The organism is Marinobacterium sp. xm-m-312 (genome assembly GCF_013283295.1).
Taxonomy (GTDB): Bacteria; Pseudomonadota; Gammaproteobacteria; order Pseudomonadales; family Balneatricaceae; genus Marinobacterium_E.
On record NZ_WBYS01000007.1, the window covers coordinates 1 to 56,724 of the forward strand.

General features: G+C 48.5%; 60 protein-coding genes (1 of these 60 only partly in view). 41 read left to right on the forward strand and 19 right to left on the reverse strand.

The window, feature by feature from the left end:
• Positions 1 to 358: 358 nt before the first annotated feature.
• Both XMM312_RS09460 and XMM312_RS09465 read left to right on the forward strand, forming a co-directional pair.
• Complete coding sequence (locus XMM312_RS09460) at positions 359 to 619, forward strand: succinate dehydrogenase assembly factor 2 (RefSeq protein WP_173482130.1); 261 nt, start codon at positions 359 to 361, stop codon at positions 617 to 619.
• The gene (locus XMM312_RS09465) at positions 597 to 1,016 is read left to right on the forward strand and encodes a hypothetical protein (RefSeq protein ID WP_173482129.1); all 420 of its coding nucleotides are present in this window, start codon (positions 597 to 599) and stop codon (positions 1,014 to 1,016) included. Before XMM312_RS09460 ends, XMM312_RS09465 begins: the two co-directional genes overlap by 23 nt.
• Here XMM312_RS09465 and nadB read toward each other — a convergent pair.
• On the reverse strand, positions 1,006 to 2,613 hold the full coding sequence (gene nadB / locus XMM312_RS09470; RefSeq protein ID WP_173482128.1) for an L-aspartate oxidase: 1,608 nt from the start codon (positions 2,611 to 2,613) through the stop codon (positions 1,006 to 1,008). The two genes, XMM312_RS09465 and nadB, sit on opposite strands and share 11 nt — an antisense overlap.
• Positions 2,614 to 2,828: 215 nt before the next feature.
• Between nadB and rpoE the strand changes: the two genes are divergently transcribed.
• The 16 genes from rpoE to adk all read left to right on the forward strand — a co-directional run bounded on the left by rpoE (position 2,829) and on the right by adk (position 17,666).
• Positions 2,829 to 3,407: an RNA polymerase sigma factor RpoE gene (gene rpoE, locus XMM312_RS09475; protein WP_371739869.1), complete on the forward strand. Its 579-nt coding sequence runs from the start codon at positions 2,829 to 2,831 to the stop codon at positions 3,405 to 3,407.
• A gap of 18 nt (positions 3,408 to 3,425) precedes the next feature.
• The gene (locus tag XMM312_RS09480) at positions 3,426 to 4,220 is read left to right on the forward strand and encodes a MucB/RseB C-terminal domain-containing protein (protein ID WP_173489136.1); all 795 of its coding nucleotides are present in this window, start codon (positions 3,426 to 3,428) and stop codon (positions 4,218 to 4,220) included.
• A gap of 3 nt (positions 4,221 to 4,223) precedes the next feature.
• Positions 4,224 to 4,652 carry a SoxR reducing system RseC family protein gene (locus tag XMM312_RS09485; protein WP_173482126.1) on the forward strand — a complete coding sequence of 143 codons (429 nt, stop codon included), beginning with the start codon at positions 4,224 to 4,226 and terminating at the stop codon, positions 4,650 to 4,652.
• Positions 4,653 to 4,674: 22 nt separating this feature from the next.
• The gene (locus XMM312_RS09490; RefSeq protein ID WP_173489137.1) at positions 4,675 to 6,072 is read left to right on the forward strand and encodes a DegQ family serine endoprotease; all 1,398 of its coding nucleotides are present in this window, start codon (positions 4,675 to 4,677) and stop codon (positions 6,070 to 6,072) included.
• A 133-nt stretch (positions 6,073 to 6,205) separates the two neighbouring features.
• On the forward strand, positions 6,206 to 8,005 hold the full coding sequence (gene lepA / locus XMM312_RS09495) for a translation elongation factor 4 (RefSeq protein ID WP_173482124.1): 1,800 nt from the start codon (positions 6,206 to 6,208) through the stop codon (positions 8,003 to 8,005).
• Positions 8,006 to 8,012: 7 nt separating this feature from the next.
• On the forward strand, positions 8,013 to 8,804 hold the full coding sequence (gene lepB, locus XMM312_RS09500) for a signal peptidase I (RefSeq protein WP_173489138.1): 792 nt from the start codon (positions 8,013 to 8,015) through the stop codon (positions 8,802 to 8,804).
• 18 nt (positions 8,805 to 8,822) lie between these two features.
• Positions 8,823 to 9,197 carry a DUF4845 domain-containing protein gene (locus XMM312_RS09505; protein ID WP_173482122.1) on the forward strand — a complete coding sequence of 125 codons (375 nt, stop codon included), beginning with the start codon at positions 8,823 to 8,825 and terminating at the stop codon, positions 9,195 to 9,197.
• Positions 9,194 to 9,871 (forward strand): ribonuclease III, encoded by a 678-nt coding sequence (gene rnc, locus XMM312_RS09510; RefSeq protein ID WP_173482121.1) that lies wholly within the window; start codon positions 9,194 to 9,196, stop codon positions 9,869 to 9,871. Before XMM312_RS09505 ends, rnc begins: the two co-directional genes overlap by 4 nt.
• 2 nt (positions 9,872 to 9,873) lie before the next feature.
• Positions 9,874 to 10,776 (forward strand): GTPase Era, encoded by a 903-nt coding sequence (gene era, locus XMM312_RS09515; protein ID WP_173482120.1) that lies wholly within the window; start codon positions 9,874 to 9,876, stop codon positions 10,774 to 10,776.
• Positions 10,777 to 11,481 (forward strand): DNA repair protein RecO, encoded by a 705-nt coding sequence (recO, locus tag XMM312_RS09520; RefSeq protein WP_173482119.1) that lies wholly within the window; start codon positions 10,777 to 10,779, stop codon positions 11,479 to 11,481.
• Complete coding sequence (gene pdxJ, locus XMM312_RS09525) at positions 11,481 to 12,224, forward strand: pyridoxine 5'-phosphate synthase (protein ID WP_371731474.1); 744 nt, start codon at positions 11,481 to 11,483, stop codon at positions 12,222 to 12,224. The genes recO and pdxJ overlap by 1 nt, the downstream gene beginning before the upstream one ends.
• Entirely contained in the window at positions 12,225 to 12,599 is a 375-nt protein-coding gene (acpS, locus tag XMM312_RS09530) for a holo-ACP synthase (RefSeq protein WP_173482117.1), read from the forward strand. It begins immediately after the preceding gene.
• 71 nt (positions 12,600 to 12,670) lie between these two features.
• Complete coding sequence (gene cysM / locus XMM312_RS09535) at positions 12,671 to 13,576, forward strand: cysteine synthase CysM (RefSeq protein ID WP_173482116.1); 906 nt, start codon at positions 12,671 to 12,673, stop codon at positions 13,574 to 13,576.
• Between the two features lie 90 nt (positions 13,577 to 13,666).
• Positions 13,667 to 15,931 (forward strand): GTP diphosphokinase, encoded by a 2,265-nt coding sequence (gene relA / locus XMM312_RS09540; RefSeq protein ID WP_173482115.1) that lies wholly within the window; start codon positions 13,667 to 13,669, stop codon positions 15,929 to 15,931.
• On the forward strand, positions 15,931 to 16,752 hold the full coding sequence (mazG, locus tag XMM312_RS09545) for a nucleoside triphosphate pyrophosphohydrolase (protein ID WP_173482114.1): 822 nt from the start codon (positions 15,931 to 15,933) through the stop codon (positions 16,750 to 16,752). The genes relA and mazG overlap by 1 nt, the downstream gene beginning before the upstream one ends.
• Positions 16,753 to 17,012: 260 nt before the next feature.
• Positions 17,013 to 17,666 (forward strand): adenylate kinase, encoded by a 654-nt coding sequence (adk, locus tag XMM312_RS09550; protein ID WP_173482113.1) that lies wholly within the window; start codon positions 17,013 to 17,015, stop codon positions 17,664 to 17,666.
• 209 nt (positions 17,667 to 17,875) lie between these two features.
• On the opposite strand, the gene ahpF is transcribed toward adk, so the two are convergent.
• The 9 genes from ahpF to gloB form a co-directional block, all read right to left on the reverse strand.
• Entirely contained in the window at positions 17,876 to 19,423 is a 1,548-nt protein-coding gene (gene ahpF / locus XMM312_RS09555) for an alkyl hydroperoxide reductase subunit F (RefSeq protein WP_173489139.1), read from the reverse strand.
• An 83-nt stretch (positions 19,424 to 19,506) separates the two neighbouring features.
• The gene (ahpC, locus tag XMM312_RS09560) at positions 19,507 to 20,073 is read right to left on the reverse strand and encodes an alkyl hydroperoxide reductase subunit C (protein ID WP_173482111.1); all 567 of its coding nucleotides are present in this window, start codon (positions 20,071 to 20,073) and stop codon (positions 19,507 to 19,509) included.
• 115 nt (positions 20,074 to 20,188) lie between these two features.
• On the reverse strand, positions 20,189 to 21,784 hold the full coding sequence (locus XMM312_RS09565) for an ABC transporter ATP-binding protein (protein ID WP_173489140.1): 1,596 nt from the start codon (positions 21,782 to 21,784) through the stop codon (positions 20,189 to 20,191).
• Positions 21,781 to 22,806: an ABC transporter permease gene (locus XMM312_RS09570; protein WP_173489141.1), complete on the reverse strand. Its 1,026-nt coding sequence runs from the start codon at positions 22,804 to 22,806 to the stop codon at positions 21,781 to 21,783. Before XMM312_RS09570 ends, XMM312_RS09565 begins: the two co-directional genes overlap by 4 nt.
• 3 nt (positions 22,807 to 22,809) lie before the next feature.
• On the reverse strand, positions 22,810 to 23,901 hold the full coding sequence (locus XMM312_RS09575) for a microcin C ABC transporter permease YejB (RefSeq protein WP_173484077.1): 1,092 nt from the start codon (positions 23,899 to 23,901) through the stop codon (positions 22,810 to 22,812).
• Complete coding sequence (locus XMM312_RS09580) at positions 23,901 to 25,703, reverse strand: extracellular solute-binding protein (protein ID WP_371731515.1); 1,803 nt, start codon at positions 25,701 to 25,703, stop codon at positions 23,901 to 23,903. The genes XMM312_RS09575 and XMM312_RS09580 overlap by 1 nt, the downstream gene beginning before the upstream one ends.
• A 69-nt stretch (positions 25,704 to 25,772) precedes the next feature.
• The gene (locus tag XMM312_RS09585) at positions 25,773 to 26,021 is read right to left on the reverse strand and encodes a hypothetical protein (RefSeq protein WP_173484076.1); all 249 of its coding nucleotides are present in this window, start codon (positions 26,019 to 26,021) and stop codon (positions 25,773 to 25,775) included.
• Positions 26,021 to 27,622: a LysM peptidoglycan-binding domain-containing protein gene (locus XMM312_RS09590; protein ID WP_173484075.1), complete on the reverse strand. Its 1,602-nt coding sequence runs from the start codon at positions 27,620 to 27,622 to the stop codon at positions 26,021 to 26,023. Before XMM312_RS09590 ends, XMM312_RS09585 begins: the two co-directional genes overlap by 1 nt.
• A gap of 121 nt (positions 27,623 to 27,743) precedes the next feature.
• Positions 27,744 to 28,517 carry a hydroxyacylglutathione hydrolase gene (gene gloB, locus XMM312_RS09595; protein WP_173482105.1) on the reverse strand — a complete coding sequence of 258 codons (774 nt, stop codon included), beginning with the start codon at positions 28,515 to 28,517 and terminating at the stop codon, positions 27,744 to 27,746.
• Between the two features lie 79 nt (positions 28,518 to 28,596).
• Here gloB and XMM312_RS09600 point away from each other — a divergent pair, with 79 nt between their 5' ends.
• From XMM312_RS09600 to dnaQ, 3 genes are read left to right on the forward strand one after another with little or no spacing between them, the layout of a single operon-like run.
• Entirely contained in the window at positions 28,597 to 29,364 is a 768-nt protein-coding gene (locus XMM312_RS09600) for a class I SAM-dependent methyltransferase (RefSeq protein WP_173482104.1), read from the forward strand.
• Positions 29,361 to 29,795, forward strand: coding sequence for a ribonuclease HI (gene rnhA, locus XMM312_RS09605; RefSeq protein WP_173482103.1), 435 nt, complete (start codon positions 29,361 to 29,363; stop codon positions 29,793 to 29,795). Before XMM312_RS09600 ends, rnhA begins: the two co-directional genes overlap by 4 nt.
• The gene (dnaQ, locus tag XMM312_RS09610; RefSeq protein WP_173482102.1) at positions 29,795 to 30,514 is read left to right on the forward strand and encodes a DNA polymerase III subunit epsilon; all 720 of its coding nucleotides are present in this window, start codon (positions 29,795 to 29,797) and stop codon (positions 30,512 to 30,514) included. The genes rnhA and dnaQ overlap by 1 nt, the downstream gene beginning before the upstream one ends.
• Here dnaQ and XMM312_RS09615 read toward each other — a convergent pair.
• The 7 genes from XMM312_RS09615 to XMM312_RS09645 all read right to left on the reverse strand — a co-directional run bounded on the left by XMM312_RS09615 (position 30,502) and on the right by XMM312_RS09645 (position 36,302).
• Entirely contained in the window at positions 30,502 to 32,121 is a 1,620-nt protein-coding gene (locus tag XMM312_RS09615; RefSeq protein ID WP_173483476.1) for a SufS family cysteine desulfurase, read from the reverse strand. The two genes, dnaQ and XMM312_RS09615, sit on opposite strands and share 13 nt — an antisense overlap.
• Entirely contained in the window at positions 32,121 to 32,495 is a 375-nt protein-coding gene (locus XMM312_RS09620; RefSeq protein WP_173482100.1) for a DUF2069 domain-containing protein, read from the reverse strand. Before XMM312_RS09620 ends, XMM312_RS09615 begins: the two co-directional genes overlap by 1 nt.
• A gap of 10 nt (positions 32,496 to 32,505) precedes the next feature.
• Positions 32,506 to 33,084 (reverse strand): NAD(P)H:quinone oxidoreductase, encoded by a 579-nt coding sequence (gene wrbA, locus XMM312_RS09625; RefSeq protein ID WP_173483477.1) that lies wholly within the window; start codon positions 33,082 to 33,084, stop codon positions 32,506 to 32,508.
• Between the two features lies 1 nt (position 33,085).
• Positions 33,086 to 33,430 carry an arsenate reductase (glutaredoxin) gene (arsC, locus tag XMM312_RS09630; protein ID WP_173483478.1) on the reverse strand — a complete coding sequence of 115 codons (345 nt, stop codon included), beginning with the start codon at positions 33,428 to 33,430 and terminating at the stop codon, positions 33,086 to 33,088.
• Positions 33,431 to 33,442: 12 nt separating this feature from the next.
• Entirely contained in the window at positions 33,443 to 35,161 is a 1,719-nt protein-coding gene (locus XMM312_RS09635) for a proline--tRNA ligase (protein ID WP_173483479.1), read from the reverse strand.
• 79 nt (positions 35,162 to 35,240) lie between these two features.
• Complete coding sequence (locus XMM312_RS09640; RefSeq protein ID WP_173489142.1) at positions 35,241 to 35,726, reverse strand: DUF523 domain-containing protein; 486 nt, start codon at positions 35,724 to 35,726, stop codon at positions 35,241 to 35,243.
• A 141-nt stretch (positions 35,727 to 35,867) separates the two neighbouring features.
• On the reverse strand, positions 35,868 to 36,302 hold the full coding sequence (locus XMM312_RS09645) for a MaoC family dehydratase (protein WP_173483480.1): 435 nt from the start codon (positions 36,300 to 36,302) through the stop codon (positions 35,868 to 35,870).
• A 146-nt stretch (positions 36,303 to 36,448) separates the two neighbouring features.
• Here XMM312_RS09645 and fabV point away from each other — a divergent pair, with 146 nt between their 5' ends.
• The 3 genes from fabV to XMM312_RS09660 all read left to right on the forward strand — a co-directional run bounded on the left by fabV (position 36,449) and on the right by XMM312_RS09660 (position 39,170).
• Positions 36,449 to 37,642 (forward strand): enoyl-ACP reductase FabV, encoded by a 1,194-nt coding sequence (gene fabV, locus XMM312_RS09650; protein ID WP_173482094.1) that lies wholly within the window; start codon positions 36,449 to 36,451, stop codon positions 37,640 to 37,642.
• A 171-nt stretch (positions 37,643 to 37,813) separates the two neighbouring features.
• Complete coding sequence (gene hemH, locus XMM312_RS09655; protein WP_173482093.1) at positions 37,814 to 38,899, forward strand: ferrochelatase; 1,086 nt, start codon at positions 37,814 to 37,816, stop codon at positions 38,897 to 38,899.
• Between the two features lie 85 nt (positions 38,900 to 38,984).
• A complete protein-coding gene (locus XMM312_RS09660; protein ID WP_173482092.1) occupies positions 38,985 to 39,170 on the forward strand; it encodes a hypothetical protein in 186 nt (61 codons plus the stop codon).
• A gap of 8 nt (positions 39,171 to 39,178) precedes the next feature.
• Here XMM312_RS09660 and XMM312_RS09665 read toward each other — a convergent pair whose 3' ends face one another.
• Positions 39,179 to 39,547, reverse strand: coding sequence for a hypothetical protein (locus XMM312_RS09665; protein WP_173482091.1), 369 nt, complete (start codon positions 39,545 to 39,547; stop codon positions 39,179 to 39,181).
• A gap of 47 nt (positions 39,548 to 39,594) precedes the next feature.
• A complete protein-coding gene (locus tag XMM312_RS09670; RefSeq protein ID WP_173482090.1) occupies positions 39,595 to 40,722 on the reverse strand; it encodes a GNAT family N-acetyltransferase in 1,128 nt (375 codons plus the stop codon).
• Positions 40,723 to 40,775: 53 nt separating this feature from the next.
• Here XMM312_RS09670 and XMM312_RS09675 point away from each other — a divergent pair, with 53 nt between their 5' ends.
• The 17 genes from XMM312_RS09675 to XMM312_RS09755 all read left to right on the forward strand — a co-directional run.
• Positions 40,776 to 41,219 carry an HIT domain-containing protein gene (locus XMM312_RS09675; protein WP_173482089.1) on the forward strand — a complete coding sequence of 148 codons (444 nt, stop codon included), beginning with the start codon at positions 40,776 to 40,778 and terminating at the stop codon, positions 41,217 to 41,219.
• Positions 41,220 to 41,457: 238 nt separating this feature from the next.
• Complete coding sequence (gene aspS, locus XMM312_RS09680; protein ID WP_173489143.1) at positions 41,458 to 43,221, forward strand: aspartate--tRNA ligase; 1,764 nt, start codon at positions 41,458 to 41,460, stop codon at positions 43,219 to 43,221.
• Between the two features lie 341 nt (positions 43,222 to 43,562).
• Positions 43,563 to 44,081, forward strand: coding sequence for a crossover junction endodeoxyribonuclease RuvC (gene ruvC / locus XMM312_RS09685; protein WP_173484071.1), 519 nt, complete (start codon positions 43,563 to 43,565; stop codon positions 44,079 to 44,081).
• Between the two features lie 45 nt (positions 44,082 to 44,126).
• Positions 44,127 to 44,759, forward strand: coding sequence for a Holliday junction branch migration protein RuvA (gene ruvA / locus XMM312_RS09690; protein WP_173482086.1), 633 nt, complete (start codon positions 44,127 to 44,129; stop codon positions 44,757 to 44,759).
• Between the two features lies 1 nt (position 44,760).
• Positions 44,761 to 45,774 (forward strand): Holliday junction branch migration DNA helicase RuvB, encoded by a 1,014-nt coding sequence (gene ruvB, locus XMM312_RS09695; protein ID WP_173482085.1) that lies wholly within the window; start codon positions 44,761 to 44,763, stop codon positions 45,772 to 45,774.
• 6 nt (positions 45,775 to 45,780) lie between these two features.
• The gene (ybgC, locus tag XMM312_RS09700) at positions 45,781 to 46,197 is read left to right on the forward strand and encodes a tol-pal system-associated acyl-CoA thioesterase (RefSeq protein WP_173489144.1); all 417 of its coding nucleotides are present in this window, start codon (positions 45,781 to 45,783) and stop codon (positions 46,195 to 46,197) included.
• Between the two features lie 12 nt (positions 46,198 to 46,209).
• Positions 46,210 to 46,887, forward strand: a complete 678-nt coding sequence (gene tolQ / locus XMM312_RS09705) for a protein TolQ (protein ID WP_173482083.1) — start codon at positions 46,210 to 46,212, stop codon at positions 46,885 to 46,887.
• A 9-nt stretch (positions 46,888 to 46,896) separates the two neighbouring features.
• The gene (gene tolR / locus XMM312_RS09710) at positions 46,897 to 47,313 is read left to right on the forward strand and encodes a protein TolR (protein WP_173489145.1); all 417 of its coding nucleotides are present in this window, start codon (positions 46,897 to 46,899) and stop codon (positions 47,311 to 47,313) included.
• A gap of 4 nt (positions 47,314 to 47,317) precedes the next feature.
• A complete protein-coding gene (gene tolA, locus XMM312_RS09715) occupies positions 47,318 to 48,265 on the forward strand; it encodes a cell envelope integrity protein TolA (RefSeq protein ID WP_173489146.1) in 948 nt (315 codons plus the stop codon).
• Positions 48,259 to 49,569, forward strand: a complete 1,311-nt coding sequence (gene tolB, locus XMM312_RS09720) for a Tol-Pal system beta propeller repeat protein TolB (protein WP_173482080.1) — start codon at positions 48,259 to 48,261, stop codon at positions 49,567 to 49,569. Before tolA ends, tolB begins: the two co-directional genes overlap by 7 nt.
• Before the next feature lie 308 nt (positions 49,570 to 49,877).
• The gene (locus tag XMM312_RS09725) at positions 49,878 to 51,218 is read left to right on the forward strand and encodes a Na(+)-translocating NADH-quinone reductase subunit A (protein ID WP_173482079.1); all 1,341 of its coding nucleotides are present in this window, start codon (positions 49,878 to 49,880) and stop codon (positions 51,216 to 51,218) included.
• A 13-nt stretch (positions 51,219 to 51,231) separates the two neighbouring features.
• Positions 51,232 to 52,440, forward strand: coding sequence for an NADH:ubiquinone reductase (Na(+)-transporting) subunit B (locus tag XMM312_RS09730; protein ID WP_173482078.1), 1,209 nt, complete (start codon positions 51,232 to 51,234; stop codon positions 52,438 to 52,440).
• Positions 52,430 to 53,212: a Na(+)-translocating NADH-quinone reductase subunit C gene (locus tag XMM312_RS09735; RefSeq protein ID WP_173482077.1), complete on the forward strand. Its 783-nt coding sequence runs from the start codon at positions 52,430 to 52,432 to the stop codon at positions 53,210 to 53,212. The genes XMM312_RS09730 and XMM312_RS09735 overlap by 11 nt, the downstream gene beginning before the upstream one ends.
• Positions 53,213 to 53,214: 2 nt before the next feature.
• Entirely contained in the window at positions 53,215 to 53,874 is a 660-nt protein-coding gene (locus XMM312_RS09740; protein WP_173482076.1) for an NADH:ubiquinone reductase (Na(+)-transporting) subunit D, read from the forward strand.
• A complete protein-coding gene (gene nqrE, locus XMM312_RS09745) occupies positions 53,874 to 54,482 on the forward strand; it encodes an NADH:ubiquinone reductase (Na(+)-transporting) subunit E (protein WP_173482075.1) in 609 nt (202 codons plus the stop codon). The genes XMM312_RS09740 and nqrE overlap by 1 nt, the downstream gene beginning before the upstream one ends.
• A gap of 30 nt (positions 54,483 to 54,512) precedes the next feature.
• Complete coding sequence (nqrF, locus tag XMM312_RS09750; protein WP_173482074.1) at positions 54,513 to 55,742, forward strand: NADH:ubiquinone reductase (Na(+)-transporting) subunit F; 1,230 nt, start codon at positions 54,513 to 54,515, stop codon at positions 55,740 to 55,742.
• 3 nt (positions 55,743 to 55,745) lie between these two features.
• Positions 55,746 to 56,724 carry the 5' portion of an FAD:protein FMN transferase gene (locus XMM312_RS09755; RefSeq protein ID WP_173489147.1) on the forward strand. The gene runs 68 nt beyond the window's last position, so only the first 979 of its 1,047 coding nucleotides appear in the window; the start codon lies at positions 55,746 to 55,748; its stop codon lies off the right edge, out of view.

Genomic DNA, 56,724 nt, shown 5'->3' on the forward strand with positions numbered 1-56,724 from the left:
CGCTGCAAGCGTCGCGAAGCGATGACGAGCAACGCTCGGCACCTATTGTAGGTCATTGAGAGCTTCGTAAAGGATCTCTGCCAAATCCATCGCGGCCTTTGCAAGACCGCTCCAACGGTTTTAAAAAGTCCCTGCCAACGGATATAGCGGATGACAGGCTGAAGACCTGTCACCGTAGTTCCGTAGCGAGTTAAGCACACCAGTGACAGGCTTTAGCCTGTCACCTGCTCTCCAATCACGCTCCCAACCTTCGCAGCCTTTGCAAGACCGCTCCAACGTCTCAACTTTCTCCCCCTACCATGCCCATTTAATGCTATATTTACTCTCATCTAATCAACGCGTTTTGGAGTGGTATAGCGTGTATTCTGAAGAAGACATTCGTCGTCTTACTTGGCAGTCTCGTCGTGGTATGTGGGAACTGGATCTGCTGTTTGTTCCGTTCATGGAGAATCATTTTCGGGACCAATCAGTTGAGGATCAAGATCGCTTTGTGAAGCTTCTTGATTGTGAGGATCAGGAGCTTTTTCTCTGGTTCATGCAGCGTGAAAAGCCGGCTGACCCAGATATGGAGAGGGCGGTCACTGTGGTGTTGGATTGTGTTCGCGCCAGTAAGGTTTGATCTTATTGAATCTAAAGCCAAACGTCTGTTTACGTTTGGCTTTTTTGTTTTAGTCGGTTTAACACCTTTACTCACCGGTGCATCGACTGCGGTGTATCTTCTGTTACTTACCTTCTCACTATGGGTCTATCGTGCTTTGGCTCCATTTGAGCGCTTTACCGGCTTTGTTTGGAATGCCGATAAAGATAGGTTTTGCCTGTTTATAGATGAGAAGATGTTAGTGACAGCTCCACCTGTTCAAATTATAAACTTAAGGTTTGTTCTCTTTATTAAAGTACAACCATTAGAGCGTGCATTACCCGTTTGGATTTGTGTCTGGTTTGACCAATTACCAGAGAGTGGGTGGCGGCGCTTATCGGTTATTTCTCAATACGCGCCTATTGCTGCTAAGCGTTAACGCCCCAGAAGTAGTTTTCCGGCACCAGAACGGTGTCATAAAGATCAGGTGACTGTTCTGGGTAGTCGAGCGTGTAGTGAAGGCCACGTGATTCAGTGCGTTTCATAGCACAGCGGATAATTAATTCCGAGACGGTCACTAGATTACGAAGCTCGATCAGATACTTACTCACTTTATAGTTGCTGTAGTACTCATTGATCTCATCGTTCAATAGATCGATACGGTGCTGTGCTCGCTGTAGGCGTTTATCAGTACGTACAATACCCACGTAGTCCCACATAAAACGGCGCAGTTCATCCCAGTTGTGCGAGATTATGACATCTTCGTCTGAGTTAACTACCTGTGAGTCATCCCAGTTAGGGACTTCTGGGAAGGCTTCTCCACTCTCTTGTAGCAGTGATGCCACTTGTTCAGCCGCGGATTTACCGTACACGATACACTCAAGTAGAGAGTTTGACGCTAATCGGTTTGCGCCATGAAGGCCTGTAAACGCGGTCTCACCAATGGCAAAGAGTCCTTTGATATCGGTCTGGCCATTTATGTCGGTCATGACACCGCCACAGGTGTAGTGTGCAGCTGGTACTACGGGTATCGGTTCCTTAGTAATGTCGATCCCAAGTTCTAAACAGCGCTCATAAATGGTTGGGAAGTGCTCTTTAATGAAATCTGCGGGTTTGTGAGAAATATCCAAGTGAACATATTCACAACCAACACGTTTCATCTCAAAGTCGATGGCGCGGGCGACGATATCGCGTGGTGCCAGTTCGGCTCTCTCATCAAAACGGTGCATGAAACGGGTGCCGTTAGGTAGTTTCAGAATACCGCCTTCGCCACGGATCGCTTCGGTGACCAAAAAGCTCTGTGCCTTAGGGTGATAAAGGTAGGTAGGGTGAAACTGATTAAACTCTAGGTTTGCAACTCGGCAGCCTGCTCGCCAAGCCATTGCAATACCATCGCCGGATGCGACGCCGTTCGGGTTGGTGTTATAGAGGTAAGCCTTAGAGGCACCGCCAGTTGCTAATATGACGGTTCGAGCAAGAAACAGATCAACGCTCTCTGTCTCTTGGTTGTAGACATAGGCACCTACACACGCATCTTCACCTAAGCCTAATTTACGACGGGTGATCAGGTCGATCGCAATTCGATCTTCAAACAGCTCAATGTTGCTGGCCGACCTTGCTTGGCTGATTAGAGTTTGTTGAATCGCTTTGCCTGTTGCATCGGCCGAGTGAAGTACACGGCGATGTGAGTGGCCGCCTTCTCGTGTTAAATGATACTGCTCTTCCTGTCGTGTGAAAGGTACACCCTGATCAATTAGCCATTGAATGCCTTTGGGGCCATCTTTTACGGTGTGTTGAACAGAGTCTAAGTGTCCAAGGTTGGCACCAGCAACCAGGGTGTCGTTGATGTGGTTTTCGGTTTGATCTTTTGGATCAAAAACACCGGCAATTCCACCCTGTGCCCACCAGGTAGCACCATGCTCTAATTTACCCTTGCTCAAGACGTGTGCCTTCAGGTTAGACGGTAAATTTAGTGCGGCTGTTAAACCGGCTGCGCCACTGCCAATGATCAGTACATCTGCTTCAAATCGTGCCATCTGTTTTGACTTATTGAGACCGTAAAAAAGAGCTCTATTATGCGAGTGTGTTTAGCTCTTGGTAAGGGGTTTGTAAAAAAACTTCAATAATTGGGGAACTTTTCGACATTTTTTGAATCTTAGTCTGTGTAAGAGATTGATCGGCTTGATATTAGGTTGGTGTAACAATCATACTGTCATCCTCCGAAGCCCTTTGGCATTGACTAGGATAGAGAGTGAACGATACCAACCACAAGATAACCGATCAGATGCTTGTTGAGCGTGTACAGGCAGGTGATCAGCGTGCGTTTGATCTGCTCGTGAAGCGTTATCAGCATAAGATTATTGCACTGGTAGGGCGTTACATTCACGATCAATCAGAGTCGTTGGATGTTGCACAAGAGACGTTCATTAAGGCTTATAAGGCTCTTAAGAACTTTAGAGGTGAAAGTGCCTTTTACACTTGGCTGTATCGTATAGCCATTAACACTGCGAAGAACTATTTAGTCGCAAGAAGTAAAAGACCGCCTGATAGAGATTTAGATTTTCAAAATCTAGAGAGCGACACAGAGCTTAGAGATCTTGAAACACCAGAAAATAGTTTGCATCGAGATGAGATGTTCGAGGTGATGACCCGAACGCTCGAGCAACTTCCTGAAGAGCTTCGAGTGGCGTTAACACTTAGAGAGCTTGAAGGGATGAGCTACGATGAGATCTCCGAAGTAATGGGGTGTCCAATTGGCACCGTCAGATCAAGGATCCATCGAGCTCGTGAAGCGATTGATAATGAGTTGAAACCAATGCTCTCTAGCTAGAGCAAATGAGGATCAAATATGTCGAGCAATAGAGAAAGTCTTTCTGCATTGATGGACTCGGAGGCAACTGAATTTGAGTTGCGTCGTGCTCTTAAACATTACGACGAGAACAGTGAAGACGCGCAAGTATGGCGTCGTTACCACCTCGCTCGTACCTTGATGCGTGAGCAGAGCATCAACTCTACTGTTGATATCTCCTCTCAAGTCATGGCCTCTATTTCAGAAGAGCAATCAGCTCAGGTTGAAGAGACAAAAACCTCTAGTTGGAGTGCAGTAGGTAGCATGGCTGTTGCTGCATCCCTTACCCTTGCTGTCATGATTGGTTTGAACAGCGCTCAGCTGGGTGAGCCTAGCGCATTGGCATCCAATGGCTACCTAGAGCGTAATCAAGGTTCTTCGGATCTTATGCGCACATCTCTCTCGTCAGGCGTTGAGGCTTCACAAGAGAGTAAGCCAACTCTCGAAGTGATTCGTCTATCAGAAGGTCTTCGCGGTCAGATCGATGAGCATCTTGCACTGTTAAATAGTAATGCGACTGACTGGCAGGTTAACTGGCTACCTGATGGCTTTGCTGAAGTATCAGAGCGAGTAGTTGGTGGCAGTCAATCAAAACTCTACAAAAAGGGCGATCAGGTGCTAAGTGTGGTGATTAAACCGGCTGAAGCAGTCTCTGCATCGGAAGGCGCCTTAAGCGCACAAGGTTTGGTGGCTGTCGGTCGTTTAGTTGATGATCGTTTTGTCTCGGTAGTGGGTGATTTGTCACTGACGGATGCTGATAAAGTGGCTGCAAGCGTGGTGGTCGCTAGCAATTAATTCATGATCGAAGAGCGTGCGACGGTTCTCCGTTCTGAGGCCGATCAGGTTTGGGTAGAGGTGAGTCGCCAAAGTGCTTGTGCATCCTGTGCAAGCTCATCGACTTGTGGCCAGAAACGCCTCAGCGATTGGTTCCCAACCAAACGCGTTGAAGTTCTAATCGATAACCCCAGTCGACTTATTGTATCGCCAGGCCAAGAGGTTTGGGTTGGATTGGAAGAGGGTGCCTTGGTAGGTGCCTCTGTTACCGTCTACCTTATACCGCTGGTCGGTATGATCCTTCTGCCAATTTTGGCGAGATTTTTAAACTTTTCAGAATTTTTTCAGATAGTTGGCGCTATCCTTGGATTCATAGTCGGCTTGTTCATTGGCCGTAATATGGGTTTAAGAGGCGTAGCATCAGGGCAGTATCAGCCACGTTTGCTTCGCTAAGGTTTTTACCTAAGGAGTAAATATGACCTTTCTTCGATCAATTACCTTCGTAGCGGGTATCGCTATTTCATCCTTGGCGATGGCCAAGCAGTTACCCGATTTCACGGATTTAGTGAAAACGCTGTCGCCATCGGTCGTCAATATAAGCACGATTCAAGAACAGAAACAGAGTTCTCGTTCGGCTATGCCCCACAACTTCAACGACCAGGAAGTGCCAGAGATCTTCCGCGACTTCTTCAGGGGTTTTCAGCAGCCACCTGGGCAGCAGCCTCGTATGCATCCACAATCGCTGGGCTCGGGCTTTATTATTTCGGATGATGGCTACATTTTGACCAATCACCATGTGATCGATAAAGCTGAGAAAGTTCTGGTTAGACTGAATGATCGACGCGAAATTGAGGCAGAGATTATTGGTTCTGATCAACGTTCAGATGTGGCGCTACTCAAGGTCGATGCTAAAGATCTACCGGCACTGGAGATCGGTAGCTCTTCTGAGCTTGAAGTGGGTGAGTGGGTACTGGCTATTGGCAGTCCTTTTGGTTTTGACTCAACCGTCACTGCCGGTATTGTCAGCGCTAAGGAGAGAGCCCTTCCAGGTGACTCTTATGTTCCTTTTATTCAAACCGATGTGGCGATCAACCCAGGCAACTCCGGAGGCCCGCTATTCAATCTAGATGGCGAAGTGGTCGGTATCAACTCGCAGATATATACCCGCTCAGGTGGCTTCATGGGGGTCTCTTTCTCCATTCCCATCGATGTGGCTATGGAGGTTGCCAATCAGCTTAAAGAGAAGGGTAGCGTCTCTCGAGGTTGGTTGGGTGTGATTATTCAAGAGGTTACACGTGACCTTGCTGAATCATTCGGCTTAGATAAACCATCAGGTGCGCTGGTTGCACAGGTGTTAAGTGATAGTCCTGCAGAAGAGGCAGGGTTTGAAGCGGGTGATGTCATCGTTAAATTTAATGGCCGTGAGATCGGTTTGTCAGCCGAGCTACCTGCTCAGGTTGGTCGTATTGCACCGGGCGAAACAGCGGATGTCGAGGTGTTCCGTTCAGGTAGATCAGTCAACTTGAAAGTGACGATTGGTGAGCTTCCCTCAAATGAAGAGTTAGCCGCTAACCGAGCACAACCTGAGCCTAAAGAGAGAAAGTCTCTGGGCTTGGTGGTTCAAGATATGACGTCTGAAATCAAAGAGCGTACCGGTGTTGATGCAGGGGTCTATGTTGAATCAGTTGGACAAGGTCCTGCGGCCAATGCCGGCGTACGTCAGGGTGATGTGATCACTATGCTAGCCGGTCAGTCAATTAGCTCAGTGGAGCAACTGGCCGATATAGTGGCCGACTTGCCAGATGACAAAGCGGTGCCACTTCGAGTGATTCGTGGCGGTAATCCAGTCTTTTTAGCAATGCGTCTCGAGTGAACCTAGTGGATCGTTGAAAAGATCCTCTGCAGGGGCCTTAATGGCCCCTGTTTTCTATCTATAGGGCATGAATTCGAGTAGAATTGTGCGCTAAATTTTCTTTGTCGTTCCAAGAGTATAGGTTTTACACAGAGTGAGTGAACTAGATCACATTCGTAACTTCAGTATCATTGCACACATCGACCACGGTAAGTCGACGTTAGCCGATCGCATTATTCAAATTTGTGGCGGTCTGTCTGATCGTGAAATGGCTGAACAGGTCCTCGATTCAATGGATATCGAGCGCGAACGTGGCATCACCATCAAAGCTCAAAGTGTTACCTTGGACTATAAAGCGCGCAACGGTGAAACTTACCAGTTGAACTTCATCGATACGCCGGGACACGTCGACTTCTCTTATGAAGTTTCACGCTCACTCTATGCATGTGAAGGCGCGCTTCTTGTTGTCGATGCCGCGCAAGGTGTTGAAGCGCAGTCGGTTGCCAACTGTTACACCGCGATAGAGCAGGGCCTTGAGGTTCTACCTGTCTTGAACAAAATGGATCTACCTCAGGCTGAACCCGAAGTGGTTCGTCAGGAGATTGAAGAGGTGATCGGTATCGACGCTTCAGCTGCGGTCCCTTGTTCAGCTAAAACGGGGATGGGCGTTGAAGATGTTCTAGAGGCGCTGATCGATGTAATCCCACCACCACAAGGTGACCGTGAAGCACCACTTCAAGCTCTAATTATCGACTCCTGGTTTGATAACTACCTTGGGGTTGTCTCACTGGTTCGTGTGACTCAAGGAACCTTGCGTCGTAAAGATCGCATCATGGTTAAATCGACTGGCATGAACTATCAGGCTGAGATGGTCGGTATCTTTACACCGAAACAGGTGAAAACTGACATCTTACAAGCGGGTGAAGTAGGCTTCGTTGTTGCCGGCATCAAAGATATTCACGGTGCACCAGTGGGTGATACCTTGACGCATCAAAAAACACCTGATGTTGATGCACTGCCAGGTTTCCAAAAAGTTCAACCACAGGTTTATGCCGGTCTATTCCCAACCAGTTCGGATGACTATGAAGACTTCCGTGAAGCGCTCGACAAGCTAACGCTTAATGATGCTTCTCTCTTCTTCGAGCCTGAAACATCGGATGCACTTGGCTTTGGTTTCCGTTGTGGTTTCTTGGGTATGCTTCATATGGAGATCATCCAAGAACGCCTTGAGCGCGAATACGATCTCGATCTGATTACAACAGCACCAACGGTTGTCTATGAAGTGGAGATGAACAACGGCGATATCATCTACATTGACAGCCCATCGAAACTGCCTGACCCAGGCGGCATTCGTGAGATGCGTGAGCCGATCGTGACAGCCAATATCCTTGTGCCTCAGGATTATCTTGGCCAGGTCATTGGTTTGTGTGTGGAGAAACGCGGTATTCAGAAGAATATGCAGTTTGTCGGTAAGCAGGTTCAGTTAAGTTATGAACTGCCGATGGCCGAAGTGGTATTGGACTTCTTTGACCGGTTGAAATCGGTATCACGTGGATATGCTTCCCTTGAGTACAACTTCACCCGTTTCGAGGCCGCTAAGCTGGTTCGAATGGATATTCTCATTAACGGTGAGAAAGTGGATGCTTTGGCTGTTATCCTTCACCGCGATAACTCAATGTACCGTGGCCGTCTGCTCTGTGAAAAGATGAAAGACCTTATTCCACGTCAGATGTTCGATGTCGCTATTCAAGCGGCTCTGGGTGGTAAGATCATTGCTCGTACAACGGTTAAAGCTCTGCGCAAGAACGTCTTGGCAAAATGTTACGGTGGTGACGTGAGCCGTAAGAAGAAACTGCTCGCTAAGCAGAAAGAGGGTAAGAAGCGCATGAAGCAGGTGGGTCGAGTTGAGATTCCGCAAGATGCATTCCTAGCCGTACTGAAGGTAGACAGCTGAGGCTAATATGAACTTAGATTTTGCACTGATTTTGGTCGTAGTTACATTAGTTACAGGCCTGCTATGGTTATTGGATATCGCCTTTTTTGCACCCTCTAGAAAACGCAAAGAGTCGCAAATGGTGGAAGAGGGTTTCGAAGAACCTAAGGTTAATAAACCCTACTGGGCCGAACTCTCTAGCTCTATCTTTCCGGTATTAGCGGCTGTTTTGATTCTTCGTTCATTTTTATACGAACCCTTTCAAATCCCTTCAGGTTCGATGCTGCCAACGCTGAAAGTCGGTGACTTCATTTTGGTGAATAAATACCACTACGGTCTTCGTACACCGGTTGGAAACATCAAGTTTGTCGACAATAACGAGCCGCAACGTGGCGACGTTATGGTATTTAAATACCCTCAAAACCCGAGCGTGTACTATATTAAACGTGTGATAGGTCTTCCGGGTGACGAAATTGTTTATAAAGATAAGATGCTCTTTGTGAACGGTGAACCGCAAAATCAAACGTTGATTGCTCAAATACCAGCGATCAACCCCAAGCGTCTTCAAGTTGAAGAGCAGCTAGGCGATGTTGCGCACGAGATCTATCGCGATGTGAATGCACGTGTAATGAATGGTGGCTGGCGTGTGCCAGAGGGTCACTACTTTATGATGGGCGATAACCGCGATAACAGTAATGACAGCCGTTATTGGGGTTTTGTTCCTGATGAATTGATCGTCGGTAAAGCGGTGAGTGTTTGGATGCATTGGGCTCAACTATTGAGCATTCCAGATTTCACAGCGATGCGGTCCATTCAGTAAATAATACTGAGGTTGAGTATGGATAAGCACATTCGACAAAAGGGCATCAGTACACTATCGATACTGTTACTGCTTATTGTTGGCTCAGTTGGCTTTAGCCTTGGGTTTAAACTGCTAGCGCCTTACTCAACCCATACAACCGTGGTCAGCATTATTGAAGATATTATTGCTGACCCGGCTGAACTCTCAAAAAGTCGCGCCGAGATTCGTCGTGATATCGAGCGTCGATTTACGATTAATCAAGTAGCTCTGCCTGGACGTGACGCTTTGCAGATCACTCAGGATACTGGTGAACTGATATTCACGCTGGACTATGAAGAGCGCGTCCCACTGTACGGCAACATTGATGCTGTCGTTGTTTTTAAAGATGAATTTAAAGCGATAAAACCTTGATACGACCTGTCTCAGAGTTGGCTAGAAAGCTTGGCCACACCTACCAAGATGAATCCCTGCTTGAATTGGCGTTAACGCACCGAAGCTGTGGTAAGCGCAACAATGAACGCCTGGAATTTTTGGGCGATTCAATCCTAAACTTTGTCATAGCTAATGCGCTGTTTGAGCAGTTTGAACAGGCTAAAGAGGGTGAAATGAGCCGTCTTAGAGCAAAGTTGGTGAAAGGTGAAACTCTTGCAGAGATCGGTCGTGAGCTAGGTTTGGGTGATTATCTTCGCCTTGGTTCGGGTGAGTTAAAGAGTGGTGGTTTCCGTCGCGACTCAATTTTGGCTGATGCGGTAGAGGCGATCATTGGTTCCATTCACTTGGACAGTGATTTTGAGACGTCTAAACAGTTCATCTTAGGGTTGTTCAAAGAGCGTTTAGCAGCGATCGATCTTAAAAAGTCAGTCAAAGACTCTAAAACGCGCCTTCAAGAGTTTATGCAGTCACGACGTAAGCCGCTACCTGATTACCAACTGGATAAAGTCGTTGGTGAGGCGCATGATCAGACCTTCTATATCTCTTGTCAGGTTCAACTGTTGGATCAAAGCTGCAAGGGTGTTGGATCCAGCCGCCGCCAGGCAGAACAAGAAGCCGCTCGTGCTGCACTGATTGCACTAGGGCAGGAGTAATCATGGAAGCGAATACACGCTGTGGCTATGTTGCTATTGTTGGCCGACCGAATGTGGGTAAGAGCACACTGCTCAACCATATCCTTGGTCAAAAGCTGAGCATCACCTCAAAAAAACCTCAAACGACTCGTCATCAGATTCTTGGTATTAAAACCGAAGAGGATCTGCAGGTTATCTACGTTGATACACCCGGGCTACACAACGACGCTACAGGTAAAGCACTGAACCGTTACATGAACAAAGCCGCCTCTGAGGCGCTGCGTCATGTCGATCTAGTCGTCTTTATTGTCGATCGTACCGCTTGGACCGAAGAGGATGAGATCGTACTCTCTAAGTTGGAGAAGCTTCGTTGCCCAGTCATATTGGCGGTTAATAAAGTGGATCTACTCAAGGATAAAGAGTCGCTTCTCCCTTGGATCGAAACGCTCAATAGCAAACGCCATTTTGATCAGATCGTGCCTATCTCTGCTCACAAAGGGCATAACGTCGATCAACTAGAGCGTGCCGTTGAATCCTACATGCCGGAAGGGATGCACTTCTACCCTGAAGATCAGATCACCGACCGTAGCTCCCGTTTTGTCGCGGCAGAGCTTGTGCGTGAAAAACTGATGCGTAATCTAGGGGATGAAGTCCCTTACGGAACCACGGTTGAGATCGAAGAGTTTACTCAAGATGAACGTGGTCTGTTGACCATCAGTGCACTGATTCTTGTTGAGCGAGAGGGGCAAAAACGTATTGTTATCGGTGATAAGGGTGAGCGAATTAAAGTGATCGGTCGTGACGCTCGCATCGATATGGAACGCATGTTTGATGCCAAGGTCATGCTGAACCTTTGGGTTAAAGTGAAACGCGGCTGGGCAGACAACGAACGTGCCCTAGCAAGCCTTGGATATCATCACGACTAAATGAACAGTCGCACTGAACAGGTCGCAGCGTTTGTTCTTCACTCGCGTCCCTATCGTGAAACCAGTGCACTTGTCGATCTATTTACACTCGAGTATGGCAAAGTATCAGTAGTTGCTCGAGGTGTGCGCAGGCCAGGCTCAAAGTTACGCCATACGCTTCAACCCTTTACAGTATTGGCCGTTCGATTTTCAGGCCAGTCAGAGCTTAAAACGCTTCATCAAGCCGAATTGGCAGAACTACTCCCCACTTTGACTGGCAAAGCGTTAATGTGTGGCTTGTACGCCAATGAACTACTGGAGCGTTTGCTTCAACCCTTAGAGGCGACACCTAAGTTATTCCTCAATTACAAAGTGCTGCTTAATGATCTGCTTCAATCTCAAGATCACGAGGTGAGTTTACGGCTATTTGAGCAGGCGCTACTGAAGGAGTTAGGGAGTTGGAGCGATCTGTCAGGCTGTCATCAGCCGTACTACCGTTATGATGTTGTGCAGGGGATAAGTGCGGTAGATGAGGTTGCCTCGGCGCATTTCACAGGTGATCAGCTTCGTTCCATTGAACAAGGTGAGTATACTGATCCCAGCGTTAAGAAAGCGGCAAAGTATTTAATGAGAGAGCTCTTAAAAGAGCAGTTAGGTGACAAGCCGTTGCGATCAAGAGAGTTGTTTCAACCGAGATCTAAAGAGAGAAAAGGAGAGAGTGAGTGATCCAGCCAAATCGTATTTTATTAGGTGTGAACATCGATCACATTGCGACTCTTCGTCAAGCTCGTGGTACTCAATACCCAGACCCTGTCTATGCAGCGTCTATTGCTGAGCACGCTGGCGCCGATGGTATTACGGTGCACCTTCGTGAGGACCGTCGCCACATTCAAGATCGTGACATTCGTCTATTGGCGCAAACGCTTCAGACTCGTATGAATTTTGAGATGGCGGTTACTGATGAAATGGTCAGTTTTGCTGAAGAGATCAAACCTGCACACGCCTGTTTAGTGCCAGAGAAACGCGAAGAGTTAACGACTGAAGGCGGTCTGGATGTACTTGGTCATGAAATTCACATTCAGTCGGCGTGTCAGCGCTTGGCGAGAGCCGGAGTCGAAGTCTCACTCTTTATCGATCCTGATCAGGCACAAATTGATGCGGCTAAACGTGTGGGAGCTCCAGTGATTGAACTGCATACTGGTGCTTACGCTGAGGCAGAAGGCCAAGAGCAGTTAGACGAGCTTGAACGACTTAAAGAGGCAGCAACCTATGCTCACTCAATAGGTCTGGTGGTCAACGCTGGTCATGGTCTGCACTACCATAACGTAGAGCCGATTGCAGAAATTCCAGAGTTCAATGAGCTAAACATTGGTCATGCGATCATCGCCCGTTCACTCTTTGTCGGCTTGGATCAAGCGGTTCGTGAAATGCGTGATCTGATGCTTAATGCCAGAGCGATGGCCAGTTAAATGCTTGTTGGAACCGGTGTCGATATTCTTGAAATCTCTAGAGTGGAGCGCGCACTTGAGCGAACTCCCGGTTTTGCTGAGAGAATATTGACCCCCACTGAGTTGGAAGCGTTCAACCAATCTAGCCAACCCGCGCGTTTTTTAGCTAAACGCTTTGCAGCGAAGGAAGCGGCCGTTAAAGCCTTGGGTACAGGTATCGCTAAAGGCGTTAGCTGGCAGCACCTCGAGGTGGTTAAGAACAGTGCAGGTCGCCCTGATCTGTTGGTGACTGACAAAGCTCTAGAACACGCCGAGGTGCTTGGCATTACCCGGTGGTTTTTAAGCTACAGTGATGAGCAGCACTATGTGGTTGCTCAAGTAATCGCTCAGGCTTAATTCACCATTTCGATGGTGGAATTCCCCTGATATAATCGAATAATAAAATCAATTCTTATAACGGATTAGAGATGAGCTCAACTCAATACCCTACTATCGCTGAGCTGGTTGGCAATACACCGCTAGTCAGACTGCAACGTATCGAAGCGCCAAATAACAACACCATTCTCTGTAAATTAGAGGGTAATAACCCTGCGGGCTCCGTTAAGGATCGTCCTGCCTTGAGTATGATCACTCTAGCCGAAGAGCGAGGCGAGATCGCACCAGGTGATACATTGATCGAGGCGACTTCTGGCAATACCGGTATCGCGTTGGCGATGGCCGCTGCAATCAAGGGGTATACGCTTAAACTGATCATGCCGAATAACATGAGCGAAGAGCGTAAATCGGCTATGAGTGCTTATGGTGCAGAGTTGATTGAGGTGACAAAAGAGGAGGGCATGGAAGGTGCTCGAGACTTGGCCGAGGCAATGCAAGCGCGTGGTGAAGGCAAGGTTCTAAATCAGTTTGGTAACTTAGATAATCCTGAAGCGCACTACCGCACAACAGGGCCTGAAATCTGGCAACAAACCTCAGGAACTATCACACACTTTGTCAGCTCTATGGGAACTACAGGTACCATCATGGGGACCTCGCGCTACCTTAAAGAGCAGAATCCAAGCGTTCAAATTGTTGGTCTTCAACCCTCTGAAGGGTCTCAAATCCCTGGCATACGTCGTTGGCCAAAAGAGTATCTACCAACGATATTCGAAGAGAGTCGTGTCGATCGTGTATTGGATGTTGATCAGGCGGATGCTGAAGTCATGATGCGTCGTTTAGCGACCGAAGAGGGTATTTTCTGTGGTGTTTCGTCAGGTGGTTCCGTTGCTGGCGCGCTAAGATTGGCTCAAGAGGTTGAAAATGCAGTAATCGTCGCCATTATTTGTGATAGAGGCGATCGTTATCTTTCGACAGGTGTCTTCTCTAAGTCATCATAGGTTAAGCCCCGTCGTTCTAATATTGACGCCGTTTTTATGAGTTTGAGCTAGGGTATCAGCTCGCTACTCGCAATACAGGAGTAGCCTACATTGGTTAAGGTTCGTGACGATCAACCGGTCCGTGAAGATGGATCCGTTGATCTGGATCGTTGGTTAGAGATTCTATCTAACCGTTATACATTCGAAGATGAAGCGCGTTTCCGTCAGGCATGCGAATTAGTTGAAGCCTCCTTGAATGAAGAGAGCTCAACTCATGATGTCTGGTCACTGGGGCAAAACGCCTATCTTACTGGTCTGGAGATGGTCCAGATCCTCGTTGACCTGCAGCAGACAGAAGAGGCTCTGGTAGCCGGTGTGCTTTACCGTGCAGTGCGAGAAGAGCGACTATCAATCGACCGGGTTAAAGCTAAATTCGGTGCTGAAATCGCTCGTCTTCTGCGCGGTGTCTTGCAGATGGCTGCAATTGGCAGTCGCAAAAATCCACGTGATGAAGAGGGCGTGTTAGGCACTGGCGGCAGTCAGGTCGACAACGTTCGTAAGATGCTGGTCGCTATGGTGGACGATGTTCGCGTTGCACTCATCAAACTGGCTGAGCGGACCTGCGCGATTCGTGCAGTAAAAGATGCGGATCGACGTAAACGTTACATCGTTGCACGTGAAGTGTTCGATATTTACGCCCCATTAGCGCATCGGTTGGGTATCGGCCACATCAAATGGGAATTAGAAGATCTCTCATTTCGATATCTAAAACCTAATGATTACAAACACATAGCAAAGCTACTTGCTGAAAAGCGTCTTGCGCGTCAAGAGTACATCGACAGTGTCATTAAGCTGCTCGAAGAGAAACTTGTAGAGGTAGGTATTGATGGTCAGGTTTCTGGCCGCGCTAAACACATCTACAGTATCTGGCGAAAGATGCAGCGTAAGAATATCGAATTCAATCAGGTTTACGATGTCCGTGCCCTGCGTATATTGGTGCCAGAAATTCGTGATTGTTACACCGTGCTGGGCATAGTTCATGGCGCATGGCGAAATATCCCGCACGAATTTGATGACTACATCGCATCACCAAAACCCAACGGTTATCGTTCACTGCATACCGCGGTATTCGGTCCTGAATCACAGGCAGTAGAGATTCAGATTCGCACCTTTGACATGCATGAAGAGGCTGAGCTAGGTGTCTGTGCTCACCACCTCTACAAAGGGACAGATACAGCGAGTCGCGCCGATGGCTATGAAGAGAAGATCTCTTGGTTACGCCAGGTTCTCGAGTGGCATGACGAACTGGGCGATACTGAATCATTGGGTGATATTCTCCACTCCGATGTGACCCAGGATCGTGTCTATGTATTCACGCCAGAAGGGCACGTCATTGATCTTCCTGCTGGCGCTACCCCAGTTGATTTTGCTTACCGTGTGCACACGGAAATCGGTCACCGCTGTCGAGGTGCACGTGTCTCGGGTCGTATTGTTCCGCTCAACCGCGCGCTGCAGACTGGTGATCAAGTTGAGATCATGACAGGCCCAGAAGAGCGCCCAAGTCGTGATTGGCTCAACACCAACCTAGGTTATGTAAAAACCTCTAAGGGTAGAGCTAAGATTGCTCATTGGTTTAAGACTCAGGCTCGTGATCAAAATGTGGATGCGGGTAAAGAGATGATTCAGCGTGAGTTTAAGCGATTGGCATTAGACGCCACTGAGGTAGACCTATCGGATATCGCACAACGTCTTAAGTTCCTTTCCAATGAGAACATGTTTGCGGCACTCGGTGCTGGCGATCTAAGAATCTCGCAAGTGATCTCAGCTGCACAAGCGCGTGAAGAGCAGGCCGAACGTGAATCACAATTGGATCTGGATGTTCCTGCTTCGTCACCAAAACAGAGTAGGTCGAGTGACTCTGGTGTCCATGTGGTTGGCGTCGGCAGCTTGATGACTCAATTTGCTAGTTGTTGTAAGCCGATTCACGGCGATGCCATTGCTGGATTCGTGACACAGGGCCGCGGCGTCTCGATCCACCGTGAAGATTGTAAAGAGCTACAACACCTGCGCGAGGTGGAGCCCAGTAAAATTGTTCAAGTGGCTTGGGAAGAGGAGGCTGAAGCCACCTACCCAGTCGATATTGTCATAGAGGCCTTTGACCGGTCTGGACTGTTGCGCGATGTTATGACCATCTTAGCGAACGAGCGAATCAATATATTGTCGGCTAACACACTGACGGATAAGAGTAGCAACGAAGCGAATTTGGCGCTGACCCTAGAGATCGGTCGACTCGATAAGCTTGGCAAGGTTATGGATAAGATCAATCAAATTCCGAATGTCAGTGACGTTCGCCGTGAACGCTCAGGGGTTCATTAATGAGTGATCGCTATACCCTGGATGACCTCATCTACCTGATGGAGCGTTTGCGTGACCCAAAAGCCGGTTGTCCATGGGATTTGGAACAGACCTTTGCTTCAATCGTGCCTCATACCCTCGAAGAGGCTTATGAAGTCGCTGATACCATCGAACGACAGGATTGGCCTCATCTAAAAGATGAGTTGGGCGATCTACTGTTTCAGGTCATCTTCTATTCGCAACTGGGTAAAGAACAATCCCTATTTGATCTTCATGAAGTGGTTGATCAACTCTGCAGTAAGCTGCTGCGTCGCCACCCTCACGTCTTTCCAACAGGTCAGTTACGTGACAGTGCAGAGTCGATCGAAATAGATCAGCAAACTGTGAATGCACAGTGGGAGCGGATCAAAGAGCAGGAGCGCGAAAGCAAAGATCGCGCCCGTGTTTTAGATGAGGTACCAACGACACTGCCGGCTATGAGTCGTGCCGTAAAGCTAACCAAGCGTGCCTCTAAGGTAGGGTTTGATTGGGATGATGCTACCGGCGTGCTGGATAAGATTGAAGAGGAGATCCAAGAGCTCCGCGAAGCGATGCAGCAAGGTGATTTGGATGCGGTTCGCGAAGAGTTAGGCGACCTACTATTTGTTAACGCCAACCTTGCACGAAAATTATCAGTCGATCCCGAGCAGGCTGTTCGTAATACCAACCTTAAATTTGAACGTCGCTTCAACCATGTCGAGGATAGGGTGCTAGCCAGTGGTAAGGATTGGAGAGAGTTTACGCTTGAAGAGCTAGACGCTTGGTGGGATGAAGCCAAAAAGATCGAGAAATCTAAAAAATAGGTTTGATAGAGTCTTTGGCACTATTCGCTTAAAGCCTAATAGTGATTCAGTTCTCAAGCTCTATACAGCCATGCTAATATGCGTGGCTTGCTCGGGATAAGTGATTCCCTTGAGCGCACTTTAAACAGCTTTATAAAGTGCTAAAGGTGACACCGCACGGCTATGGTCGAATTGTGTAATAGCCACACCTAAATTAATGTCAGCGGTAAGAATTTTAATGCTGCGCCCAGGCGCAGCGTATTTTTTTAAGGAGAAAATTAATGCGAATGATACTTCTCGGTGCACCAGGTGCCGGTAAGGGTACTCAGGCTCAGTACATCACTGAGAAATACGGTATCCCACAGATCTCTACTGGGGACATGCTACGTGCAGCCGTAAAAGCGGGTACGCCTCTAGGTGTTGAAGCCAAGAAGGTTATGGACGCAGGTGGTCTGGTATCAGACGACATCATCATCGGCCTAGTTAAAGAGCGCATTGCAGAATCAGATTGTGCTAACGGTTTCCTATTCGACGGCTTCCCGCGCACTATTCCTCAAGCAGATGCTCTGAAAGAAGCTGGCGTTGCTCTAGATGCAGTCGTTGAAATTGACGTCGCAGATGAAGAGATCATCAAGCGTATGTCGGGTCGTCGTGTACACCCTGGTTCAGGTCGTACTTATCACGTCGTATTTAACCCACCTAAAACAGAGGGTAAAGATGACGTAACAGGTGAAGACCTTGTACAGCGTGAAGATGACCAAGAAGAGACAGTTCGCGCTCGCCTAAACGTTTACCATGATCAGACTAAACCTCTGATCGGTTACTACCGCGGCTGGGCAGATGAAGATGCTGCAACTGCACCAAAATACGTATACGTAGAGGGTGTGGGTAGCGTTGACCAGATCCGTGATCGGGTATTCGAGGGCCTGGCTTGATATCAAAGCTAAGGTAAATTAAACCGCACTTACTTAGTGCGGTTTTTTATGCTCTTAAGGGTTTAAATACTGACACGGATTCAACTCGCTAGTGCAACGGGTTGATTGATTCTGCGATACTTATTAAGTTCAGTGGGGAGTTTGTGCCGTTAAGAGACAAAAAAGGAGAGCATTAAACTCTCCTTTTTTTATTTGCTAGCCTCTTCGACTTAGTTTCGAATCAGGTGATCAAAGGCGGATAGAGAGGCTGTAGCACCGGCACCCATCGAGATGATGATCTGTTTGTAAGGCACGGTGGTTGCATCACCCGCTGCGAATACGCCTGGTACATTGGTAGCACCGCGATCATCGATCTGGATCTCACCAAATTTGGTTAGCTCAACGGCACTCTCTTTTAACCACTCAGTATTTGGCACTAAGCCGATCTGAACAAATACACCTTCTAGCTCAACGCTGTGAGATTCGCCAGAGGTGCGGTCGGTATAGATCAAGCCGTTAACCTTACCATTCGCTCCAGTGATCTCTGTGGTTTGCGCGTTCTTGATAATGGTGACATTAGAGAGCGAGTTTGCTTTGTCTTGCAACACTTGGTCTGCACGAAGTGTGTCACCAAATTCTAAAACGGTTACTTCACTGACCACACCGGCAAGATCGATCGCGGCTTCGATGCCTGAGTTGCCGCCACCAATAACAGCTACGCGCTTACCTTTAAACAGTGGGCCATCACAGTGTGGACAGTAGGCAACGCCTTTGCCTTTGTATTCCGCTTCACCTGGGACACCCATCTCACGCCAGCGGGCGCCCGTCGCCATAATAATGGTTTTCGACTGTAGGTTTGCACCGCTCTCTAAGTTCAGTTGATGTAGGCCATCGGCTTCAGAGAGGCCCGCTGCGCGTTGCGCTGTAATGATATCAACGTTGTACTCTTTAACGTGCTGTTCCATGTTAGAGACCAGTTTTGGTCCCTCTGTGTAGGGAACTGAGATTAGGTTCTCAATGCCCATGGTGTCTTGAACCTGACCACCAAATCGCTCGGCGACTAAACCGGTGCGAATCCCTTTGCGAGCTGCATAGATAGCAGCGGCTGCACCTGCAGGACCGCCACCTACAACGAGTACATCGTATGGGTCGCGTTCCGATAGCGCTTCTGCTTCGCGCTCAGCACCGGCAGTATCAAGCTTCGCTAGAATCTCTTTGAGCTCAGTACGCCCTTGGGTAAATAGTTCACCGTTCAGGAATACAGCGGGTACGGCCATCACCTCACGCTCTTCTACTTCAGATTGGTAGAGTGCGCCATCGATCATCGTGCTGGTGATGTTTGGATTTAGGCGTGCCATCAGGTTTAGAGCTTGCACTAAATCCGGACAGTTTTGACAAGAGAGCGAGATGTAAGTTTCAAAATGGAACTCACCCTCAAGGCTCTTAATCTGATTCTGTACCTCTTCAGGCTCTTTGCTTGGGTGTCCACCCGCTTGAAGAAGAGCAAGAATCAGAGTTGTAAACTCGTGACCCATTGGGATACCGGAGAACACAACACGAGGTTCAGCATCAGCTTCACCAAGAACGGCCATGCTTGGCACTCGGTGATGATCCCAATCAGTCAATGTAATTTTGTCGCTGCGCTCAGCAAGCGTTGTCGCGAGTTCTCTAAGTTCGTTACCTTTTGCTGAGTCGTCAGCAGCTAATTTAAGCTCAATCGGTTGTTTGATGTAGCTAAGGTACTGGTCCAGCTGTTGGACAATATTGGGCTCTAACATGATGACCTCATGAATAAAAAATAACTAAACTTTTGAGAGAAACGAGGCTGCGAGTGCAGCCTCGGGAAAGGACTTAGGTCCGATTAGATCTTACCAACAAGATCCAAAGAGGGTGCTAGAGTCTCAGCGCCTTCTTTCCATTTAGCAGGACATACTTCGCCTGGGTGAGCAGCAACGTACTGTGCAGCTTTGATCTTGCGAAGAAGTTCTGATGCGTCACGGCCTACAGAACCAGAGTTGATCTCAACAATCTGAATCTTACCTTCTGGATCGATAACGAAAGTACCGCGCTCAGCAAGACCTGCTTCTTCGATCATTACGTCGAAGTTGCGAGAGATCTGACCCGTTGGATCGCCGATCATAGGGTAAGTGATTTTACCGATCGTCTCAGAAGAGTCGTGCCATGCTTTGTGAGTGAAGTGAGTATCAGTTGATACTGCGTAGATCTCAACACCGATCTTCTGGAACTCAGCGTAGCTGTCTGCAAGGTCACCTAGCTCAGTTGGGCAGATGAACGTGAAATCTGCTGGGTAGAAGAAAACAACAGACCACTTACCTTTAAGGTCAGCTTCTGAAACTTCTACGAATTCGCCAGCGTGGAATGCTGTTGCGTTAAATGGTTTAACTTCCTGGTTAATGTAAGCAGACATTCTGTCTTCTCCTTGGTTGGTTAAATTGTCATGTTTCAAGAATGCGACGAATCTTAGAGTTCGCCGACAAAAAGGTAAAATTAATTGTAACTAATGATGTTATTAATAAATGCTATCAGGCAGTCTCTTTTTCAAGGGCTGATGCAGAAATTAATTCGCGGGTGTAATCCGTCGAAGGGGCATTAAAAATAGCCTCTGCAGTGCCAGATTCAACCACTTTGCCACCTTTCATCACCATAACGCGGTGACTTAACGCTTTTATGACAGCGAGATCGTGGCTAATAAAAAGATAGCTTAGTTTATATTGGCGTTGCAGGGATTGAAGTAGATCAATGACCTGTTTTTGAACCGTTCTGTCGAGGGCAGAGGTCGGCTCATCTAACACGATTAATTTAGGCTTTAATACCAGTGCTCGCGCGATGGCGATTCGTTGTCGCTGGCCACCTGAGAACTCATGCGGGTAGCGATGTCTAGATTCTGGATCTAGCTGCACATCCAGAAGGGCTTGAATGACAGCGGCTTCTCTCTGTTCAGGTGAGAAACTCTGTTGTACTTCCAGCCCCTCACTAATGATCTCTGCCACAGTCATTCTCGGGCTGAGGCTACCGAAGGGATCTTGGAAAACGATCTGGGCAACACGGCGATGAGGTCGCATCTCCTTTTGGTTGAGCGAATCAACACGTCTGCCATCTAGCCATATCTCCCCTTCGCTTTTGATCAGTTTTAGCAGGGCAAAAGCGAGGGTTGATTTACCTGAACCTGACTCACCGACAATACCCAATGTCTCGCCCTGTTTGATCTGTAGATCGATGCCATCAACCGCTTTAATGTGATCATAAACACGTTTCAGAAGGCCCTGAGTTTTAGGGAACCAGACTCGAATATTCTTGGCGTCTAACAAGGTGTCAGCAGTTGCTTTAACGTCAGCGAGGTCGCGTACAGGTTCTGCATTGAGCAGTGTGTTTGTGTAGGGGTGGTTGGGAGCATTAAACAGTGAAAGAGTATCGCCTTTTTCTACGACTTTGCCTTGTTGCATCACTAAAATGCGATCGGCGTAACGCTTCACAATATTCAGATCATGCGTAATGATCAGTATCGCCATCCCCAGTGTCTGTTGCAGAGATTTCAGTAGATCAAGGATCTGCTTTTGTATTGTGACATCCAGCGCGGTGGTGGGTTCGTCGGCAATTAGAATCTCGGGTTCGTTGGCTAATGCCATCGCAATCATGACACGCTGGCGCTGACCGCCTGATAGCTCGTGGGGGTAACTTTTCAAACGGGACTCAGGTGATGGGATACCCACCAGGTCTAGAAGTTCTATCACTCGTTTACGGGCTTTAGAGCCCGATAATCCCTTATGCAGTTTAAGCGATTCAGCTATCTGTTTCTCGATGGTATGAAGCGGATTAAGAGAGGTCATCGGCTCCTGAAAAATGTAGCTGATTCGGTGGCCTCTTATTGATCGAAGTTCGGCTTCTGTTGACTCCTGAAGCGCTTTCCCCTGGAAAACAATTGAGTCTGCTTGTATCTCTGTCTGCTCAGGCAGCAGTTTCAATAGCGACAGGGCAGAGATCGATTTGCCTGAACCCGATTCGCCAACAATCGCCAGTGTTTCACCGGCGTTTAGAGAAAAGCTTAGATTCTCTACAGCTGCTTCAGGCTGATCAGGAAATCGAATCGATAAATGTTTTACGTCTAGAATCGGTTTCATCGGCTCTGTTTCCTAGGATCAAACGCGTCGCGAACGCCTTCACCAATAAAGATCAGTAACGTCAGCATGATAGAGAGTGATAAGAAAGCGGTCACACCTAGCCAAGGTGCATGAAGATTCGCTTTGCCCTGTGCCACAAGTTCACCTAAGGATGGCGAGCCGGGTGGTAGGCCAAAGCCAAGAAAGTCGAGTGCGGTTAATGTCACCAGTGCACCATTAAAGATGAACGGCATAAACGTCAGTGTCGCAACCATAGCGTTGGGAAGGACATGCTTAAACATGATAACTGAGTTCGGTTGCCCTAGAGCCCTTGCTGCTCTGACGTACTCCAGGTTGCGTGCACGCAAGAATTCAGCGCGCACCACATCCACCAAATTCATCCATGAGAAGAGCAACATAATCCCTAGCAGCCACCAGAAATTAGGCTCCACTAGGCTGGCTAGAATGATCAATAGGAAGAGAACCGGCAGACCGGACCAGATCTCAATGAAACGCTGCATAAACAGATCGACCTTACCTCCGTAATACCCTTGTAGCGCGCCTGCTACGACGCCAATAACCGAGCTTGCAAGGGTCAGGACTGTGGCAAACAGGATTGAGATACGAAAACCGTAGATCAATCTTGCCGCGACATCACGCCCCTGGTCATCAGTGCCTAACCAGTTGTCGGTAGTAGGCGGAGAGGGGGCTGGTTGGTCCAAGTTAAAGTTGATTGTGTCGTAGCTGAACGGGATAACGGGCCACCACAGAGTGCCGTTTTGCTCCTCAATCAGTTCAGTAATATAGGGATCGCGGTAGTCGACCGGTGCATCAAAGTCACCGCCAAAATCGGTCTCTGTATAGTTTTCCATTAACGGATAGAACAGCCCTTGATCCGTTTTGATTAGGATCGGTTTGTCATTTGCGATCAATTCAGCAAAGAGCGACAGGGTAAACAGCAACATAAAGATCCAAAACGAGTAGTAGGCTCGTCGGTTGCTTTTAAACTGTGCAATGCGTCGCTGAGTAATGGGTGATGCCATCGTTTAACCCTCTCGACTCTCAAAATCGATACGAGGATCGACAAGGGTATAGGTGATGTCTGATACCAGCTTTAATAGAAGCCCCACTAGGGTGAAGATGTAGAGCGTACCGAAAATAACAGGGTAATCTCGGTTGATAACCGCCTCATAGCCAAGCAGCCCTAAACCATCCAGTGAGAAGATCACCTCAATCAACATCGATCCTGTGAAGAAAATACCAATCAATGCAGCAGGCATACCCGCTATGATCAGTAGCATGGCATTTCGGAATACATGGCCGTAAAGAACCTGATGCTCGGTTAAACCCTTAGCCCGAGCGGTCAGTGCATACTGCTTATGGATCTCATCAAGGAAGGTGTTTTTAGTCAGCATGGTCAGCGTTGCGAAGCTGGAAATAACGGACGCTAGGATTGGTAGAGCAAGGTGCCAGAAGTAATCCCCGATTTTTTCGATCAGAGTCATCTCTTCAAATCCGGGTGAAGTTAAGCCTCGCAACGGAAACCACTCAAAGTAGGTGCCGCCGGCAAATAGTACGATCAGTAAAATAGCAAACAAGAAGTTTGGGATCGCGTAGCCAACAATGATGATGCTGGAACTCCAGATATCAAAAGGGGAGCCATCTCGAACCGCTTTTCGAATGCCTAAAGGAATGGAGACTAGGTAGGTGATCAGTGTGGTCCATAGCCCAAGAGAGATCGAGACAGGCATCTTTTCGATAATCAGATCAACCACCGGTTTATCACTGAAAAAACTACGGCCAAAATCGAAGGTTAGATAGTCTGTCAGCATCTTAAAAAACCGCTCATGGGCCGGCTTGTCAAAGCCATAGAGTTGTTCGATCTCAGCAACCAGTGCGGGGTCCATGCCTTGGGCACCCCGATATTTTGAATCGCCGCCTTGTGCATCGGCGCTGATATCTGAACGCTCTCCTGAACCAATACGACTGGTCGCATCAACCGAAAAACCCTGTAGGTGAGCGAGAGCTTGTTCAACCGGTCCACCAGGCGCCAGTTGAATAATTAGGAAGTTCAACAGCAAGATACCGAACAGCGTCGGTATCATGAGCAGTAATCGTCGAACAATGTACGCTGCCATTATGGCTTAGCCCACCAGGTATCCAGTCCAATGGTGTAGGTGGGGCGAATCGCAGGTAACTCAAATTTATCCCAGTAGGCGACACGGTGTGAGTCGATGTGGAACTGAGGCACCACAAAATGGTTCCACTGCAATACTCGATCCAGCGCTCGAGCACGCAGCACAAGCTGCTCACGATCCGGAGCTTGAATCAGAAGCTCCACTAACTGATCAATCGCGGGATCTTTGATGCCGATTAGATTTCTGCTACCGGGTTGATCGGCGGCTTCCGATCCCCAAAATTCGCGCTGCTCATTGCCTGGTGAGCTGCTCTGTCCAAAGCTGCCGACGATCATGTCGAAGTCAGTTGAACGAAGACGATTAATATACTGGGATACATCAACGATGCGGATGCTGACCTGCATCCCCAGTTTCTCTAGATTTTGAATAAAGGGTGCAACGACGCGTTCAAAATCCTTTTGCACCAGTAGTATTTCGAAATTGAATGAATCTCCGGCATCATTAACCAATTTGCCATCTTTTAGTGTCCAGCCAGCCTCTTTTAAAAGTTTAAGTGCTGTGCGAAGTTGAGTTCGGTTGCGCCCATCCCCTTTGGTGGTTGGCGCTTGGTAAACGGTTGTAAACACCTCATCCGGAATCTGGCCTCTGAACGGCTCTAAAATGGCCAACTCTTTTTCACTGGGTAGTTCAGTGGCGGCCATCTCTGAATTAGAGAAGAAACTGTGACTGCGAGTGTATGCGCTGTAAAACAGGTTGGCATTGGTCCACTCAAAATCGAAGCCGTGTGCGATGGCTGATCGAACACGAGGATCACTGAACTTGTCGAGGCGCGTATTCATGATAAAGGCTTGCATACCAGCCGGGTTGGCATCAGCAATCAGCTCCTTCTTAATACGACCCTCATCAAATGCCGGGCCCGTATAGCTGGTCGCCCAGTTTTTAGAGGAGTTCTCCTCTCTAAAGTCATACTCTTCAGCTTTGAATGCCTCCAGTGCGACGGTGCTGTCACGGTAGTAATCAAACTGCATGGCATCAAAGTTGTAGCGACCGCGGTTAACCGGAAGGTCGGTTCCCCAATAATCTGGGTTGCGCTTGTAGGTAATGGTTCTACCCGCTTCAAAAGAGTCTACAACGTAGGGCCCTGAACCCAAGATAGGGTCCAGCGAAGGCTTGGTGAAGTCTCGTTCTTTCCAATAGTTCGCAGAGAGAATAGGGACCTCGCCAATGATCAATGGCAATTCGCGGTTCTCTTCACTGCCAAACTCAAAACGGACAGTATGGTCTGTAATAGCGGTGATTGAACGGATGTCGCGGTAGTAAGCTTTGTAGAAGGGTGAGCCCTGTTCACGCAATAGTCTGAAGGTCTCGATGACATCGATTGCTGTCACAGGGGTACCATCGCTGAAACGTGCCTGCTTACGAAGATCAAACTCAACCCAGGCTCTGGATTCAGGCATACGGACCGCTTCGGCTAGTAAGCCGTACTGAGTGAAGGGTTCGTCGTAAGAGCGAGCCATCAGGGTGTCAAAGGTTAATCCGGTACCATCCGCTGCTGTGCCTTTGATAATAAAAGGGTTAAAGCTATCAAAAGTGCCGTTGGCGGCCTGTTTAAAAACTCCGCCTTTAGGTGCTTCTGGGTTAACGTACTCAAAATGACTAAACCCTGCATCGTATTTCAGGTCGCCGTGCATCGCGATCCCGTGCGAAGACTCGACACTGGCATGAGCCGTCAGTGCAACGGCGAATGAGAGAATGGCGCCTATTTTTTTTATGGAATTTTTTTGAATAGAACCCAAAGCCACGGAAACCTCCAACGAAACAGTTTATAAAACTATACGTTAGAAATAGGGTGCTAGGGTTAAAAATTCAACTTATTTTGTTGAATTGAGTGACTCAGCAAGCTTTTCCAGTTGCTGATGACGTTCGCCACGAGGCGTCTCTTGGCTTTTAAGCTGCTGATCCAACTCCATCAGCTTAGTCAGCTTGATCTGATCGCCCATCGAGAGACTGCGAATGAGGTCTTGATCAACCCATTCGCGGATGCGTTTCATCACAACTACTTTGAAGACCACAGCTAGAACCACCGAGATGACGATGATTGCAATGCCTAAAGTATCCATTAGCCCTGCTCAGGTTGTTTAACGCGAAGGGGTTGGCCTGGCATCAATAGGGTATCGATGCTGATGTCGTTCCATTTAAGCAGTTGCTGAACACTGATGTTGTGGCGCTGCGCAATGACGCTGAGGTTATCACCCTTGCGGACCAAGTACTGTGCAGTTGAAGAGGCTTGAGCATCGGCTTTGAAAATCGCTAAACGCTCACCAATTTTAAGCGTCTTAGAGGTGCCAAAGTTGTTCCAGCGAGCGATCGACTTATGATCAACGCCGTAGATTTTCGCAATTTTCCAGAGCGAATCACCGGATTTAACCGTGTGAAGAATCTTTTTACTGCCTGCGGGTGCGCTCTTGCGGATACTGGCGGTGCGACGTTGCGTATCACTCAAGCGGTACTGGCTGGCATCAACCAGCGCTGATGGGATCAATAGAGATTGGCCAACGCGAATCAGAGAACTTTTCAAATCATTCGAGGTCTGAATGGTCGAAATGTTTGTGTTAAAGCGCTTAGCGATGACCGATAAGCTATCGCCAGGCTTAACTTCGTAACGAGCCCAGTTGATTCTGTCTGAAGGGGCGAGTGATGCTAGTTCGGTTTTAAAGCGCGCCGCGTTATCAACTGGAACCAATAGCTGGTGCGGGCCCTCTGGGTCCGTAGCCCATTGTGAAAATCCCGCGTTGAGCTTGTAGATCTCATCCAGTTCCACTCCGCTCAACTCAGCAGCGCGTGACAGATCGATCTGCCCCCCAGTATCGACGATTTCAAAATAGGGTTTGTCTGCAAGAGGCGCTAAAGCAAGACCATGCTTGTCTGGGTTTTTGAACACCTCAGAGATCGCTAGAATTTTAGGGACGTAGTGGCGAGTCTCACGCGGCAGTTTTAGATTCCAAAAATCGGTTGGCTTGCCGGCTTTTTTATTGCGTTTAACTGCACGACCTACGGTTCCCTCACCGGCGTTGTAAGCGGCCATGGCCAACAACCAATCCCCATCGAGGTAGTCGTGCAGATACTCTAGGTAGTCCAATGCCGCATGCGTTGATGCAACAATGTCGCGTCGACCGTCGTACCACCAGTTACGCTTAAGACCGAAATGATCGCCGGTTGCTGGCATGAACTGCCATGCTCCAGACGCTTTAGCCGGTGATTTGGCAAATGGGTCGTAAGAGGACTCTACTGCTGGTATTAGAGCGATCTCTGCCGGCATGCCACGTTTGATCACTTCATGCAGTACAAAGTGGTAGTAACGAGAGGCGCGGCCTGTTAAGCGGTTCAAATATTTGTCGTGCTCAACATACCAATCGATATGCTGTTGAACGACCTTTTTGTCCAGGTTGTGGTTGAGGCGCATGTTGTTGCGGGTTATTTCCCACAAGTCTGCTTTCTTTGGATCTTTCTCAAGTTCTAGAAGTACCGATTTAATCGGGGCTTCATCCCACTCTGGCTTCACTTTGGGTTCGGTACGCTGAACAAGAACAGGCTCGCTCTCAAGCACCTGGACAGGCTCGGTTGGACTCTGCTGTGCGCTCTGTTGTGTCGCGACGGTCTGACAGCCTGCGAGTGTGATCGCAAGGGCGCCAACCATCAGTGTCGATTTCAACTTTGCCATAGTGCCTTTCTGGACATTTATACCGAAAATTTAAAGCCGCAATTCTACCTGTGAGGGGCTATTGGGTCAATTTCATTAATTTTCTGTTAAGGAATAAAAAGTCCACTTCATAGATCACTATTTAGAAGCTGTTCTTCCATTCTCGCAGTGCCGCCAAGGTCTCGACTCCAGCAGAGAGTGTTTGGTTAGAATAGTGGCTGGCGCTTTGAATCAATGCCGCTTCACGCGTTCGCATGTAGGGGTTTATCTGGCGTTCTAATCCGATGCTGCTTGGCAGTGTCGGTCTGTTATCGGATCTTAGCTGTTCGCATCGAGTGATCGCTTGGTCGATGTCACTATTTTCTGGGTCAGCGGCTTTGGCAAAGGCCAGGTTGGCTAGAGAGTACTCATGCGTACAGTAGACCTCGGTCGCATCCGGTAGGCTTGCAAAGTAGTCCATTGCTTTTTGCATCTGATCTGCACTTCCCTCAAACAGGCGACCGCAGCCAGCTAAAAACAGTGTATCGCCACAGAACAGCTGCGGTGTATCGCCGTTAACTAAGTAGGCGATATGATCCAGAGTGTGTGCAGGGACAGCTTTGATACATAGAGACGCCCCAAACAGCTCAATGGAGTCTCCGTCAGATAGAGGGTGTGTTACACCAGGAAACTTTGACTCAGATGAGCCGTAAACAGGCACTGAGTATCGCGCATTCAAGGCGTCAACACCGCCAGTATGATCTCGGTGGTGATGGGTGACTAGGATAGCAGCCAATGTTTTGTTGGATTGAGTCAGATGCTGTTCAACCACATCCGCATCACCTGGATCGACAACGGCAATGGATGAGTCATCAGGTGATTCGATGACCCAGATATAGTTATCGTCAAATGCGGGTAATGGGGTTAGCTTAAACATCCTGAACTCCGAGGCTGAAATTTCCCCTCAGGTTACCTAGAATAGAGATCAATGAGAACCTCATTTGAAGGTGAAAACGATGAGTAGTGTGACTGATTTGAACGCAGTCAGCGAACTGCAAGCCTGGTACGACTCAGAGTTGGGGCAGCAGTTTTTGGCACAAGAGCGCCAGATGATCGAGCGTGCATTGCTCTCCGTGCAGGGCAGTCGTCTATTACAGGTTACTTTGGACGGTCGTCAGTGGCTCTGTGATACAGCCAGAGCTCAGCACGCTGTATTGGTTGCTCCTAGAGTTGAGCTAGGGATGGAAGAACGAACCCTAATTGCAACGCCAGAAGAGCTGCCCGTGCAGTCGGCGGTCATTGATATTTTGGTATTGCACCATGCTCATGAGTTTTCTGCGGATCCACACCAAGTTATTCGTGAAGCGGCCCGTATCCTTCGCCCTGGTGGTCATCTGATTTTGTTGGGTTTTAATCCGACCTCCTGGTTAGGGTTGCACTCACAGTTTAAGAGAAATCAGGGCGCCCCTTGGCGTGCCCAATTTATCTCGCAACACCGTTTAGGCGATTGGTTTAAGTTGCTGCAGCTCTCATCCTTAGGTGGGGACTCTAAAGAGTTCAACTACCCTCTGGAGAGTAACCAGTGGCGGCAACGGATCAGGCCTGTGGCCAAGGTGATTAAGGCGTTGCCGTTTAAATCAGGCAACCTGTTCACAATAACAGCAAGAAAAGATGTAGCGGGACTCACACCACTGCAACCGCAGTGGAATCGTCGTCTACTTGGCAAGTTACAAGTGATAGAATCTAAAGCAACAAGTGCTGGTGTAAGGCGAAATAAGAGTTGAAAGTAGTCAAGATATATACCGACGGGGCCTGTAAAGGTAATCCTGGGCCTGGTGGTTGGGGTGCGCTATTAAGTTATGGCGGTGCTGAGAAAGAGATGTGGGGTGGGGAGCATGAAACCACCAATAATCGCATGGAGATCATGGCGGCTATCGAATCGCTAGAGTGTTTAAAACGACCCTCTAAAGTGATTCTTTATACAGATTCGGAATACCTGCGCAAAGGGATCACAGAGTGGATCCACGGCTGGATGAAGCGAAATTGGAAAAACTCCCAGGGCAAGCCGGTTAAAAATGCCGAGCTTTGGCAGCGACTTCATCAGGCGACACAACAACATGACATTGAGTGGCGATGGGTTAAGGGCCATAGTGGTGATCCAGGTAATGAACGAGCCGATCAGTTGGCTAATCGCGGATATGAGGAACAGCTCTAATGAGTCGTCAAATTGTACTCGATACTGAAACCACCGGTCTTGAGCCCGAAGAGGGTCACAACATCATCGAGATCGGTTGTGTGGAGATGGTGGCACGCCGCTTAACCGGTAACAACTACCATCAATACATTCTGCCCGATCGTGAGGTTGATGCTGAGGCGATGCAGGTCCACGGCATTACCAATGAATTTTTGGCAGACAAGCCTAAGTTCAATGTCGTCATGCACGAATTCATTGAATACGTGCGTGGTGCCGAACTGATCATCCATAACGCGTCGTTCGATGTCGGCTTCATTAATAAGGAGTTTGAGCGCAACGGGATTAAAGAGCGCATCGAAGAGTTCTGTACGATTACCGACAGCTTAGCCTTAGCGCGTAAAAAACACCCTGGTCAGAAGAACAACCTAGATGCTCTCTGTCGTCGGTACTTTATAGATAACTCGCACCGTGAATTGCACGGCGCCTTGCTCGACTCTGAAATCCTAGCCGATGTCTATTTGGCGATTACGGGTGGTCAAACCGCCTTGAGTCTATCGGTGGATGGGCAAGATGAAGAGGGTGGTGGACAGCGAATCAGACGCCTTACTCCTGAACAGGTTTCTGGTCTTAAAGTGTTGAAAGCGAGTGAAGATGACCTCACTGAGCACGAACGTTTTTTGGATATGCTGGATAAGAAATCAGACGGCGCTGTGTGGCGAAACCTTTCTCAGGAGTCATGAGACTCTAGCCATTCAATCAAACGTTGAATGGCGTTGCCACGCGTGCGACTCAACTGCCTTTCCAAGCCAAGGTCCGTTAGGTAAGTCTTGATCTGTTCGACAGTGGATCCCTGATCAATCTGGTGCTTAAAAAGCTGAATCAGAGCAGTAATCTGACGGCTCTCTGAGCACCCATCGAACTGAATAAAACCCTTTTCACTACTCAGTTTTAGCCAAGTCTGACTGGCACAACCTGTGACGAGATTTTCTGGTCGCTTTAGGCTTGGGTCTATTGAGACTGATCCCAAACTCATCAGTGCATTCAGTCGTGTTGGCCAATCTTTCGCTTGCTCAACCTGTTCTATCCAAAGCTTTGCTGAATCGCTATTCGATGTCTCATCACTCGTCACAGGTTGATGGCTACAGAGTGAACGCAAAAGGGCGATACAAGTGTCTAGCTCTTCAATTGTGTTATAAAACGCTAAAGAGATGCGCACAGAAGAGTGCAATCCAAATGACTGCATGAGCGGTTGCGCGCAGTGGCTACCGGCACGAACAGCGATGCCCTGTGCATCGAGTTGAGCGGCTATGTCGTCGGCATTGATCGTCTCATGATAGAAACTCACAATGGGTAAGCTGAACTCTCCAGCAGGGAGTATTTTAATCCCCTCTATGGATTTGAGTCCCTGCAAGAGGTGACTGGTCAGTTGCTGCTCGTGCTCTTCTATCTCTGCACGGTCTAGATTGTTTAGGTACTCAGCGGCAGCTGCCAATCCAATGGCGCCGGCAATATCGGGCGTGCCCGCTTCAAAGCGCAGCGGCGCCTCGGCATACTGGGTCTCAGTTAAGCTGACCGACTCAATCATCTCGCCGCCAACTTGCCAAGGGGGCATCGCATTAAGCAGAGCCTCTTTCCCGTAAAGAACCCCAATACCGGTCGGACCAAACATCTTGTGACCCGAAAACGCATAAAAATCAGCGTCAAGATCCTGCATGTCCAAGACCAGGTGCGGTGCCGCTTGAGCCCCATCGATCAGAGTCGTTAGGCCCTCTCTCTTGGCCAGTTTTACCATCTCTTTAATGGGGTAGACGGTGCCTAGGACATTGGAGGCGTGGGGTAGTGCCACCAGTTTTGGATTGAGTTTAAGGTAGCTTTGGTACTGATCTGAATTGAGTTCACCTGACGCTGTCAGTTCGATGACGTCTAAGTGGGCGCCAACCTGCTGCGCTAATCGCTGAAACGGAAGAATCGCAGCGTGATGAGCAGAGATAGCGATAACAATGCGATCACCTGCCTTGAGAATGGGTCTTAGGTAACTCTCGGCGACGAGATTGAGACCTTCGGTTGCACCTCGAGTCCAGACAATTTCATTGGGTTTAGCATTAATGAACTGTGCTAATTGACCTCGAGCCTGTTCAAAGTGTGCGGTTGCTAGGCTGCTCAGGTGGTGAGCCGCACGGTGAACATTGGCATTCTCTTTCCGATAAAACTGAGTTATTGCATCGATCACTTCGCGCGGTTTTTGAGTGGTAGCCCCGTTATCGAAGTAGATCAGGGGTTTCCCATCAACTCGTGTATTGAGGATAGGAAAGCTCGAACGTATTCGTCGCAGGGTTTGGCTGTCCATCAGTGACTGGTTTGCTCACGCAGCCAGCGACTCTGCCAGCGTGTATACATCATCGCAGCGGTAAACAGAGTCGAAATCAACAACACTTCAATCACACCATAGAGGGCTAAATGGGGTTGGATAGCCGTCAGTACACTGCCCAAGAAATAGAGCAGCAATACGAAGCAGAGCCAAGCGTGAGGACGCGGTGTGCCCTTTAATATAGCGGGTGTAAAACCGATCAGTGGCAGTAAGTGAACCAGCCAAATCACCCAAGGGTTATCTCCAGAACTCGGTGCTAACCATAAGAAACGTAGAGTGTAGAAGATTAAAAGGGCGATAAAGCTGACACGGGTAATTAAACCACTGATTGACGCTTTGCGTTGTAGAGACATGTTAACTCCTTTAACGACTGCTCAAACGCTGCGCTAGGGTACCTAAACGTTTACCCTGAGCGACGGCAATTCTCTGTTCGTCTTGTGATAGGCGGTGACTGTTTTGCGATACCTGACTGGCACCGTAAGGTGTGCCACCACGGGTGGTTGAGTGCAGTTCAGCAACATTATAGGGAACACCGACTAACAGCATTCCTTGATGGATCAAAGGCAGAGCCATAGAGAGCAGCGTACTCTCTTGACCGCCATGCAGTGAGCTGGATGAGGTGAACAGTGTTGCCGGTTTATCGATCAGCGAGCCAGACAGCCACTCTGACGTGGTCGTCTCGATAAATGCGCTTAACGCACTGGCCATATGACCAAACCGGGTTGGACTTCCTAATGCTAGGCCTGAGCACTCTCTTAAATCGTCCTGTGTGACATAGAGTGTCCCTTCACTATCTGCGAGGTCAGACGTTTCTGCATCCGGAACGGTTCTTATTTGAGCGTTAATACCAGATTGTTCAATGCCCAGTGCGATCGATTCAGCCAGCGCACGGGTCGCGCCATGACGACTGTAGAATAGAACCAGTACGTACGGCGCAGACATATTACAGAATCTCTAATACTTGCTCAGGAGGGCGGCCAATGCGCGCCTTGTCACCGTTGATCACAACGGGACGCTCCATCAGTTTTGGGTACTCAACCATAGCGGCAATCAATGCATCAGCTGAGGACTCTTTAGTCAGACCGGCCAACTTGAACTCATCCTCTTTGGTGCGGACTAAGTCGATAGGTGTGACACCCAGTGCAGCGATCAGTTGGCGCAGCTCATCGGCGGATAGAGGCTCTTTTAAATATTCACGAACGGTGAGTTCAGCACCTTGCTCTTCAACCAGTGCCAAAGTTTGACGTGATTTAGAACAGCGAGGGTTGTGAAGAATAGTGATGCTCATTGAAATAGTTCCTTATTGGCCCAGTTTCGCGATCAGCGCGTCCACGGCATTATCCAGTGGAAGATCAGAGGCTTTAGCGTCACGACGGCCTTTGTACTCAAGTTGGCCGGCTGCAATGCCTCGGTCTGAGATCACTAGGCGGTGTGGAATGCCTGTTAGCTCCATGTCAGCAAATTTAACCCCTGGGCGCTCTTTTCGGTCGTCTAGTAGTACATCAACACCTTTTGCCTTCAGTTCTGAGTAGAGTTTGTCCGATAGCGCTTTTACGTCATCAGATTTATCGTAGTTCAGTGGTACTAGAGCAACGGTGAAAGGTGCTAGAGATTCTGGCCAGATGATGCCGTTCTCATCGTGATTCTGCTCAATGGCAGCTGCAACGACACGAGTAACACCGATACCGTAACAACCCATGGTCATTGGCACCGCTTTGCCGTTTTCATCCAATACCGTTGCATTCATCGCTTCGGAGTACTTCAAGCCCAACTGGAAAATGTGTCCAACTTCGATACCGCGACGAATGTTCAGCGTACCTTTGCCGTCTGGACTTGGGTCGCCAACTTGCACGTTGCGAAGATCTGCAACGCGTGGGGTAGGAAGATCACGCTCCCAGTTAATTCCGAAGTAGTGTTTACCATCGATGTTAGCACCGGCACCAAAGTCAGACGCACAAGCCACTGCGCGATCAATAACGATCGGAATAGGAAGGTTGACTGGACCAAGGGAGCCAGGGCCGGCGCCCACAATTGCACGGATCTCTTCCTCAGTTGCCATGGTCAGAGGAGAGGCAACTTCAGGCTGCTTCTCCGCCTTAATCTCATTTAACTCATGGTCGCCACGAACCAGAAGGGCAACGATCTCTGAATCAACCTCGTCCGACGCTTTGACCATTAAGGTTTTAATCGTCTTCTCGATCGGTAGGTTGTGCTGTTCAACGAGCGCGGCAATGGTTTTAGCATCAGGCGTGTCAACCAAACGCATCTCTTCTGTAGGTGCATCCGGAGCGGCTTTAGGTGCGATTGCTTCCGCCATTTCAACATTGGCTGCGTAATCGCTGCTGTCAGAGAAGGCGATATCATCTTCACCAGAAGCGGCAAGAACGTGAAACTCATGAGAGCCGGTACCCCCAATAGAACCGTTATCGGCAATGACTGGACGGTAATCTAGGTTAAGGCGGTCGAAGATGCGAACGTAAGCATCAAAGTAGTCGTCGTACGTCTTCTGTAGTGACTCTTGGTTGATGTGGAAGGAGTAGCCATCCTTCATAACAAATTCACGTGAGCGCATTACACCGAAACGCGGACGAATCTCATCACGGAATTTGGTTTGAATTTGGTAAAAGTTAGCCGGTAGCTGTTTGTAACTCTTAAGCTGGTTGCGAACCAGATCGGTAATCACCTCTTCGTGAGTCGGTCCAACACAGAAATCACGCTGGTGACGATCTTTCAAACGGAGCAGTTCAGGTCCGTACTGTTCCCAGCGGCCTGACTCTTGCCACAATTCAGCCGGCTGAATCGCAGGCATCAGTAGCTCCTGAGCACCCGAAGCATCGAGCTCTTCGCGAATGATCTTTTCAACCTTGCGCAGTGTTTTAAGACCCATCGGTAGCCAGGTGTATAGGCCTGATGCCAGTTTGCGGATGAGGCCCGCACGAAGCATTAACTGATGACTGATAACCTCTGCATCAGCAGGAGTCTCTTTGACGGTCGCAATAAGAAATTGACTAGCACGCATGGTGAAATTGTTTCCAGCTCAAATAAAAAGAGCCCATAGTTTAAGGATGGGCTCTTTCGGCTACAAGTTTTAAAAACAATTATGCGGTTTCAGATACTAAATCTAGCTCTTCTAACATCGCTTCTAAGCGATCAATTTCCGTCTCATTAAAGACTGGGATGCCAGACTCAATGACCTCTTGCGCTGCAATACCAGCGCCAGACGCCTCTTTACCACTGAAGGCAGCGCCTGAGATGTCGCGATTACCACAGGCTGGGCTATCTGCTTTCATCAAAGCCGCAACGCACCCCTCTCGCTTTGCCAGTTCTGCTGTGAGCTCGGCGCCAAGAACAAACTGCGGAGTAACGTCTTCGCCTTCATCTGTGATGACTTCAACCGGAATACGACGAGCAATAGTGGCGTAGGGGCGAGGGACAGTGAGACCACCGGCGACCTCGGGACAGATCCTAACGAGGCGATCTTCGTTTTGTAGCCACTCTAGCAGGGGGTGATTAATGAGGTTGTGACGTCCATCGTATCGAACGTTTTCGCCCAAAAGACAGGCGCTGATAAGCACTTTATTCATAAATGTGTGACCGTGTTTTTTTATTATTGTGTCGTAGATGTCGCTGTACGACGATTTAGTGGTTGGCGATCATACAGAAGTGGAAAGGGGAAGTCAGCCTGTGAGTCTCAATCAATGGTCTTACACAGGCTGTTAGGCTGTTTAAGCCTCTGGACGGGCGTCCACCATAAAGGTTGCTTCACCCGTTGCGATTACCTTGTCGCCAACATAAACGTTGGTGTCACAAAGGACACGACGACGGCGTTCATTGATCTCTTTAACGGTGATTTCTGCTCTCGCTGTTTGCCCGATAAAAAGGGGTGCCTTGAACTTAATCTGCTGATCAACATAGATCGCTCCAGGTCCAGGAAGTTTCGTACCGGCCACAGTAGAGATTAATGCCGCACTTAGCATGCCGTGGGCAATGCGCTGGCCGAATGGAGTTGTCGCCGCATACTCTTCGTTGATGTGTACAGGATTGGTGTCACCCGAAATGCCTGCAAAGCCATAGACATCTGCCTCAGAAATGGTCTTTGCAAAACTGTCGCTCATACCAACTTCAAGGTCTTCTAAGTAGTAGCCGTGTAAATTATCCATAAATCATCCTAAACAGTGTGGAATTGGGTTTTTGCAACAGGTTACTCACTTTTTCATGGGGTGCAAGAGAGGTTTCAAGATTCCCCAGTGGGGATAAATCAGGTATCTTTGCGTTACGTTATATTGAATGGACTAAACTTTCTACCATGATCATTAAACCAAAAATTCGCGGTTTCATCTGCACAACAACTCACCCAACAGGCTGTGAAGCAAACGTTCGCGAGCAAATTGCGAAGACTCAAGCGCAAGGAACGATTGATGGTCCTAAGCGTGTACTTATTGTAGGTGCATCATCGGGTTATGGTTTGAGTTCACGTATAACAGCAGCCTTTGGTGCGGGTGCTTCTACCATTGGTGTCTTCTTTGAAAAAGAGGGAACCGAGAAGAAACCAGGTACCGCGGGTTGGTATAACTCGGCGAGTTTTGAAAAGCTGGCCCACGAAGCAGGGCTTTACGCTAAATCGATTAACGGCGACGCTTTCTCTCATGAAGCGAAAGCGAAAACCATTGAGATGATCAAAGAGGACTTAGGTCAAATTGATCTTGTGGTCTATTCGCTGGCGTCTCCTGTTCGTAAAATGCCAGACTCTGGTGAGGTGATTCGTTCTGCCTTGAAGCCGATCGGTGAGGTCTACCGTTCAACAGCGATCGATACTAACAAAGATGTCATCATCGAAGCGGAAGTCGAACCAGCCAATCAAGAAGAGATCGACGCAACCGTCAAAGTGATGGGCGGTCAGGATTGGGAGCTTTGGATCGAAGCTCTGGATGAAGCAGGAGTTTTGGCTGACGGTGCTAAAACCGTTGCTTACAGCTACATTGGTACCGATATCACTTGGCCGATCTACTGGCACGGTACCCTTGGTAAAGCGAAGCAGGATTTGGATCGTGCTGCCTCTGAATTGAATGCGCGCTTGTCGAAAAAGGGTGGTCAAGCAAACGTAGGGGTTCTTAAGTCCGTTGTGACACAGGCCTCGTCTGCTATTCCTGTGATGCCACTCTATCTAGCTATGGTGTTCAAAATCATGCGTGCTGAAGGTGTTCATGAAGGGTGCCAAGAGCAGATTGACCGACTATTCCGCACCGGTCTCTACGGTGACAGCTGCGAAATGGACGAAGGCAACCGCTTCCGTCTAGATGATTGGGAGCTTCGTGACAGTATTCAAACGGCGTGTAAAGCCCTATGGCCAGATGTCACTTCTGAAAATCTGTTTGAATTGACCGATTACCAACTCTACAAAGATGAGTTCTTGAAGCTGTTCGGCTTCGGTATTGACGGTGTTGATTACGACGCTGAAGTGGATACTTTGGTTCCGTTCAAGCCACTCGAATTGTCTTAATACAAGTCAACTGACAATAAAAAACCGGCTATGTGCCGGTTTTTTATTGTCAGTTGCTACAGGTGATCGTAAAGCCCATAGAGTGCGTATCGATTTTTCTGATTTCAGTCTTGGTGCACTCACATAAGATTGGCTACACTGTCACCATCAAACATTTAGAGCGTTTTTTAGATGAAATACAAAGGCTTTCCAAAATTTTCTCATAGCCAGAAAGATAAAATCGGCGTCCTTGTGACCAATCTGGGTACACCGGATGCACCGACTCCCAAAGCGCTTAAACGCTACCTTAAGGAGTTTCTTTGGGATCCTCGTGTCGTGGAAGTTCCGCGTCCAATTTGGTGGATGGTTCTCAATCTTATCATCTTAAATATACGCCCGAAGCGTTCTGCTGAAGCCTACTCAACCGTGTGGACGGACGAAGGCTCACCGCTTCTTACTCATACTAAAAATCAGACAGAAGCTATCCGTAACCATTTTGAATCGCTGTATGGCGATCGCGTCGTGGTTGATTTTGCGATGCGTTATGGCAATCCATCGATTGAATCAGTGCTAGATCGCATGCAAGAAGCGGGTGTTCGAAAGTTAGTAGTGTTGCCACTCTATCCGCAATACAGCGCTTCAACGACCGCTTCTACCTTTGATGCGGTAGCGAGTGATTTTCAAAAACGCCGTCTGATTCCAGATTTCCGTTTTATTCAGCAGTACGCTGATGAACCTGCTTACATTGAGGCGGTAGCAGAGAAGATCCAAGCTCATTGGGCTGAGCATGGGCGAGCGGATAAACTCATTCTCTCTTATCATGGTGTACCAAAACGATACCTTTTAAATGGCGATCCGTACCACTGTCAGTGTCATAAAACGACACGACTGATTGCCGATCGTTTGGGGTTAGAAGAGGGGGAGTACATGACCTGCTTCCAGTCTCGATTTGGTCGCGAAGAGTGGTTGAAGCCATATACTGATGAGACGCTTAAATCCCTACCTGGCCAGGGTGTGAAATCTGTTCAGGTGGTCTGCCCTGGGTTTTCGTCTGATTGTCTTGAGACCATTGAAGAGATCGGTGAAGAGAACCGCGAATATTTCGAAGAGGCGGGTGGTGAGCGTTATGAATACATTGAAGCGCTAAACTCTGATGCATCACACATTAACATGCTGTGTGGATTGATTGATCGTGAACTTCAAGGGTGGATCTCCAAACCTGAAGATGATTATCAATTACGAGCATCCGAAGCCAAAGCTAAAGGCGCGGAACAGTAGAGTTTGTTCTGCGCTAAAAAGCACTTTGCCTAGTGAATACTTTAGGCCACAATAGAATCTAATCTATTGGATCAGGAGGTCTGTGATGTCTGCTACGAAACCGCACCCTAAATTTCTTGAAGCGATGAGTCAGTTGTCACAGATGGACGAAGATGAGCGATTATCAGAGGCGAACAAAGAGCTGTTTGATCAAGCGATCAAGTACGCCCCACTCGATATTCAGCCTCAATTGATTGCGATTCAGAAAAAGTACGAAACCCCACTGCACTGATTGCTCGTTTATTGATCACTCCAATGCGACAGCTGGGACTTTAACCTCTCAATTTTAGCTTCAGCTCGATCCTCTCTAATTTTCGGTGGCGTATCAGTTGTGCGTCGCCCACCGTAAGACTGAACGGTCACTTGCCCATGTTTGACCTCGCTGGCGCGTTTAACACTGTTAGCGCGTCGATCAAAAGGTGAAGTACGACGTTCGGGGCCTTCATAGGCATCATGAATCGCCTGTCGCCACCAGTCATAAGCCGCATCATAAGAGACCAGTAGTTCGCTGGCGCGCTCTCCAGAGGGGAATTCCCAAAAGTAACGTATCTTTCCTTCTACAAGGTCACGAATAAGATAAGCGTCTTTGAGCTGGTTGAGCAGTGTCATGTTTAGTCCGTTAAATGGATTGTCTGGAATCTTTTCATAAGAGTAGACTATAAATCTGTGTTCTTAAACGGAAGTCTTTCAGATAAGTAAGATTTTTGTGATGACAGATAGTCCCGCTCCTCATCAACGAAGTTAGCGATCGCTTTGTGAAATTCTGGGTGATTAACCCAATGTACAGAGTGAGTAAATATAGGTTCAAAACCGCGCTTAATCTTATGTTCTCCCTGTGCACCTGAGTCAAAGCGCTTGAGCTGTCGTGCAATGCAGTAGTCGATCCCCTGGTAGTAGCAGGTCTCGAAGTGCAGCGCGTCATACTCTTCATAACAGCCCCAATAGCGACCATAGAGCGTACTGCTGTCATGGAAGGATAGGGCGCCCGCAACGATTTTTCCGTCAAGTTGTGCAAAGACAAACAGCATCTGCTCGGGCATGGTGTGCACTAATTCGGTAAAGAAACTCTCATTTAGGTAGGGCTCACGTCCCCGTTTAAGGTAGGTGAGTGAGTAGAGTTCGTAAAACTGCTGAAGTTGATCTTGGGTAATATCTGAACCTGAGAGGTGAATGAATTTAAACGCCTCGGTTTTTTCGCGCTCTTTACGCAGCTCTTTGCGTTTTCGAGAAGTGAGCCCTTCTAGGAAGTGGTTAAAGTCACGATAATCTCTATTAAACCACTGATACTGCAGTCCGCTTCTGATTAACAAATCCCTAGGCAGAGCGCTTTTTATCGATGAGTCGTTTGGAAAGAGAAGGTGCCAGCTCTCTAATTTGTACTCGCTAGCAAAGGTTTTAATCGCTTGGGATATTCTCTGTAGAGACTCTTCAGCTTTCAGTTTACCTACCCATCTCGGGCCGGTTGATGGCGTAAAAGGGACTGCGCTTAGAAGCTTTGGATAGTAGTTTAAGCCGGATTGATGGAAAGCGTTTGCCCAACTCTGATCAAAAACATACTCACCCCAAGAGTGGTATTTAATATAGAGAGGGAGATAGATAATCGTCTCACCCTCCTCAATTAATTCTAAGTGACAGGGTTGCCAACCCTGTTCCGTCGAAACAGACCCTGAATGTTCCATCGCGGCCAAGAATTCATGACGCAGAAAGGGATAGTCGGAATCCTTAAGTTCATTCCAACGATGCTTATCAATACTATTAATGGATTGATGAGTCCTAATTTCCATCTGCTTGGTCTATATTTAAGAAAAGGTTAGGTCGTTACGAGGAGTATATAGAAATGGATGAACTAGAACTCGAATTTCAGTTAGATGCTCAACTTGCTGCGGATACGATTAAGTTGGGTGATTTCCCGCTCTCTTCGGTTTTGCTGATGAATGATAGCCAATATCCTTGGCTGATTCTTGTACCTCGTCGTGCGGGTATGACAGAGATCTACCATCTCAGTGCAGAGGATCAACAGCAGATGCTGCTGGAGACCAGTGCACTGGCTCAAGCGTTATCCGATATCTTCGCGGCCAAAAAGATGAATGTTGCGAATCTAGGTAACATGGTTTCCCAATTGCATATACATGTTATCGCCCGGTTAGAGAGTGATCCTGCTTGGCCAGGACCAGTCTGGGGGAAAGTGCCAGCACAGCCTTACAGCTCAGATGAGCTAGCCTCTGTCAAAGAGCGTTTGGATGCCTTGTTAACCGGTGAAGTTGAGTTTAGAGCGGTATAATCAGCGTTTGACAGGTTGAAAACCAGTTACCGCTCTTCGTAGATAGTTTGACGTCCCAAAGGTGACAGGCCTTAAGCCTGTCACCCGCTCTAGAATCCACAAGATACTCTTTGAAATACCAAAAATTGCCCTGTAATAGCCTGTTAATTCAGGTATAATTCCCGCCTTTCGGCCATAGGCCTAACCATTTTAGTTAATACTCGTTTCAGCGGGTTTTAGTAGATAGGACAGCAGAGTTATGCGCAGCCACTATTGCGGCGATCTTCGTGAAGAACATATTGGACAAGAAATTACCCTGGCAGGTTGGGTGCACCGTCGTCGTGACCACGGTGGCGTAATCTTCCTAGATCTTCGTGATCGTGAGGGTTTGACACAGGTTGTGTTTGATCCAGATCGCGAAGAGAGTTTCGCGTTGGCGGATAGCTGCCGTAACGAGTTCGTAGTTGAGGTTAAAGGCCTTGTTCGTGCTCGGCCAGAGGGTACTACCAACCCGGATATGCCAACGGGTGCTATCGAGGTGCTGGGTAAAGAGCTGATCATCCTGAACAAGGCTGAAACTCCTCCTTTTCAGTTGGATGAGCACCAGCAAGTGGGTGAAGATGTTCGTCTTCGTCACCGCTACGTCGATCTCCGCCGTCCAGAGATTCAAGAGAAGCTTCGTTTCCGCTCTAAAGTGACTCACCAGGTTCGTGCTTACCTTGAAGATCAAGGTTTCCTAGATATCGAAACGCCGATCCTGACTCGTGCCACCCCAGAGGGTGCTCGTGACTACCTAGTTCCAAGCCGTACTCATGAAGGTAGCTTCTTTGCACTGCCTCAGTCACCACAGCTATTTAAACAGCTCCTTATGGTCTCTGGCTTTGATCGCTACTACCAAATTGCTAAGTGTTTCCGTGACGAAGATTTGCGTGCGGATCGTCAGCCAGAGTTCACTCAGATCGATATCGAGACCTCGTTCCTTGATGAACACGAGGTGATGGCAATCACTGAAAACATGATCCGTGGGCTGTTCAAAGATCAATTGAACATCGATCTAGGCGAGTTCCCGCACATGCCATACTCTGAGGCGATGCAGCGTTTTGGTTCTGATAAGCCAGATCTGCGCATTCCTATGGAGCTGGTTGATGTTGCAGATCTGGTCGCAAGTGTCGACTTTAAAGTGTTTGCTGGCCCAGCAACGGATCCAAAAGGTCGCGTCGCGGCTCTTAAAGTACCGGGCGGTTCTGAGCTGACTCGTAAGCAGATTGATGAGTACACTAAGTATGTATCAATCTACGGTGCGAAAGGTTTGGCGTGGATCAAAGTGAATGATCTAGCGGCTGGCGCTGAAGGCCTTCAGTCTCCAATCGTTAAGTTCTTGGGTGCAGAGATTGCGCTGCAGATTATGGAGCGCCTTGAAGCGAAAGATGGTGATCTTGTCTTCTTCGGTGCGGATAAAGCCAACATCGTTAACGAAGCCTTGGGTGCGCTGCGTATCAAAGTGGGTGAAGACCTTAACATGCTTGAGCGTGAGTGGGCGCCACTATGGGTTGTCGACTTCCCAATGTTCGAAGAGAACTCCGATGGCAGCATGACAGCGCTTCACCACCCATTCACAGCACCGAGCTGTTCACCAGAAGAGTTGATTGCTCAGCCTGAAGGTCAGCTGTCACGTGCCTACGACATGGTTCTTAACGGTTGTGAGCTTGGTGGTGGTTCGGTTCGTATCCACGATCAAGAGATGCAGAAAGCGGTCTTCAAAGTACTGGGTATCAGTGATGAAGAGGCGGACGAGAAGTTTGGATTCCTATTGAACGCGCTTAAGTTTGGTGCGCCACCACACGCGGGTCTGGCATTTGGTCTTGACCGTCTGATTATGCTGATGACGGGTTCTACTTCGATTCGTGAAGTGATCGCCTTCCCTAAAACTCAGTCAGCGGCTTGTCCAATGACTGAAGCACCGGGTGAAGTGAGCGCGGCTCAACTGCGTGACCTAAACATCAAGTTGCGTAAAACACCTTAATCGAGTGTTTGATTAAAAAAAACCGGCAGTAAGCCGGTTTTTTTGTGTCTCTGGAAAATGCTGAAAGACTTACAACTCGCAGATGCGAGTTGATCGCGGTTTTTCGCTGCGCTCAAATTCGCTCCTACAGTCGAGCTACGCAGAGAGATCGTTGCAAAGTCCTACTATAGGAGCGTATTGGCGCCCCGCGCCAAACCGCGATCGATTGGACTTGCTAATCGAATTTAATGCTCCGGTGACTGGCTTTAGCCTGTCAACCGCTGTCTGTTTAAGGTATTGGTCTCAATCACAACTACTGTTAGTATATACAGCATTAAAACAATCTCTACGACAGGCGACCGATGCTGATATTGGGAATCGACCCAGGTTCAAGAATTACCGGATACGGCATCATCAATGCTCAGGGTAATAAGGCTGAGTACGTTGCCAGTGGTTGTATCAAAATCGCAGATGCGACCCTTCCTGATAAGTTAAACCAAGTCTTTAGCGGTGTCTCTGAACTGATTGAGCGCTACCAGCCTCAAGAGTGTGCGATAGAGCAGGTCTTTATGTCTCGTAACGCTGACTCTGCGCTTAAGCTCGGGCAGGCTAGAGGGGCAGCTATCGTAGCGGCCGTCAATCGAGGCGTAGAGGTTCATGAATATGCGGCACGCCTGGTGAAGCAGGCAGTAGCTGGAACTGGCGCTGCGGATAAGGGGCAGGTCCAGATGATGGTGCAACGTATTTTGTCACTTCCGGGGTTGCCACAGATCGATGCGGCTGATGGGTTGGCCATCGCACTTTGTCATGCCTATACCCGTCAAGGCTTAATAGCGACAGCGGGAACTCGTCGTTCAGTAAAAGGGCGATGGAGATTGTAGATGCTTTCGAATAATATCAATGCGTTACTTTATTGAGGTCAGATTGTGATAGGTCGTTTAACAGGTGAATTGGTAGAGAAGTCACCTCCAGAGTTGCTGATAGATGTTTCCGGTGTCGGTTATGAACTGGAAGCGTCCATGAATACCTTCTACAAATTGCCGGATGTCGGCACCTTTGTAACGCTGTATACACACTTCGTTGTGCGTGAAGATGCACAGCTTCTTTATGGATTTGCCGACAAAAACGAACGCACTCTGTTTCGAACCCTGATCAAGGTGAATGGGGTGGGGCCTAAGTTGGCGTTGACCATTCTTTCGGGTATCTCCGTCCAAGAGTTCATTCGAACGGTTCAGCATGAGGACAGTACAGCCCTGGTACGTCTGCCGGGTGTCGGTAAAAAAACCGCTGAGCGTTTAATCATCGAGATGAAGGATAAGCTGGATCGACTTGAGCTACCGACCCGTGTTGAAGCGGAACTGAGTGATTTTGCAATGCCCATCGTGGATGCGAAGCCTACCGTCGATTACAGAGCAGATGCAGAGACGGCACTGGTCGCATTGGGTTATAAACCGCTGCAAGCAACTAAGGCGATTGAAAAAGCGGTCACCGAATTGGGTGAGACGGCCGATACAGAATCGTTGATTCGTCAGGCACTTAAGATGATGGTGGCAAGCTAAGATGCAGATTGAACCTGATCGTTTTATATCGCCGGTTAAGACACCCAATGAAGAGGTGCATGATCGCGCGGTTCGCCCTAAGACACTTCAAGACTATGAAGGTCAGCCGCAAGTTCGAGAGCAGATGGAGATCTTCATCCATGCCGCTCGCAAGCGTAATGAAGCACTGGATCATACTCTGATCTTTGGCCCGCCAGGATTGGGTAAAACCACACTGGCCAATATTATTGCCAATGAGATGGGCAGTGAAATTAAAACCACCTCTGGCCCTGTTTTAGAGAAAGCGGGTGATATTGCAGCTCTTCTGACCAATCTTGAGCCGGGAGATGTGCTCTTCATAGACGAGATTCATCGACTCAGTGCCAGTGTCGAAGAGGTACTCTATCCCGCGATGGAGGACTACCAGCTCGATATCATGATCGGTGAAGGCCCAGCTGCACGATCGATCAAACTGGAACTGCCCCCCTTTACGTTAGTCGGTGCTACGACACGTGCCGGCTTATTGACGTCACCACTGCGTGATCGTTTCGGTATTGTGCAGCGGTTAGAGTTCTATTCGATTGCCGATCTGACCAATATTGTCATGCGAACGGCACGTTTAAGTGGTTCTGAAATCGATGAGGGTGGTGCGCACGAGATTGCACGTCGTTCTCGCGGTACTCCTCGTATTGCCAACCGGCTCCTGCGCCGTGCACGTGACTTCTCTGAAGTGAAAGGGGATGGGCGTATCACCGAAGAGATGGCTGATCTGGCATTGAATATGCTCAATGTCGATCAACATGGTTTTGATCACATGGACCGTCGAATGCTGCTCGCCATGCTAGAAAAGTTTGGTGGTGGTCCTGTTGGTGTGGACAGTCTTGCGGCAGCCATTAGCGAAGAGCGTGACACCATCGAAGACGTTCTCGAGCCCTATTTGATTCAGCAAGGTTTTGTCATGCGCACGCCAAGAGGGCGGGTGCTAACCGACCATGCTTACCGATACTTTGGTGTCGATAAGCCTGAAGGAAACTAGTTTATTATGGCGTTTCAGTGGCCTGTCAGAGTCTACATAGAAGATACCGATTTTGGCGGTATTGTTTACTACGTTAATTATCTAAAATTTATGGAGCGTGCTCGGACGGAGTTGTTGCGTTCGGCGGGTTGGTCGCAGCAGGAACTGTCACAGCAAAATTTAATTTTTGTGGTAGGTTCAGTCGAAGCGCAGTATTTAGCGCCGGCTAAGCTTGATGATTCGTTAATTGTCAGAACGACCGTCAAAAAACCGCAAGGTGCACGCGTTAAATTTCTGCAAGCTGTTGTTAAGGAGGGGTCTGATAGAGTCCTCTGCCAAGCAGAAGTTGAAGTGATATCCGTCACTGGAGCCATGCGTCCGAAACGCTGGCCAAAAGAGTTAATTACATCAATCACCCAAGCGCATCCGGAAGCTTGGGATTAACAGGAGTTGAGTGTGGAAGATCAGCTGTCGATTTGGAGCCTCGTATTTGGTGCGAGTTTCGTCGTCCAGTTAGTTATGTTGTCGCTATTGGCGGCTTCGTTTTTATCTTGGGTTGTTATCTTTCAACGTCGCCGCGTCATTAGCGGTGCACAAAAAGCGTTTAAAGCATTTGAAGAGCGTTTTTGGTCGGGTGCCGATTTAGGTCAGCTTTACCGAGAAGCCAATGCTGAACCTAATTCAGAGAGCGGAGCTGAAAATATTTTCCGTGCCGGACTCAAAGAGTTTACACGCCTGACACAGCAGTCAAATGCTGATCCGGATATGGTGATGAACGGTGTACAGCGAGCCATGCGTGTCGCAATGGCTCGTGAAGAGGAGAAGCTCGAAGCGCACCTTCCTTTCCTTGCAACGGTGGGTTCTACCAGCCCCTATGTCGGTCTGTTTGGAACTGTGTGGGGTATCATGAATGCGTTTCGTGGTCTGGCTAACGTTCAGCAAGCGACGCTTGCCTCGGTTGCTCCAGGTATTTCAGAGGCCTTGGTCGCGACGGCTATAGGTCTGTTTGCGGCGATTCCTGCAGTGGTGGCCTACAACCGTTACTCAGCATCGGTGGATTCTTTGTTGAACAGTTACGAAACCTTTGCCGATGAGTTCTCTAGTATTCTCTACCGTCGCGTTCATGCTCGTTAAGGGTAAAAGATGATTAGGCGTCAGCGCGCAAAGCGCAAATTGAATGCAGAGATTAACGTCGTTCCCTATATCGATGTGACCTTGGTTCTGCTGATTATCTTTATGGTGACAGCCCCAATGTTGACTCAAGGCGTTGATGTGGAACTTCCGAAAGCCTCCTCTGAGCCTGTAGAGACTCAAGATGAAGAGCCTTTGATCGTGACGGTCGATGCAGAAGGGCTCTACTACATCAATTTGGGTGAAGATGAGACGGTTCCGAAAAGCGCCGAACAGATAGCGGGTCAGATCAGGCAGATACTCTCGGTTAACCCTGGAAAAATGATGTTGGTTCGAGGTGATCGTCAAGCGAGCTATGATCAGGTGGTTCAGTTAATGGTGCTGTTACAGGGTGCTGGAGCTGAACGAGTCGGTTTGGTGACGGAGTAGATCCTTGTTCGATCGTAGTTATCTTCTGCCAACCCTTTTTGCTGCACTGGTTCATGCACTGGTGTTGGTGGTTATTTCAGGGGTTTGGATCGGTCAAGAGGTGGATCGTAAAGCGCAGCCGCGACATATCGAGGCTCGAATGGTCGATCTTTCGCCTCTGGCTGAAAAGAAAGCCGCTGAAGAGAAATTGATGAAAGATAAAGCAGCTGCAGAGGCTGCGAAGAAAAAAGCCGCGGAACGAGCCAAGAAAGCCAAAGCCGATGAGGCAAAGCGCAAGAAAGCAGCGGACGCTAAACGTAAAGAGGATGCTAAAAAAGCCGCTGATAAGAAAAAAGCCGATGACGCTAAGCGCAAAAAAGCGGCTGAAGAGAAAAAGAGAGCAGAGGCTGAACGTAAAGCTGCAGAGCGTAAAAAAGCTGAAGCGGCTAAGAAAAAAGCTGATGCAGAGGCTAAAAAAGCCAAATTAAAAGCCGCTGAAGAGGCTAAGAAAAAGGCGGAAGCTAAGAAGCGTCAAGCGGAAGAGGCTAAACGCAAAGCTGCAGAAGAGGCCAAACGAAAAGCGGATGCAGAGCGTAAAGCCCAGGAGCAGGCTGAAGCAAAACGTCGCGAAGAGCTGGCAAGGCAGCGTGCCGCAGCAGCTGAAAGAGCAGCACAAACGGTCGCTGATGTAGGTGCCTACATTCGAACGCTAACAGAAGATAACTGGCGTCTGCCCTCTACAGCACGTAACGGGATGACAGCGACCGTGCGGATTCACTTCTTCCCATCGGGTGAAGTGGATCTGGCAGAGATTATTAAAAGCAGTGGTGACATGGCTTACGATCGATCAGTACTTCAGGCGATTGAGCGTGTAGGGCAGTATGAGTTGATTGCAAGCGTCGACCCGATTACGTTTGAGCGTAATTTGCGTAGAGTGTTAATTGAATTTAGACCTGAGGGATTGAGATGGTAAATCTTAACCAATTTAAAAGCCTGATATTTGTTCTGTTGTGGGCGCCACTAATCGTTAAAGCTGAATTGGTTGTCGAAGTGACACAGGGTCTTTCTGAGCCAACACCGGTAGCGGTTGTCCCTTTTAAGTGGACAGGGCAGGGTGCGCTCCCAGAAGATGTGGCGCAGATTGTCGATCAAGATCTATCACGTTCAGGTCTATTCACTACTTTACCAAGATCAGCGATGTTAAGCCTGCCTTCTGAGCGCAGCCAGGTCTTCTTCCGTGATTGGCGAATGACGAAGAGTGACTTCCTTGTGGTCGGTAAAATCGAGCCGATCTCCGCGACACGCGTCAGCCTTCGCTATGAACTTTATGATGTTCTTAAAGAGGAGAACATCATGATCCAGCCTTTAGAGAGTGACATTAACCAACTTAGAGATGCGGCTCACTTTATTGCGGATCAGATCTATCAGGCACTGACAGGCAATCGTGGTGCTTTTTCAACTCGCATCGTCTACGTCACCGCTGAACAGTTGACCAGTCAAACCTCTCGCTACCGTCTTGAGATGGCTGACTGGGATGGCAACCGTCCGCGTGTAATTTTAGAGTCACGCGAACCGATCATGTCACCGAGCTGGTCCGCGGATGGCAAGAAGATCGCTTACGTTTCGTTTGAAACGGGTCGTCCATCAATCTATGTTCAGTACCTGGCAACCGGGAAACGCGAACGAATCCAATCATTCTCCGGCTTGAATGGTGCGCCGGCTTGGTCACCTGATGGCAATAAGCTAGCACTGGTGCTCTCTAAAGACGGTAATGCCGAGATCTATGTGTTGGATGTGACCTCGGGTCAGTTGCAACGAGTGACTAATCACTATGGGATCGATACCGAGCCAAGCTGGGCGCCCGATGGTGAGTCGCTCTTCTTCACCTCTGACCGAGGAGGGTCGCCACAGATCTATCGTCTATTCTTGGCGACACGTCAAATGACTCGAGTAACCTACGAAGGAAACTACAACGCCCGTGCCAGCATGACCCCTGACGGTCGCTTCCTAGCGTTGATTCACCGCTCAGGTGGGTCAGGTAATCGCTTCTCTGTTGCGGTATTGGATCTAAAGACTGATCGACTCGATATTCTGACAGAGACCGGTTTGGAAGAGTCTCCCACCATTGCGCCTAATGCCAGCGTAGTCCTTTATGCAACGCAAGAGGGTAATCAAGGTGTGCTATCAGCAGTCTCTTTGGATGGTCAGGTACGATTTAGAATGCCGAATACTCGTGGTGATGTTCGCGCTCCAGCATGGAGTCCCTACCTTTATTAATCTTGGTAGTTTAATTCCACACAACCGGGCAGGTTATTCCTGCCCGGCATAAACACCCCCGCCTTCAGTTTTAAAAAGCATCTATATAACAAACCGTTAACTGTTTATTCAAAATTAGTTAGCTGTTTGTCCTGTAAATTAACTACATAATCACTGAAAGCCCCTCTCCCTCTGTAGCGGCAATAAACCTCTGTCAGGTATAATTTGCGCGATTTTGGGAAAGGTCCGTCTGTACGATTGAGCTTCAAAAGAGCGATATGGTTTCAGTACGAGGCTTTAAAAATTTTTAGCGGATTGGAATAAAGCGAATGATCAAGATCAGAAAGGGTCTAGATCTGCCTATCACAGGTGCACCAGAACAGAAGGTATCCCCTTCAGCTGATGTTAAAACTGTGGCGCTTCTAGGAGCCGATTACGTTGGTCTAAAACCAACAATGATGGTTCGGGAAGGGGATCGAGTAAAACTCGGTCAGGTGATCTTTACTGATAAGAAGAATGATGGCGTTCAATTCACAGCTCCTGGTGCAGGGGTTGTTACTGCGATTAATCGCGGTGAACGTCGAGTGCTACAGTCAGTCGTCATTGAATTGGATTCAGACGAAGACGCAGTTGAGTTTTCTAGTTACGCAGCTTCTGAGCTTGCCTCTTTGGAAGAGTCTCAGGTTCGTGAAAACCTAATTGCTTCAGGGTTGTGGGCTTCTCTAAGAACTCGTCCTTTCGGTAAGGTACCAGCAGTCGATGCGGTACCAAGTTCGATCTTTGTGACTGCGATGGACACCAATCCATTAGCGATGGACCCTAGCGTTGTTCTAAGTGCCGAAAAAGAGGCGTTTGAACAGGGTCTAACCGTTCTGACTCGCATCCAAGCCAACAACGTTTATCTCTGTGCAGCTCCAGGTACAGAGCTACCTTCCGTATCTGGTGTTACAACAGAAACCTTTGAAGGTACTCACCCTGCCGGCAACGTAGGTACACACATTCACTTCCTTGATCCTGTTCACCGTAACAAGCAGGTATGGTACTTGGGTTACCAAGATGTGATCGCGATCGGTAAGTTATTTACAACGGGTCGTTTGAGCACTGAGCGTTACCTATCTTTAGCGGGTCCCCAAGTTGAGGTGCCTACGCTGCTTAAAACACGTGTTGGTGCGTCACTTGATGAGTTGACGGCTGGTCAGCTTAAAGCTGGCGATAACCGTGTGATCAATGGCTCTGTTTGGAATGGTGCTAAAGCGTCTGGTCCAACCGCTTACCTTGCGCGTTACGCCAACCAGGTAAGCGTTCTTCGTGAAGGCACAGAACGTGAATTCATGGGTTGGGTAGCACCAGGCACAGAGAAATTCTCTGTGATGAACATGTTTGTATCTATGTTCAAGCCGGGTAAAAAGTTTGCCTTTACTACAACAACAAACGGTTCAGAACGTGCCATGGTTCCTACTGGTCAGTTTGAACGTTTGATGCCCCTAGATATTCTTCCAACTCAACTGCTTCGTTCACTGGTTGTCGGCGATATCGCTGTTGCTATGGACCTTGGTTGTCTTGAGCTGGAAGAGGAAGATCTGGCGCTCTGTACTTTTGCCTGCCCAGGTAAATATGAGTACGGCGAGATCCTTCGTGACAACCTTTCTCGTATAGAGAAAGAAGCCTAAGGAGGAGAAGATTATGAGCTTACGTGGTTTTTTTGATTCTTTAGAACCTCACTTCCACAAAGGTGGTAAGTACGAGAACTGGTACGCACTCTACGAAGCGGTAGATACCATTTTCTACACGCCAGGTGCCGTGACTAAGACTGCCTCACACGTTCGTGATGCGGTTGACCTAAAACGTATGATGATCCTGGTTTGGATGTGTACCTTCCCTGCGGTATTTGCTGGCCTGTACAATGTTGGCTTCCAAGCAAACAGCGCAATGGAAGTGCTTGGCCTGACCGAAGCGGAAGGCTGGCGGGGTGCTGTAATTTCTGCTCTTGCAGGTTACGACGCAACAAGCGCCTGGGATAACATCCTACATGGTGCCATGTACTGGCTACCCATCTATGCAACGACCTTTATTGTAGGTGGCTTCTGGGAAGTCCTATTTGCAATGAAGCGTGGCCATGAAGTGAACGAAGGTTTCTTCGTAACTTCGATCCTTTTCTCACTGATTCTTCCTCCGACTGTTCCGCTATGGCAGGTCGCACTGGGCATCAGCTTTGGTGTTGTTATCGGTAAAGAGGTGTTCGGTGGTACTGGTAAAAACTTCCTTAACCCAGCACTGACAGGCCGTGCATTCCTATTCTTTGCTTACCCAGCACAGATGTCAGGTGATGCGATCTGGACCGCAGTTGATGGCTTCTCAGGTGCAACACCGCTTGGTCTAGCCGCTGCCGGTGGTATCGAGGGCGTTCTTGCTGCAAACGTGACTTGGATGGATGCTTTCCTAGGCTCGATTCAAGGTTCAGTGGGTGAAACCTCAACATTGGCGATCATGATTGGTGGTGCAGTGTTGCTGTTTGCTCGTGTTGCCGCGTGGCGAATTGTTGCCGGTGTTTTCCTCGGCATGGTTGCGACCACGTTACTGTTCAATGCGATCGGTTCTGAAACCAATCCAATGTTCAGCGTTCCTTTCTACTGGCATCTTGTTATGGGTGGATTCGCGTTCGGTATGTTCTTTATGGCGACCGACCCAGTTTCTGGCTCAATGACGGATAAAGGTAAGTGGGTTTTTGGTGCTCTAATCGGCGTGATGGTTGTTCTTATCCGCGTGGTTAACCCAGCATTTCCAGAAGGTATGATGCTCGCGATCCTATTCGCGAACCTCTTTGCGCCGCTCATCGATAATTTCGTGGTGCAAGCGAACATCAAACGGAGGATCGCACGTAATGTCGGCTAATAACGATACGATTAGCAAAACGGTTACGGTAACCGTTCTGCTATGTGTAATCTGTTCGGTAGTGGTGTCAGCAGCAGCTGTCATCCTTAAACCCAAACAGGTTGCTAACAAAGATCTTGACCGTAAGACAAACATTCTTGCGGCAGCGGGTCTTCTTCAACCAGGCAAATCGGTTGATGAGCTGTTCGCACAGATCACAACCAAAGTTGTTGATATGGAAACAGGCAAGTTCACTGATGCAGTAGACGGTGCTAAGTTCGATATCCAGAAGGCGGCTAAAGACCCTGCGCTATCAAAATCACTGTCGCGTGAAGATGATAAAGCGTCGATCAAGCGTCAGCCTAACTTCATGCCAGTCTACGTTGTAGAAGGCAATAACGGTGCACTGGATAAGATCATCCTGCCTGTTCACGGATACGGTCTTTGGTCAACGCTGTACGGCTTCCTAGCATTGGAAGGTGATCTAAATACAGTGGTCGGTCTAGGCTTCTACTCACACGCAGAGACTCCGGGTCTTGGTGGTGAGGTGGACAACCCAGCTTGGAAAGCGATCTGGCCGGGCAAAAAAGTCTACGCCAATGACATGCAGAAGCCAGAGCTTCAGCTGATCAAAGGTAAGGTTGATGCATCGACAGTTAACGCTGAGTACAAAGTTGACGGCCTTTCAGGTGCAACGTTGACGGGTAACGGTGTCACTAACCTTGTTCAATTCTGGATGGGCAAAAACGGCTACGCTCCGTTCTTGGCTAACCTTCGTGCAGGAGACGCTTAATCATGGCTAAGTCAAAAGAGATCTTGACGACCCCTATCTTTAAGGACAACCCAATTGCACTGCAAATCTTGGGTGTATGTTCTGCACTAGCGGTTACGTCAAACATGGCAACGGCACTGGTTATGTCGTTGGCTGTTATTGTGGTTACCGCATTCTCGAACATGTTCGTGTCGATTATTCGTAACCATATCCCGGGTAACATCCGTATCATCGTTCAGATGACGATCATTGCATCCTTGGTAATCGTTGTTGACCAGTTCCTGAAAGCCTACGCTTACGATATCTCTAAGCAGCTTTCGGTATTCGTTGGTTTGATCATCACTAACTGTATCGTAATGGGTCGTGCAGAAGCCTTCGCGATGAAGAACCCACCACTACCAAGCTTCTTAGATGGTATTGGTAACGGTCTTGGTTACGGCGCTGTATTGATGTTTGTCGGTTTCTTCCGCGAACTCTTTGGTGCAGGTTCACTGTTCGGTATCGAGATTCTTCCGCTAGTCACTAATGGTGGTTGGTACCAGAGCAACGGTCTATTGTTGCTTCCTCCAAGTGCCTTCTTCCTAATCGGTATCTTCATCTGGATCATCCGCTCTTGGGATCCAAAACAAGTTGAGGCGCCAGATTTTGAAATGGCGGCTAACACTAAAGGAGGTTCTCACTAATGGAACAGATGATCAGTCTTGCCGTTAAGGCGATCTTCGTTGAGAACATGGCTCTCGCATTCTTCTTGGGAATGTGTACCTTCTTGGCGATCTCTAAGAAGGTTCAAACAGCCTTTGGTTTAGGTGTAGCCGTTATCGTTGTATTGGCGATTACGACTCCAGTAAACAACCTGATCTTCAACCTATTGCTTCGTGAAGGGGCATTGGCTTGGGCGGGTTACCCAGAAGTTGACCTTAGCTTCCTAGGTTACATCTCTTACATCGGCGTTATCGCTGCGATCGTTCAGATCCTAGAGATGTTCCTAGATAAATTCGTTCCAGCGCTTTACAACGCGTTGGGTGTCTTCCTACCACTGATCACAGTTAACTGTGCAATCATGGGTGCTGCGCTGTTCATGGTTGAGCGTGACTACACCTTTGGTGAGAGTGTTGTTTACGGCACGAGCGCAGGTATCGGTTGGGCACTTGCGATCACAGCCTTGGCTGGTATTCGTGAGAAGCTGAAGTACTCAGATGTACCAGAGGGTCTGCGTGGTCTAGGTATCACCTTCATCACTGTCGGTCTGATGTCGCTAGGCTTCATGTCATTCTCTGGCGTGTCTCTGTAACTGGTCTACTAGGAGAGGAATGAATTAGCTATGAATGCAGAAATCATCCTAGGCGTGGTGATGTTTACAGTCGTGGTACTGGCACTGGTTGCTATTATCTTGGCTGCCCGCGCTAAGCTGGTTAGCTCCGGCAATGTAACAATTGAAATTAACGGTGATCCTGAAAAAACAATCACAGTGCCTGCAGGCGGTAAATTGCTGCAGACTCTAGCGGACAAGGGTGTATTCCTTGCCTCTGCTTGTGGTGGTGGCGGTACCTGTGCCCAGTGTAAGTGTGAAGTTCATGAAGGTGGCGGTTCTATGTTGCCTACTGAAGAGTCACACTTCACAATGCGTGAAGCAAAAGAGGGCTGGCGTCTAAGCTGTCAGGTGCCTGTTAAACAGGACATGAAGATTCATGTTGAAGATGATGTCTTCGGCGTTAAGAAGTGGACCTGTACGGTTGACTCTAACCCGAACGTCGCAACCTTCATCAAAGAGCTGACCCTGCGTCTGCCTGAAGGCGAGAACGTCGACTTCCGTGCAGGGGGTTACGTTCAGCTAGAGTGTCCACCACACACCGTAAACTACAAAGACTTCGCAATCGAGGAAGAGTACCACCCAGATTGGGATAAGTTCGATATCTGGCGTTACGTCTCTAAAGTCGACGAAACAACGATTCGTGCTTACTCTATGGCGAACTACCCTGAAGAGCGCGGTGTGGTTAAGTTTAATATCCGTATTGCAACGCCACCTCCAGGTCGTGACGACGTGCCACCTGGCATCATGTCATCGTACGTATTTAGCCTGAAACCAGGTGATACGATTGATGTTTACGGTCCATTCGGTGAGTTCTTCGCTCGCGAGACTGACAATGAGATGGTCTTCATCGGCGGTGGTGCAGGTATGGCGCCAATGCGCTCACACATCTTCGATCAGCTTAAGCGTCTAAACTCTAAGCGTAAGATCTCTTTCTGGTACGGTGCACGCTCTGTTCGTGAAGCCTTCTACACAGAAGAGTTCGATAAGTTGGCTGAAGAGAATGAGAACTTCGAATGGCACCTAGCACTGTCTGATCCACTTCCAGAAGATAACTGGGAAGGTCTGACTGGCTTCATCCACAACGTCCTTCTAGAGAACTACTTGAAGGATCATGAAGCACCAGAGGATTGTGAGTACTACATGTGTGGGCCACCAATGATGAACGCAGCGGTGATCGACATGCTACTCAACCTAGGTGTTGAACGTGAGAACATCATGCTTGACGACTTCGGTGGCTAATAGATGATTTCAGGTTTTCAAAGCCTTATTAAATGGCCGGTAGCTATGCTACTGGCCGTTTTTGTTCTAACGGGCTGTAACTTTTTTGAAAATGAGAAGGTGGTTGGCATTGATGGTCAAACCATGGGCACTACCTTCAGTATGCGCTGGGTTGACCTTAATGAAGATCGAATCAACGATATTCGCAATCGTGCCGGTAAGGTTCTTGCAACCGTTAATCAGCAGATGTCGACCTACATTCCTAATAGTGAACTCTCGACCTTTAACAAACTTCCTGCGGGCAGTGAGATGGAAGTCTCCGATGCGCTAGCGGCGGTTGTAGAGCAGTCACTAGCGATCAGTGAGCGTTCGGGCGGGGCGTTTGATGTCACAGTAGGTCCACTGGTTAACCTTTGGGGTTTTGGGCCTAATGGCCGCATCGAAAAGGCACCCACCGAGGCTGAGATCGCTTCATTGAAAGAGCGTATTGGTTACCAAAAAGTCGAGGTTTTAAAAGACCCCTCTCGTCTGAGAAAATTAGGACAGCAGTATGTTGATCTCTCTGCCATCGCTAAAGGCTATGGTGTCGATCAGTTGGCTGAGATTCTCGAAGCCGAAGGTATTCACAACTATTTGGTTGAGATAGGTGGTGAGCTTCGAGCGAAAGGCTTGAAGCCAGATGGTTCACACTGGCGCATTGCCATTGAGTCACCGGCATCGATGGAGCGCAGTATCGGACGAATCATTAATGTTAAGGATACGGCGATTGCTACATCCGGTGATTACCGAAACTACTTTGAGGAAGGCGGTGTCCGTTTTTCGCACACCATTAATCCTGAGACGGGTAAACCGATTACTCACCGCTTAGCGTCAGTAACCGTATTAACGCCGACCTGTGCTGAGGCGGATGCATTAGCAACGACCCTGATGGTCATGGGCGAAAACAGAGGCTTTGAGTTCGCCAAAGAAGAGGGGATAGCAGCCTACTTCTTATATAAGTCAG

Excerpts from the sequence above, each read along its gene's own strand:
- XMM312_RS09660 (WP_173482092.1), top strand. The coding sequence starts at position 38,985 with ATGTCTGCTACGAAACCGCACCCTAAATTTCTTGAAGCGATGAGTCAG.
- XMM312_RS09485 (WP_173482126.1), top strand. The coding sequence starts at position 4,224 with ATGATCGAAGAGCGTGCGACGGTTCTCCGTTCTGAGGCCGATCAGGTT.
- XMM312_RS09570 (WP_173489141.1), bottom strand. The coding sequence starts at position 22,806 with ATGGCATCACCCATTACTCAGCGACGCATTGCACAGTTTAAAAGCAAC.
- nadB (WP_173482128.1), bottom strand. The coding sequence starts at position 2,613 with ATGGCACGATTTGAAGCAGATGTACTGATCATTGGCAGTGGCGCAGCC.
- XMM312_RS09665 (WP_173482091.1), bottom strand. The coding sequence starts at position 39,547 with ATGACACTGCTCAACCAGCTCAAAGACGCTTATCTTATTCGTGACCTT.
- XMM312_RS09565 (WP_173489140.1), bottom strand. The coding sequence starts at position 21,784 with ATGAAACCGATTCTAGACGTAAAACATTTATCGATTCGATTTCCTGAT.
- XMM312_RS09645 (WP_173483480.1), bottom strand. The coding sequence starts at position 36,302 with ATGGATAATTTACACGGCTACTACTTAGAAGACCTTGAAGTTGGTATG.
- XMM312_RS09640 (WP_173489142.1), bottom strand. The coding sequence starts at position 35,726 with ATGAATAAAGTGCTTATCAGCGCCTGTCTTTTGGGCGAAAACGTTCGA.
- XMM312_RS09635 (WP_173483479.1), bottom strand. The coding sequence starts at position 35,161 with ATGCGTGCTAGTCAATTTCTTATTGCGACCGTCAAAGAGACTCCTGCT.
- XMM312_RS09505 (WP_173482122.1), top strand. The coding sequence starts at position 8,823 with ATGGATAAGCACATTCGACAAAAGGGCATCAGTACACTATCGATACTG.
- XMM312_RS09740 (WP_173482076.1), top strand. The coding sequence starts at position 53,215 with ATGGCTAAGTCAAAAGAGATCTTGACGACCCCTATCTTTAAGGACAAC.
- XMM312_RS09575 (WP_173484077.1), bottom strand. The coding sequence starts at position 23,901 with ATGGCAGCGTACATTGTTCGACGATTACTGCTCATGATACCGACGCTG.
- tolR (WP_173489145.1), top strand. The coding sequence starts at position 46,897 with ATGATTAGGCGTCAGCGCGCAAAGCGCAAATTGAATGCAGAGATTAAC.
- ahpF (WP_173489139.1), bottom strand. The coding sequence starts at position 19,423 with ATGTTAGAGCCCAATATTGTCCAACAGCTGGACCAGTACCTTAGCTAC.
- hemH (WP_173482093.1), top strand. The coding sequence starts at position 37,814 with ATGAAATACAAAGGCTTTCCAAAATTTTCTCATAGCCAGAAAGATAAA.
- ruvC (WP_173484071.1), top strand. The coding sequence starts at position 43,563 with ATGCTGATATTGGGAATCGACCCAGGTTCAAGAATTACCGGATACGGC.
- era (WP_173482120.1), top strand. The coding sequence starts at position 9,874 with ATGGAAGCGAATACACGCTGTGGCTATGTTGCTATTGTTGGCCGACCG.
- XMM312_RS09730 (WP_173482078.1), top strand. The coding sequence starts at position 51,232 with ATGAGCTTACGTGGTTTTTTTGATTCTTTAGAACCTCACTTCCACAAA.
- adk (WP_173482113.1), top strand. The coding sequence starts at position 17,013 with ATGCGAATGATACTTCTCGGTGCACCAGGTGCCGGTAAGGGTACTCAG.
- acpS (WP_173482117.1), top strand. The coding sequence starts at position 12,225 with ATGCTTGTTGGAACCGGTGTCGATATTCTTGAAATCTCTAGAGTGGAG.
- tolB (WP_173482080.1), top strand. The coding sequence starts at position 48,259 with ATGGTAAATCTTAACCAATTTAAAAGCCTGATATTTGTTCTGTTGTGG.
- ahpC (WP_173482111.1), bottom strand. The coding sequence starts at position 20,073 with ATGTCTGCTTACATTAACCAGGAAGTTAAACCATTTAACGCAACAGCA.
- nqrE (WP_173482075.1), top strand. The coding sequence starts at position 53,874 with ATGGAACAGATGATCAGTCTTGCCGTTAAGGCGATCTTCGTTGAGAAC.
- wrbA (WP_173483477.1), bottom strand. The coding sequence starts at position 33,084 with ATGTCTGCGCCGTACGTACTGGTTCTATTCTACAGTCGTCATGGCGCG.
- XMM312_RS09735 (WP_173482077.1), top strand. The coding sequence starts at position 52,430 with ATGTCGGCTAATAACGATACGATTAGCAAAACGGTTACGGTAACCGTT.
- XMM312_RS09620 (WP_173482100.1), bottom strand. The coding sequence starts at position 32,495 with ATGTCTCTACAACGCAAAGCGTCAATCAGTGGTTTAATTACCCGTGTC.
- XMM312_RS09725 (WP_173482079.1), top strand. The coding sequence starts at position 49,878 with ATGATCAAGATCAGAAAGGGTCTAGATCTGCCTATCACAGGTGCACCA.
- XMM312_RS09490 (WP_173489137.1), top strand. The coding sequence starts at position 4,675 with ATGACCTTTCTTCGATCAATTACCTTCGTAGCGGGTATCGCTATTTCA.
- aspS (WP_173489143.1), top strand. The coding sequence starts at position 41,458 with ATGCGCAGCCACTATTGCGGCGATCTTCGTGAAGAACATATTGGACAA.
- dnaQ (WP_173482102.1), top strand. The coding sequence starts at position 29,795 with ATGAGTCGTCAAATTGTACTCGATACTGAAACCACCGGTCTTGAGCCC.
- XMM312_RS09600 (WP_173482104.1), top strand. The coding sequence starts at position 28,597 with ATGAGTAGTGTGACTGATTTGAACGCAGTCAGCGAACTGCAAGCCTGG.
- fabV (WP_173482094.1), top strand. The coding sequence starts at position 36,449 with ATGATCATTAAACCAAAAATTCGCGGTTTCATCTGCACAACAACTCAC.
- gloB (WP_173482105.1), bottom strand. The coding sequence starts at position 28,517 with ATGTTTAAGCTAACCCCATTACCCGCATTTGACGATAACTATATCTGG.
- XMM312_RS09590 (WP_173484075.1), bottom strand. The coding sequence starts at position 27,622 with ATGGCAAAGTTGAAATCGACACTGATGGTTGGCGCCCTTGCGATCACA.
- recO (WP_173482119.1), top strand. The coding sequence starts at position 10,777 with ATGAACAGTCGCACTGAACAGGTCGCAGCGTTTGTTCTTCACTCGCGT.
- XMM312_RS09480 (WP_173489136.1), top strand. The coding sequence starts at position 3,426 with ATGTCGAGCAATAGAGAAAGTCTTTCTGCATTGATGGACTCGGAGGCA.
- XMM312_RS09585 (WP_173484076.1), bottom strand. The coding sequence starts at position 26,021 with ATGGATACTTTAGGCATTGCAATCATCGTCATCTCGGTGGTTCTAGCT.
- mazG (WP_173482114.1), top strand. The coding sequence starts at position 15,931 with ATGAGTGATCGCTATACCCTGGATGACCTCATCTACCTGATGGAGCGT.
- nqrF (WP_173482074.1), top strand. The coding sequence starts at position 54,513 with ATGAATGCAGAAATCATCCTAGGCGTGGTGATGTTTACAGTCGTGGTA.
- ruvB (WP_173482085.1), top strand. The coding sequence starts at position 44,761 with ATGCAGATTGAACCTGATCGTTTTATATCGCCGGTTAAGACACCCAAT.
- ybgC (WP_173489144.1), top strand. The coding sequence starts at position 45,781 with ATGGCGTTTCAGTGGCCTGTCAGAGTCTACATAGAAGATACCGATTTT.
- arsC (WP_173483478.1), bottom strand. The coding sequence starts at position 33,430 with ATGAGCATCACTATTCTTCACAACCCTCGCTGTTCTAAATCACGTCAA.
- lepB (WP_173489138.1), top strand. The coding sequence starts at position 8,013 with ATGAACTTAGATTTTGCACTGATTTTGGTCGTAGTTACATTAGTTACA.
- cysM (WP_173482116.1), top strand. The coding sequence starts at position 12,671 with ATGAGCTCAACTCAATACCCTACTATCGCTGAGCTGGTTGGCAATACA.
- XMM312_RS09670 (WP_173482090.1), bottom strand. The coding sequence starts at position 40,722 with ATGGAAATTAGGACTCATCAATCCATTAATAGTATTGATAAGCATCGT.
- XMM312_RS09675 (WP_173482089.1), top strand. The coding sequence starts at position 40,776 with ATGGATGAACTAGAACTCGAATTTCAGTTAGATGCTCAACTTGCTGCG.
- XMM312_RS09615 (WP_173483476.1), bottom strand. The coding sequence starts at position 32,121 with ATGGACAGCCAAACCCTGCGACGAATACGTTCGAGCTTTCCTATCCTC.